General features: G+C 52.0%; 64 protein-coding genes and 1 pseudogene (2 of these 65 running past the window's edge). 55 read left to right on the top strand and 10 right to left on the bottom strand.

Features of this window, described 5'->3' with window-relative positions; translation table 11 throughout:
• Positions 1 to 913 carry the final stretch of a S8 family serine peptidase gene (locus M5M_RS13460; protein WP_015048042.1) on the top strand. It extends 2,174 nt beyond the left edge of the window, so the window shows 913 of its 3,087 coding nt (coding positions 2,175–3,087); its start codon lies beyond the left edge, outside the window; its stop codon occupies positions 911 to 913.
• A gap of 92 nt (positions 914 to 1,005) precedes the next feature.
• Here M5M_RS13460 and M5M_RS13465 read toward each other — a convergent pair whose 3' ends face one another.
• From M5M_RS13465 to M5M_RS13475, 3 genes are all read right to left on the bottom strand, one after another.
• Positions 1,006 to 1,632: an energy transducer TonB gene (locus M5M_RS13465; protein WP_015048043.1), complete on the bottom strand. Its 627-nt coding sequence runs from the start codon at positions 1,630 to 1,632 to the stop codon at positions 1,006 to 1,008.
• An 80-nt stretch (positions 1,633 to 1,712) separates the two neighbouring features.
• Complete coding sequence (locus tag M5M_RS13470) at positions 1,713 to 3,158, bottom strand: TonB family protein (protein ID WP_015048044.1); 1,446 nt, start codon at positions 3,156 to 3,158, stop codon at positions 1,713 to 1,715.
• Positions 3,159 to 3,163: 5 nt separating this feature from the next.
• Positions 3,164 to 3,556: a BlaI/MecI/CopY family transcriptional regulator gene (locus M5M_RS13475; protein WP_015048045.1), complete on the bottom strand. Its 393-nt coding sequence runs from the start codon at positions 3,554 to 3,556 to the stop codon at positions 3,164 to 3,166.
• 264 nt (positions 3,557 to 3,820) lie between these two features.
• Here M5M_RS13475 and tkt point away from each other — a divergent pair, with 264 nt between their 5' ends.
• The 9 genes from tkt (at position 3,821) to M5M_RS13520 (ending at position 13,490) form a co-directional block, all read left to right on the top strand.
• The gene (tkt, locus tag M5M_RS13480; RefSeq protein ID WP_015048046.1) at positions 3,821 to 5,821 is read left to right on the top strand and encodes a transketolase; all 2,001 of its coding nucleotides are present in this window, start codon (positions 3,821 to 3,823) and stop codon (positions 5,819 to 5,821) included.
• Positions 5,822 to 6,007: 186 nt separating this feature from the next.
• Entirely contained in the window at positions 6,008 to 7,036 is a 1,029-nt protein-coding gene (locus M5M_RS13485) for a type I glyceraldehyde-3-phosphate dehydrogenase (protein WP_016389528.1), read from the top strand.
• 50 nt (positions 7,037 to 7,086) lie between these two features.
• Entirely contained in the window at positions 7,087 to 8,250 is a 1,164-nt protein-coding gene (locus tag M5M_RS13490; protein ID WP_016389529.1) for a phosphoglycerate kinase, read from the top strand.
• A gap of 263 nt (positions 8,251 to 8,513) precedes the next feature.
• Positions 8,514 to 9,578 carry a class II fructose-bisphosphate aldolase gene (gene fba / locus M5M_RS13495; protein ID WP_015048049.1) on the top strand — a complete coding sequence of 355 codons (1,065 nt, stop codon included), beginning with the start codon at positions 8,514 to 8,516 and terminating at the stop codon, positions 9,576 to 9,578.
• 53 nt (positions 9,579 to 9,631) lie between these two features.
• The gene (locus M5M_RS13500) at positions 9,632 to 10,654 is read left to right on the top strand and encodes an alpha/beta fold hydrolase (protein WP_015048050.1); all 1,023 of its coding nucleotides are present in this window, start codon (positions 9,632 to 9,634) and stop codon (positions 10,652 to 10,654) included.
• Positions 10,641 to 11,012: an MmcQ/YjbR family DNA-binding protein gene (locus M5M_RS13505; RefSeq protein ID WP_015048051.1), complete on the top strand. Its 372-nt coding sequence runs from the start codon at positions 10,641 to 10,643 to the stop codon at positions 11,010 to 11,012. The genes M5M_RS13500 and M5M_RS13505 overlap by 14 nt, the downstream gene beginning before the upstream one ends.
• Complete coding sequence (locus M5M_RS13510; protein ID WP_015048052.1) at positions 11,009 to 12,193, top strand: dipeptidase; 1,185 nt, start codon at positions 11,009 to 11,011, stop codon at positions 12,191 to 12,193. The genes M5M_RS13505 and M5M_RS13510 overlap by 4 nt, the downstream gene beginning before the upstream one ends.
• An 11-nt stretch (positions 12,194 to 12,204) precedes the next feature.
• Complete coding sequence (locus M5M_RS13515) at positions 12,205 to 13,104, top strand: hypothetical protein (RefSeq protein WP_015048053.1); 900 nt, start codon at positions 12,205 to 12,207, stop codon at positions 13,102 to 13,104.
• Entirely contained in the window at positions 13,101 to 13,490 is a 390-nt protein-coding gene (locus M5M_RS13520; protein WP_015048054.1) for a hypothetical protein, read from the top strand. The genes M5M_RS13515 and M5M_RS13520 overlap by 4 nt, the downstream gene beginning before the upstream one ends.
• Positions 13,491 to 13,757: 267 nt before the next feature.
• Here the strand turns inward: M5M_RS13520 and M5M_RS13525 are convergent, their stop codons facing one another.
• Positions 13,758 to 15,716, bottom strand: coding sequence for an alpha/beta hydrolase family protein (locus M5M_RS13525; protein ID WP_015048055.1), 1,959 nt, complete (start codon positions 15,714 to 15,716; stop codon positions 13,758 to 13,760).
• A complete protein-coding gene (locus tag M5M_RS13530; protein ID WP_015048056.1) occupies positions 15,713 to 16,324 on the bottom strand; it encodes a hypothetical protein in 612 nt (203 codons plus the stop codon). The genes M5M_RS13525 and M5M_RS13530 overlap by 4 nt, the downstream gene beginning before the upstream one ends.
• A 94-nt stretch (positions 16,325 to 16,418) precedes the next feature.
• Between M5M_RS13530 and M5M_RS13535 the strand changes: the two genes are divergently transcribed.
• Positions 16,419 to 18,161, top strand: coding sequence for a hypothetical protein (locus M5M_RS13535; protein ID WP_144062456.1), 1,743 nt, complete (start codon positions 16,419 to 16,421; stop codon positions 18,159 to 18,161).
• An 89-nt stretch (positions 18,162 to 18,250) separates the two neighbouring features.
• Here the strand turns inward: M5M_RS13535 and M5M_RS13540 are convergent, their stop codons facing one another.
• Positions 18,251 to 20,128 carry an N-acyl-D-amino-acid deacylase family protein gene (locus tag M5M_RS13540; protein WP_015048058.1) on the bottom strand — a complete coding sequence of 626 codons (1,878 nt, stop codon included), beginning with the start codon at positions 20,126 to 20,128 and terminating at the stop codon, positions 18,251 to 18,253.
• Positions 20,129 to 20,244: 116 nt separating this feature from the next.
• Between M5M_RS13540 and folE the strand changes: the two genes are divergently transcribed.
• Positions 20,245 to 20,880: a GTP cyclohydrolase I FolE gene (gene folE / locus M5M_RS13545; protein WP_016389534.1), complete on the top strand. Its 636-nt coding sequence runs from the start codon at positions 20,245 to 20,247 to the stop codon at positions 20,878 to 20,880.
• Positions 20,881 to 20,918: 38 nt separating this feature from the next.
• Complete coding sequence (locus M5M_RS13550) at positions 20,919 to 21,911, top strand: DUF2860 family protein (RefSeq protein WP_015048060.1); 993 nt, start codon at positions 20,919 to 20,921, stop codon at positions 21,909 to 21,911.
• Between the two features lie 96 nt (positions 21,912 to 22,007).
• On the opposite strand, the gene M5M_RS13555 is transcribed toward M5M_RS13550, so the two are convergent.
• The gene (locus tag M5M_RS13555) at positions 22,008 to 22,682 is read right to left on the bottom strand and encodes a copper resistance protein B (RefSeq protein WP_015048061.1); all 675 of its coding nucleotides are present in this window, start codon (positions 22,680 to 22,682) and stop codon (positions 22,008 to 22,010) included.
• Positions 22,683 to 22,844: 162 nt separating this feature from the next.
• On the opposite strand from M5M_RS13555, the gene M5M_RS13560 reads away from it, so the two are divergent.
• The 4 genes from M5M_RS13560 to M5M_RS13575 all read left to right on the top strand — a co-directional run bounded on the left by M5M_RS13560 (position 22,845) and on the right by M5M_RS13575 (position 26,388).
• A complete protein-coding gene (locus tag M5M_RS13560) occupies positions 22,845 to 24,974 on the top strand; it encodes a molybdopterin-dependent oxidoreductase (protein WP_015048062.1) in 2,130 nt (709 codons plus the stop codon).
• Positions 24,975 to 25,042: 68 nt separating this feature from the next.
• A complete protein-coding gene (locus M5M_RS13565) occupies positions 25,043 to 25,630 on the top strand; it encodes a tRNA-uridine aminocarboxypropyltransferase (protein ID WP_015048063.1) in 588 nt (195 codons plus the stop codon).
• Complete coding sequence (locus M5M_RS13570; protein WP_016389537.1) at positions 25,620 to 26,066, top strand: GNAT family N-acetyltransferase; 447 nt, start codon at positions 25,620 to 25,622, stop codon at positions 26,064 to 26,066. Before M5M_RS13565 ends, M5M_RS13570 begins: the two co-directional genes overlap by 11 nt.
• A complete protein-coding gene (locus M5M_RS13575; protein WP_015048064.1) occupies positions 26,047 to 26,388 on the top strand; it encodes a DUF6164 family protein in 342 nt (113 codons plus the stop codon). Before M5M_RS13570 ends, M5M_RS13575 begins: the two co-directional genes overlap by 20 nt.
• A gap of 10 nt (positions 26,389 to 26,398) precedes the next feature.
• On the opposite strand, the gene M5M_RS13580 is transcribed toward M5M_RS13575, so the two are convergent.
• Entirely contained in the window at positions 26,399 to 27,418 is a 1,020-nt protein-coding gene (locus M5M_RS13580; protein WP_015048065.1) for a metal-dependent hydrolase, read from the bottom strand.
• A gap of 66 nt (positions 27,419 to 27,484) precedes the next feature.
• Here M5M_RS13580 and M5M_RS13585 point away from each other — a divergent pair, with 66 nt between their 5' ends.
• The 4 genes from M5M_RS13585 (at position 27,485) to M5M_RS13600 (ending at position 31,970) form a co-directional block, all read left to right on the top strand.
• Positions 27,485 to 28,708, top strand: coding sequence for an ATP-binding protein (locus M5M_RS13585; RefSeq protein ID WP_015048066.1), 1,224 nt, complete (start codon positions 27,485 to 27,487; stop codon positions 28,706 to 28,708).
• A gap of 7 nt (positions 28,709 to 28,715) precedes the next feature.
• Positions 28,716 to 29,531 (top strand): mechanosensitive ion channel family protein, encoded by an 816-nt coding sequence (locus tag M5M_RS13590; protein WP_015048067.1) that lies wholly within the window; start codon positions 28,716 to 28,718, stop codon positions 29,529 to 29,531.
• Positions 29,528 to 30,016, top strand: a complete 489-nt coding sequence (locus M5M_RS13595; protein ID WP_015048068.1) for an MOSC domain-containing protein — start codon at positions 29,528 to 29,530, stop codon at positions 30,014 to 30,016. The genes M5M_RS13590 and M5M_RS13595 overlap by 4 nt, the downstream gene beginning before the upstream one ends.
• An 82-nt stretch (positions 30,017 to 30,098) precedes the next feature.
• A complete protein-coding gene (locus M5M_RS13600) occupies positions 30,099 to 31,970 on the top strand; it encodes a propionyl-CoA synthetase (protein WP_016389541.1) in 1,872 nt (623 codons plus the stop codon).
• A gap of 89 nt (positions 31,971 to 32,059) precedes the next feature.
• Here M5M_RS13600 and M5M_RS13605 read toward each other — a convergent pair whose 3' ends face one another.
• On the bottom strand, positions 32,060 to 33,172 hold the full coding sequence (locus M5M_RS13605) for an integron integrase (RefSeq protein ID WP_244431037.1): 1,113 nt from the start codon (positions 33,170 to 33,172) through the stop codon (positions 32,060 to 32,062).
• Positions 33,173 to 33,408: 236 nt separating this feature from the next.
• Between M5M_RS13605 and M5M_RS13610 the strand changes: the two genes are divergently transcribed.
• From M5M_RS13610 to M5M_RS13740, 34 genes and pseudogenes are all read left to right on the top strand, one after another.
• Entirely contained in the window at positions 33,409 to 33,735 is a 327-nt protein-coding gene (locus M5M_RS13610) for a hypothetical protein (RefSeq protein WP_015048072.1), read from the top strand.
• Positions 33,736 to 34,146, top strand: a complete 411-nt coding sequence (locus M5M_RS13615; protein WP_015048073.1) for a hypothetical protein — start codon at positions 33,736 to 33,738, stop codon at positions 34,144 to 34,146. It begins immediately after the preceding gene.
• A 782-nt stretch (positions 34,147 to 34,928) separates the two neighbouring features.
• The gene (locus M5M_RS13620) at positions 34,929 to 35,696 is read left to right on the top strand and encodes a hypothetical protein (protein ID WP_015048074.1); all 768 of its coding nucleotides are present in this window, start codon (positions 34,929 to 34,931) and stop codon (positions 35,694 to 35,696) included.
• Between the two features lie 70 nt (positions 35,697 to 35,766).
• Entirely contained in the window at positions 35,767 to 36,084 is a 318-nt protein-coding gene (locus tag M5M_RS13625; RefSeq protein WP_015048075.1) for a hypothetical protein, read from the top strand.
• A 153-nt stretch (positions 36,085 to 36,237) separates the two neighbouring features.
• Entirely contained in the window at positions 36,238 to 36,768 is a 531-nt protein-coding gene (locus M5M_RS13630) for a hypothetical protein (protein ID WP_015048076.1), read from the top strand.
• A 480-nt stretch (positions 36,769 to 37,248) separates the two neighbouring features.
• Positions 37,249 to 37,656, top strand: a complete 408-nt coding sequence (locus M5M_RS13635; protein WP_015048077.1) for a hypothetical protein — start codon at positions 37,249 to 37,251, stop codon at positions 37,654 to 37,656.
• 107 nt (positions 37,657 to 37,763) lie between these two features.
• Entirely contained in the window at positions 37,764 to 38,084 is a 321-nt protein-coding gene (locus M5M_RS13640) for a hypothetical protein (RefSeq protein WP_144062457.1), read from the top strand.
• A complete protein-coding gene (locus M5M_RS13645) occupies positions 38,063 to 38,590 on the top strand; it encodes a hypothetical protein (protein ID WP_015048079.1) in 528 nt (175 codons plus the stop codon). The genes M5M_RS13640 and M5M_RS13645 overlap by 22 nt, the downstream gene beginning before the upstream one ends.
• Before the next feature lie 142 nt (positions 38,591 to 38,732).
• Entirely contained in the window at positions 38,733 to 39,089 is a 357-nt protein-coding gene (locus tag M5M_RS13650) for an iron chaperone (protein WP_015048080.1), read from the top strand.
• A gap of 478 nt (positions 39,090 to 39,567) precedes the next feature.
• Positions 39,568 to 39,999, top strand: a complete 432-nt coding sequence (locus M5M_RS20510) for a hypothetical protein (RefSeq protein WP_015048081.1) — start codon at positions 39,568 to 39,570, stop codon at positions 39,997 to 39,999.
• Between the two features lie 77 nt (positions 40,000 to 40,076).
• Positions 40,077 to 40,376, top strand: coding sequence for a hypothetical protein (locus M5M_RS20210; protein WP_144062458.1), 300 nt, complete (start codon positions 40,077 to 40,079; stop codon positions 40,374 to 40,376).
• Positions 40,377 to 40,494: 118 nt separating this feature from the next.
• Complete coding sequence (locus M5M_RS13660) at positions 40,495 to 40,902, top strand: hypothetical protein (RefSeq protein ID WP_015048077.1); 408 nt, start codon at positions 40,495 to 40,497, stop codon at positions 40,900 to 40,902.
• Between the two features lie 107 nt (positions 40,903 to 41,009).
• Entirely contained in the window at positions 41,010 to 41,330 is a 321-nt protein-coding gene (locus tag M5M_RS13665; protein ID WP_144062457.1) for a hypothetical protein, read from the top strand.
• A gap of 649 nt (positions 41,331 to 41,979) precedes the next feature.
• Positions 41,980 to 42,336, top strand: coding sequence for an iron chaperone (locus tag M5M_RS13670; protein WP_015048080.1), 357 nt, complete (start codon positions 41,980 to 41,982; stop codon positions 42,334 to 42,336).
• A gap of 152 nt (positions 42,337 to 42,488) precedes the next feature.
• Entirely contained in the window at positions 42,489 to 43,028 is a 540-nt protein-coding gene (locus M5M_RS13675; RefSeq protein WP_015048082.1) for a DUF4145 domain-containing protein, read from the top strand.
• A gap of 141 nt (positions 43,029 to 43,169) precedes the next feature.
• Positions 43,170 to 43,478 (top strand): transposase, encoded by a 309-nt coding sequence (locus tag M5M_RS13680; RefSeq protein ID WP_015047685.1) that lies wholly within the window; start codon positions 43,170 to 43,172, stop codon positions 43,476 to 43,478.
• Positions 43,475 to 44,341: an IS3 family transposase gene (locus M5M_RS13685; RefSeq protein ID WP_015048083.1), complete on the top strand. Its 867-nt coding sequence runs from the start codon at positions 43,475 to 43,477 to the stop codon at positions 44,339 to 44,341. The genes M5M_RS13680 and M5M_RS13685 overlap by 4 nt, the downstream gene beginning before the upstream one ends.
• 1,057 nt (positions 44,342 to 45,398) lie before the next feature.
• Positions 45,399 to 45,629 carry a hypothetical protein gene (locus tag M5M_RS20215; protein ID WP_144062459.1) on the top strand — a complete coding sequence of 77 codons (231 nt, stop codon included), beginning with the start codon at positions 45,399 to 45,401 and terminating at the stop codon, positions 45,627 to 45,629.
• A gap of 85 nt (positions 45,630 to 45,714) precedes the next feature.
• Positions 45,715 to 46,086: a hypothetical protein gene (locus M5M_RS20220; protein WP_144062460.1), complete on the top strand. Its 372-nt coding sequence runs from the start codon at positions 45,715 to 45,717 to the stop codon at positions 46,084 to 46,086.
• Positions 46,087 to 46,176: 90 nt separating this feature from the next.
• Positions 46,177 to 46,446, top strand: a complete 270-nt coding sequence (locus M5M_RS13695) for a hypothetical protein (RefSeq protein ID WP_015048086.1) — start codon at positions 46,177 to 46,179, stop codon at positions 46,444 to 46,446.
• A 115-nt stretch (positions 46,447 to 46,561) separates the two neighbouring features.
• Positions 46,562 to 46,927, top strand: a complete 366-nt coding sequence (locus tag M5M_RS13700) for a transposase (protein WP_015047689.1) — start codon at positions 46,562 to 46,564, stop codon at positions 46,925 to 46,927.
• On the top strand, positions 46,924 to 47,589 hold the full coding sequence (locus M5M_RS20395; RefSeq protein WP_244431095.1) for an IS3 family transposase: 666 nt from the start codon (positions 46,924 to 46,926) through the stop codon (positions 47,587 to 47,589). Before M5M_RS13700 ends, M5M_RS20395 begins: the two co-directional genes overlap by 4 nt.
• A gap of 11 nt (positions 47,590 to 47,600) precedes the next feature.
• Positions 47,601 to 47,750 (top strand): annotated as a pseudogene (locus M5M_RS21075) (IS3 family transposase); the annotation flags it as partial.
• A gap of 135 nt (positions 47,751 to 47,885) precedes the next feature.
• The gene (locus M5M_RS13710) at positions 47,886 to 48,194 is read left to right on the top strand and encodes a transposase (protein WP_015047685.1); all 309 of its coding nucleotides are present in this window, start codon (positions 47,886 to 47,888) and stop codon (positions 48,192 to 48,194) included.
• Entirely contained in the window at positions 48,191 to 49,057 is an 867-nt protein-coding gene (locus M5M_RS13715) for an IS3 family transposase (protein WP_015048083.1), read from the top strand. Before M5M_RS13710 ends, M5M_RS13715 begins: the two co-directional genes overlap by 4 nt.
• Before the next feature lie 43 nt (positions 49,058 to 49,100).
• Positions 49,101 to 49,460: a hypothetical protein gene (locus M5M_RS20225; RefSeq protein ID WP_144062462.1), complete on the top strand. Its 360-nt coding sequence runs from the start codon at positions 49,101 to 49,103 to the stop codon at positions 49,458 to 49,460.
• Between the two features lie 966 nt (positions 49,461 to 50,426).
• Positions 50,427 to 50,684 carry a hypothetical protein gene (locus M5M_RS13720; protein WP_015047991.1) on the top strand — a complete coding sequence of 86 codons (258 nt, stop codon included), beginning with the start codon at positions 50,427 to 50,429 and terminating at the stop codon, positions 50,682 to 50,684.
• A 99-nt stretch (positions 50,685 to 50,783) separates the two neighbouring features.
• The gene (locus M5M_RS20230) at positions 50,784 to 51,107 is read left to right on the top strand and encodes a hypothetical protein (protein WP_144062463.1); all 324 of its coding nucleotides are present in this window, start codon (positions 50,784 to 50,786) and stop codon (positions 51,105 to 51,107) included.
• Positions 51,108 to 51,212: 105 nt separating this feature from the next.
• Positions 51,213 to 51,494, top strand: a complete 282-nt coding sequence (locus tag M5M_RS13725; protein ID WP_015047693.1) for a hypothetical protein — start codon at positions 51,213 to 51,215, stop codon at positions 51,492 to 51,494.
• Between the two features lie 85 nt (positions 51,495 to 51,579).
• Positions 51,580 to 51,987, top strand: coding sequence for a hypothetical protein (locus M5M_RS13730; protein ID WP_015048088.1), 408 nt, complete (start codon positions 51,580 to 51,582; stop codon positions 51,985 to 51,987).
• Positions 51,988 to 52,413: 426 nt separating this feature from the next.
• The gene (locus M5M_RS20235; protein WP_144062464.1) at positions 52,414 to 52,923 is read left to right on the top strand and encodes a hypothetical protein; all 510 of its coding nucleotides are present in this window, start codon (positions 52,414 to 52,416) and stop codon (positions 52,921 to 52,923) included.
• A gap of 177 nt (positions 52,924 to 53,100) precedes the next feature.
• A complete protein-coding gene (locus tag M5M_RS21080; protein WP_081640187.1) occupies positions 53,101 to 53,274 on the top strand; it encodes an energy transducer TonB in 174 nt (57 codons plus the stop codon).
• A gap of 165 nt (positions 53,275 to 53,439) precedes the next feature.
• Entirely contained in the window at positions 53,440 to 53,931 is a 492-nt protein-coding gene (locus M5M_RS13735; protein WP_015048089.1) for a hypothetical protein, read from the top strand.
• A gap of 317 nt (positions 53,932 to 54,248) precedes the next feature.
• Positions 54,249 to 55,214, top strand: a complete 966-nt coding sequence (locus tag M5M_RS13740; RefSeq protein ID WP_015048090.1) for an AEC family transporter — start codon at positions 54,249 to 54,251, stop codon at positions 55,212 to 55,214.
• On the opposite strand, the gene M5M_RS13745 is transcribed toward M5M_RS13740, so the two are convergent.
• Positions 55,211 to 55,784: the 3' portion of an alpha/beta hydrolase gene (locus M5M_RS13745; protein ID WP_015048091.1), read on the bottom strand. Its footprint extends 89 nt past the window's final position; the window shows 574 of its 663 coding nt (coding positions 90–663); the start codon falls outside the window, past its right edge — the gene reads right to left on this strand; the stop codon is at positions 55,211 to 55,213. The genes M5M_RS13740 and M5M_RS13745 overlap by 4 nt on opposite strands.

Here is a 55,784-nt window from a genome sequence, read left to right on the forward strand (position 1 = left end):
CTCCGGTCAGCGCCGCTCGGCCTATGCCTGGTATCAGGGGACATCCATGGCCTCCCCGCACGTGGCCGGGGTCGCCGCCCTGATGGCGGAGATCTACCCGTCGTTAACGCCGGCGGAGTTCGATCAGGCAATCAGCAGCGGCGGCATCACTGTCGATGTGGGCCCCAGTGGCAGGGATGACAGTTTTGGTTACGGCCGCGTCGATGCCTACAAGGCGGTGCAATACGCCCTGGCTTTAGCCGGTAATACCCTGCCGGCGAGCCTGGCTGTAAACCCCGGCTCGGTTGCCATGGGAGCGATCCAGAATGCGGCAACGGTGCAAGTGAATAAAACCGGTAACGGTGCGCTGCAGGTGATTTCGGTGTTCGAAACAGCGGACTGGCTGACCGTTAATCCTGACACGGTGGATGGCGATGGCTTTGGCAGTTACCAATTGCTGGTGGATCGCACAGGCCTAGCCGATGGCAGCTACCAGACCACCGTGACCTTTACCGACAGCAATGGCGCCACGGCGGAGGTGTTGGTGAGTATGACGCAGGGCGTACAAACCTCGGACAATGGCGTGGGCGTTATTTATCTGTTGTTACTGGATGAGAACTTCAATTTCTTTGATCAGGCAGTGCTCTATCCGAGCGTCGATCCCGGTGATGAGGGCGATTACATCTACAGCTTCACCCAATTGCCCAGCGGTAAATTTTATCTGGTGGCCGGTACCGACAATGACAACGACCTGGAGTTATGTGATGCGGGCGAAGTCTGCGGCGCATATCCCACCCTCGGTGTTTTGACGCCGGTACAAATCAACGATGATCTGACCGATGCGGATTTCCTGATTCTGATTGGGGATGCGGTCAGCAGTGCAGCGCAGACAAATCCAGAGGAAAACAATCGGATCAGGATAACGCGTAAATAATTCAGCACTAAACGCATCCGGATGGTAACAATTTACTGCCATGTAACATAAAGCGAGGTGCGTTGGCGTCGGCCAAACGCACCTCGCGCACTTCACTTCTCTATGGTAAATCTCACCCGCTCGCGCAAGCCGCGCGTGGGCACCGGTTCTTCGTCGATGATTTGTGGGCGGAATTTCCACTTGGCTACGGCGCGCAGCGCGGCCTGATCAAAAATGTTCTCCGGCTCGGCGTAAAGCACCTGCAGGTTTTCGGTGGTGCCGTAGGCGGTGACGTCGTATTGAATATCCACAAAACCCTCAATGCCACGCGCTAAGGCGCGACGTGGATAATCGGGTGCGAGCATGACTTGTTTTACCAAGCCGCCTCCGCCGACATGAATCTTCGGTTTCTCTTTGATCACGCTGGTGCTAACCGGGCCAGCAAAAACTCCTCCCTCGGCTTCTGGCGGAATCCATGTGTTGTCTTCGGGGGTTTGCGGTTGCTCCATGGGTTCGGGGGCTTTGGTGATTTCCTCGAACTCGTCCACGATTTCTTTTTCCGGCATCACAATATCAATTACCGGCACGGGTGCAGGGTCATCGATCTCAACATAATCGGTTTTTATCAGCAGGTGCATGCCGTACACCAGTGTCAGTGTCATGCAGGCGGCCAGGGGCAGTGCGCCGGAAAAACGGAATCCGGGGTGAAATTCAGAGCGAGCGATGCTTGCGGTGTTCATAGACACCCTCCTGTTTTTTCAGTTTTTTGGTTTGAACGGTGCGCCGCCGCGCCGGTGCGCGGTTGCGCGGGAGATGGACGTCAGGTGTCCGGTGGATCAGTCTGGATCTGGAAACGGTAGTCTTCGGTCAGGCCGGTCAGCTGCACCGGCTGGCCGTTCAATAGTGGCGCCCGGTAGCGGGACTGCTGCATGGCGTCAATGGCGGCTTGCGTAAGTGATGCGTGTGGCGATTGCAGCACCCGAATATCCACCGGCCGGCCCTCGGCATCGATGGAAAAGCCGAGCCTGACCACGCCTTCTATGCCCCGCCTGAGTGCCGCGCGTGGGTAATCGGGTGTCACCAGAATCATGGGCAGTATGCCGGGAAGATCCGGGCGGCCTACCTGAATGTCGGCTGCTGGGCCGCCGGCGTATGTGCCGTCGATAGCATCTGCACGCGCCAGTACCCGCACTTGCTCCATAGGTTCGCGCGCAGGCCGCTGCGGTTCGGGCAAAAGCGTAGGGAGCGGCGCGACAGTGAGCGCGTCATCTGGCGCCAGCGTGGGCTCAACGGTTTCCTGCGGCAACCAACGCCAGGTGATCTGATGGCTCGCGGGCAGTGGGGCAACCGGTTGCAGGTGCGCCACCGCCAGTAACGCAGATAAACCAAGCGTGATCGCCAAGCCCGCGGCCAGACTCTGATGATCGCGCGTATCCCGGTCGAGATTGTCATTCAGCAAACACTGAACGCGTTGAAACAGGGGCGAGCCGTTCAGCGCCTGGCTGGGCAGGTCCTGTTGCAGTGTGCGCGCCGACGCGAGCAGCAGATCGGCGTAGTCTTCGGGTTTATTGCGCGTCGCCAAGACCCAGTCATCGGTGGCGCGCTCGGCCAGTTGGCGCTGGTTGGCCGCCAGCCACCAGACCGGCAGAAGGGGCCAGAATAACGCGCAGATAATCCGGCCAGCGATACTTAAGCCCCAGTCATTGCGCGCCACGTGGCCGAGCTCGTGCAGCAGGGCCAGATCCTGTGCGGCAGCAGCTTGTTGATCGAACCGGGTGGGCACCAGTAACGTGGGCCGGCGCCAGCCCCACACCTGCGGATGCGCGATGGCGGCGCTGGTTTTCACGCATACGGGTTGGCTGATACCACTCAGCTTGCGCAGCCAGTCCAGCCGCGATTGCGCCTTGCTGGGTGCTGCTGTGCGGTCGATGGTGCGTAACAGCCAGAGCCCCAGCAGCAAATAGAACAGGATAAACAGGGCGCCAAACAGGTAGGCCGCAATGACCACCTGAACCCAGGGTTGCTGCAGCAGGCTCGCGACTGGCACCAGGCTCCAATGGTCGCTGTGCGTGGTGATGCGCAGGCCGATGCCCTGCAGGTAAAAGGCGGCCAGCAACACCAGTGGCAAGCCGGCCAACAGGGCGCTGGCGAGAAAATGCTGATGGCTGGCCGACCGGTGTGCTGCCTGCCGGACAAAGAACGCGCCCAGGAGCGTAAGCAGCAGTGGCTTGATCAGCAGGTTGGCGAGCAGGTTGGCCGCAATCATCGGGATCAGTCCTGGGATTGGCGCTTTTTCGCGCGGGCTTTGGCAATGGCGGCTTCGAGTTCGTCCAATTCTGCTTCGGATAACTCGTCGCCCTTGTCGCCCAGTAACGCAGATGTGGCCTTGGCCACCGAACCGTCAAAAAACGTTTTCAGCATGCGAGAGAGCGCGCTGGTCTGCGCTTTGGCGCGTTCCTGTGCGGCTTTATAGAGGTACCTGGCGCCGTCCTGGCGGTGGGTCACCAGCTCTTTTTCCAGCATCCGCGCCAGCAGAGCCCGTACCGAGGAGTAGCTGGGCGGGTCGGGCATCAGGTCCTGCACTTCCTGCGCGCTGGCTTCACCCTGCTGGTAGAGCACATCGAGGATTTCCCGCTCGCGGCGGCTGATCTTGGGGGGTGTCATTTGGATTCCGGTCTCCTGCTAATTTTTTAGCACTGTGCTAAAAAATTAGCACTTGGGTGAAGCCGGGTCAAGTGGCTATGGCGGTGTTTTGCTTACCAAGGCTTGCAAAGGTTCAGAAAGCGCAACCCTTAGGTTGTACATGTCGCGGATAAATGACCAGTATTTGACCTTTCACCCAACCGTCAAAGCTGCGAAAATAGCGCCCCTTTTTAAGCCCCAGCCAACGCTGGACGCCAACCGAGCCAAACCCGAAGGAGCCCTTCCATGGCCTCACGCAAAGACCTCGCCAATGCCATCCGTGCACTCAGCATGGACGCGGTACAGAAAGCCAAATCCGGTCATCCAGGTGCCCCCATGGGCATGGCCGATATTGCCGAGGTGCTGTGGAACGACTATCTGAGCCACAACCCGGCCAACCCGGCCTGGTCTAACCGCGACCGCTTTGTGCTGTCCAATGGCCATGGCTCCATGCTGATTTATTCCCTGCTGCACCTGTCCGGCTACGACCTGCCCATGGACGAGCTGAAGCAGTTCCGCCAGCTGCACTCCAGAACCCCGGGTCACCCCGAGTACGGTTATGCCCCCGGTGTGGAAACCACTACTGGCCCGCTCGGCCAGGGCATCACTAACGCGGTGGGCATGGCCATTGCCGAGAAGTCGCTGGCAGCTCAGTTCAACCGCGACGGCCACGCCATTGTGGATCACTACACCTACTGCTTCCTGGGCGACGGCTGCATGATGGAAGGCATCTCGCACGAAGCCTGTTCACTGGCCGGCACCCTGGGCCTGGGCAAGCTGATTGCGTTCTACGATGACAACGGCATTTCTATCGACGGTGAAGTGGAAGGCTGGTTTACCGACGATACGCCCAAGCGTTTCGAAGCCTACGGCTGGCATGTTATCCCGGCGGTGGACGGCCACGATGCCGACGCCATCAAGGCGGCTATTGAAGCGGCCCGCGCCGAGCGCGACAAACCCACACTGATTTGCTGCAAAACCATCATCGGTTTTGGTTCGCCCAACAAGCAGGGCAAGGAAGATTGCCACGGTGCGCCACTGGGCGACGATGAAATCAAACTCACCCGCGAAGCGCTGGGTTGGGCGCACGCGCCGTTTGAGGTGCCTGCTGATGTTTACGCCGGTTGGGACGCCAAAGCCAAAGGCGCCGAGCGCGAGCAGGGCTGGAATGCCCAGTTTGATGCGTACAAGGCAGCCCACCCTGCACTGGCCGCCGAATACGAGCGCCGCGTAATCAAGGGTGAATTGCCGGCCGATTTCGCGGCCAAAGCCGATGCCTACATTGCCGAAGTGCAGGCCAAGGCCGAGAAAATTGCCTCGCGCAAAGCCTCACAAAATGCACTCAATGCGTTCGGCCCCTTGTTGCCGGAACTGATGGGCGGTTCGGCCGATCTGGCCGGTTCCAACCTGACGCTGTGGAGCGGCGCCAAAGGTCTGACTGCAGACGACGCCAGCGGCAATTACATTTTTTACGGCGTGCGTGAATTCGGCATGGCGGCGATCATGAACGGCATTGCGCTGCACGGCGGTTTCGTACCTTACGGTGCCACCTTCCTGATGTTCATGGAATACGCCCGCAACGCGGTGCGCATGGCTGCGCTGATGAAGCAGCAGGGCATTTTTGTGTTCACCCACGATTCCATCGGTCAGGGTGAAGACGGCCCTACGCACCAGCCCATTGAGCAGGTGGCGAACCTGCGCATGACGCCGAACCTGACCACCTGGCGCCCGGCCGATGCCACCGAATCGGCGGTAGCGTGGAAAGAAGCGCTGCTGAAAAACGACGGCCCGACGGCACTGGTGTTTTCGCGCCAGAATCTGGACCCGATTGTGCGTACACCGGATCAGGTGGCCGACATTAACCGCGGCGGTTACATCCTGAAAGATTGTAAAGGCGAGCCCGAGGCGATCATCATTGCCACCGGTTCCGAAGTGTCTCTTGCACTGGCGGCGGCCGAACAGTTGACCAGCCGTGGCAAGCAGGTGCGAGTGGTATCTATGCCATCCACCAACGTGTTTGACGCACAGGATGCGGAATACAAAGAAAAAGTATTGCCATTGTCTGTGCTGCCACGCGTTGCAGTTGAAGCCGCACACGTGGATTTCTGGTGGAAGTATGTGGGCCTTGATGGCCGCGTAGTGGGCATGACCACCTTTGGCGAATCTGCACCGGGTGCAGCACTGATGGAGCACTTTGGTTTCACCGTGGACAATGTGGTGGCCGCGGTTGACGAGTTGCTGGACTGATATTTTTTATTCTCTGGCCCATCCGTTGCTGATGAGCGGGTGGCAGGGTGGACGTGAAGGGGTGTCGCCGACAGGACGTCGGCGTCAAGCTACAGGGATGTATTCGCGCGTCCCCGTAACGTCCACCCTGCTACCCGCGGGCCAGGCTAAAAGGCGCTTTTAGCGTCTCCCATTGCAGGGGCATGCATGGCGATACGGGTTGCAATTAATGGCTACGGCCGCATTGGCCGTTCGGTATTGCGCGCGTTATTTGAGGCGCAACTGGCTGGTCGCGCAAAAGATCTGCAATTGGTGGCCGTCAACGAGCTGGCCGACCGCAATACCATTGCTCATCTCACTCGCTACGACTCCACTCACGGGCGCTTTGCCGGCCCGGTGGAACTGGTGGGCGAGGAGCGCATCCGCATTGCCCAATGGGATATGCAGCTGCTGCACGAAGAAGATCCCTCACGTTTGCCCTGGCGGGAACTCGACATCGATCTGGTGCTGGAATGCACCGGCAGTTTTGATGACCGCGCCACCGCGCAAAAACACATAGATGCCGGCGCAAAACATTTATTGTTTTCCCACCCCGCCACCAGCGATGTGGATGCCACCATTGTGTATGGTTACAACCATCAGCAACTGAGCGGGCGCGAACATATCGTGTCCAACGCCAGCTGTTCCACCAATTGCATTGTGCCGGTGATTCATTTGCTGGATGAAGCGCTGGGCATTGAATCCGGCATGCTCACCACGATTCACTCGGCCATGAATGATCAGCCGGTCATCGATGCCTACCATCACACGGATTTGCGTAAAACCCGCTCGGCGTTCCAGAGTATTATTCCGGTGGATACCGGTCTGGCGCGCGGCATCGACCGGTTGTTACCAGCACTTGCCGGCAAATTCGAAGCGCAGGCCATGCGCGTGCCGGTGGTGAATGTGTCGGCCATTGATCTGAATCTGGTGGTGAAAAATGCCTCCGATGCGCAAGCCATCAATGCCCTGATTCGCACCGCCGCGCAGGAAAAATTCAGTGGTGTATTGGGCTATACGGATGAACTGCTGGCGAGCTGGGATTTTAATCACGATGCCCGTTCCGGCATTGTGGATGGTGGCCAGACCCGGGTGGCGGGCAAACACCATGTGAAGGTGCTGACCTGGTTCGATAACGAATGGGGCTTCGCCAATCGCATGCTGGATACCGCCAGTTATTGGGCAGATAAGTTTTAAACAAAAAACAGTCACACAAAATTTAATTTAACGATCAAGAGGAAAGTTTCATGGCTGTAAAGCTGATGAAGGACCTGAACTTAAAAGGCAAGCGCGTTCTGATTCGTGAAGACCTGAACGTGCCGGTAAAAAATGGCGTGGTCACCAGCGATGCCCGCATCCGTGCCGCACTGCCTACCCTCGAGCTGGCACTGAACGCCGGCGCCAAAGTGATTGTGATGTCGCACCTGGGCCGCCCGGAAGAAGGCGTGTTTGACGATGAGTCGTCTCTGGCGCCGGTCGCCGCGCACCTGGGCAAATTACTCGGTCGTGAAGTGCCGGTAATCAAAGACTGGCAGGCCGGTGTAGACGTGGCTGAGGGCCAGCTGGTGTTGCTGGAAAACGTTCGCTTTAACAAAGGCGAGAAAAAAGACGACGAGGCTTTGTCAAAAGCCTATGCGGCTCTGTGCGATGTATTCGTTATGGATGCATTCGGCACTGCCCACCGCGCGCAGGCGTCTACCCATGGCGTAGCTAAATTTGCCCCGGTCGCCTGTGCCGGCCCCTTGCTGGCGGCAGAGCTGGATGCGCTTGAAAAGGCGCTGGCCAAACCGGCGCGCCCCCTGGTGGCGATTGTGGGCGGTTCCAAGGTTTCGACTAAACTGACCGTACTGGAGTCACTGTCGGACAAGGTGGATCAGCTGATCGTGGGTGGCGGTATCGCCAATACCTTCCTGGCCGCCAGCGGCAAGAACGTGGGCAGGTCCCTGTGCGAGCACGACCTGATCGATACCGCCAAGGCGCTGATGGCCAAAACCGACATTCCGGTGCCGGTGGACGTGGTATGCGGCAAGGCGTTTTCAGAAACCGCCAAAGCCGAAGCGAAATCCGCTGACAGCGTGGCCGATGACGACATGATTTTTGATATTGGCGCCCAGACCTCGGCCCAATTGGCCGAGATCCTGAAAAACGCCAAAACCATCATCTGGAATGGCCCGGTGGGGGTGTTTGAATTTGACCAGTTTGGCGAAGGCACCAAGGCCCTGAGCCTGGCCATTGCCGAATCGCCGGCCTTCTCCATTGCCGGCGGTGGCGACACCCTGGCGGCGGTGGACAAGTACGGCATTGCCGACAAGGTCTCCTATATTTCCACCGGTGGTGGCGCTTTCCTTGAGTATGTGGAAGGCAAGGTATTGCCTGCGGTTGCGATGCTGGAATCGCGCGCGGCGGAATAGCATCTGACTGCGATGTTTCCGGCCCCTGAGGGTGAATACCCTGGGGGCGTCGACCGCAGGGACGCGGTCGTCGAGCTCCATGGATGGATTCACGCGTCCCCCAGGGTGTTTGCCCTCAGGGGCAGCGCGATAGTGAATTGAGTACCGCTGACAAAGCGCCATAAGAGCGCCAGCACAAAGAATTAACAACACTACAGACCGGCTCAGTCGGCACTACACTTACGAGAAGGCGCAAGCCTACAGAGAAAGAGAAGGACACAGCCATGGCATTGATCAGCTTACGACAGCTGCTGGATCACGCCGCCGAGCACAACTACGGTGTGCCGGCGTTCAACGTGAACAACTTAGAGCAAATGCGCGCTATTATGGAAGCCGCCAGCAAAACCGATTCGCCGGTGATTGTGCAGGCCTCCGCCGGTGCGCGCAAATACGCCGGTGCGCCGTTTCTGCGTCACCTGATTCTGGCGGCGATTGAAGAATTCCCGCACATTCCCGTGTGTATGCACCAGGATCACGGCACCAGCCCCGCCGTGTGCCAGCGCTCCATTCAGCTGGGCTTTTCCTCTGTGATGATGGATGGCTCCCTGAAAGAAGACGGCAAAACCCCGGCTGACTACGACTACAACGTACGCGTAACCCAGCAGGCCGTGGCCATGGCGCACGCGTGTGGTGTTTCGGTGGAAGGTGAACTGGGTTGTCTGGGCTCGCTTGAAACCGGCGAAGCCGGTGAAGAAGATGGTGTGGGCGCTGAAGGCAAGCTCACCCACGACCAGATGCTCACCGACCCGGAAGAAGCTGCCGAATTTGTGGCTGCCACCAAGGTGGATGCACTGGCGATTGCCTGTGGCACCAGCCACGGCGCCTACAAGTTCACCCGTCCACCAACCGGTGATATTCTGGCCATCGACCGCATCAAGGAAATCCACGCCCGCATCCCGTCCACTCACCTGGTCATGCACGGTTCTTCGTCTGTGCCGCAGGAGTGGCTGGCGGTGATCAACCAGTTTGGTGGCGATATCCCGGAAACCTACGGTGTACCGGTGGAGCAGATCTGCGAAGGCATCAAACACGGTGTTCGCAAGGTCAATATCGATACCGACCTGCGTCTGGCCAGTACCGGCGCGGTGCGTAAGTTCCTGGCAGAAAATACCCGCGAGTTCGACCCGCGCAAATTCCTGGCCAAAACCACCGAAGCGATGCGCGATATCTGTATCGCCCGCTATGAAGCGTTCGGCACCGCCGGTCAGGCGTCGAAGATAAAAACCATTAGTCTTGAGGATATGTACAAGCGCTACGAAAGTGGTAGCCTTGACCCGAATATCAAATAACCTCCAGGGACGCCAAGCGGCAGCCGGGGTTCAACCGGCTGCCGTTTTTATTCATGCATCAACCGTTAGCGGAAGATAACACGGCCATTCTCTCGGCCATCGATCAACTGGTACGTCAGTGGCGTCCGCTCACCTTTATTCCCAAGCAGGATCAGCAGCTCTCTGATTCCGACACGCTGAATGCGTATCTTTCTTATTACGGTCTCGATCAATTGCCTGCTGCGCAGCACGGCTTTGGCTTTCTGAACGTGTCTGGTGACCGCATCTGTACCCAGTATTGGATGCCGGAAAAACCCTACGGCAAATTATTTCTGGTGCACGGTTACTACGATCATGTGGGCCTTTATCGTCACGCCATTGAATTCGGTTTGCGCCACAATATGGCGGTGGTGGCGTTTGATTTACCCGGTCATGGTTTAAGCGATGGCGAACGCGCCACAGTGGACGACTTCGAACATTACACCGCTGCGCTGGCCGATGTGTTTGAACAAGCGAAAAAATTGCCGGTGGCAGGCCCGAACGTGGGCCTCGCGCAGAGCACCGGCTGTGCGGTGCTACTAAAGTACCAGCTGGATCGTGCCTCCTGGTTCCAGGCCGAAGCGACGTTTACCGCGCAGATTTTTCTGGCGCCCTTGGTGCGACCCAAAGGCTGGAAGTTTGGCCGCTTTGCCCATTGGTTGGTGTCGCCCTTTATGGCGAGCCTGCGCCGGGTGTTTTCACAAAACTCCCACGACGAACAATTCCTTGAATTGATTCAGCGCGATCCGTTACAGCCGCGCATTTTGTCCTTGCGCTGGGTGGGCGCCATGAAACGCTGGATTGCCCAGGCCGAGCAGGCCAGTTGTCTGGATGTGCCGACGTTAATGATTCAGGGCAACGAAGACCACACGGTGGATTGGCGCTACAACGTGCCGTTGTTGTGCACTAAACTGCCGCGCCACCACATTTACTGGTTGAATACCGGTATGCACCAGTTAATCAATGAATCGCCTGAGTTGCGCGCGGAATACATGGCGGTGGCCGATTCTTTTGTAGACAGCTTTCTGCGCACCCGCAAACCTCATGAAGCCGCATGAATATCCGGCAGTAGAAGCGTTGTTGCTCGATCAGGTAGGCGCCACCAGTGATATGCCATTTGGCCCCGAGGTCATTTGTTACCGCGTGTGCGGCAAAATATTCGCCATCCTCGCCTGGCAAGACAGCCCCATGAACCTGAATCTGAAGTGCGAGCCGGGGCGCGCCATGTTACTGCGAGAACAGTTTGCTGCCATCAAACCCGGCTACCACATGAACAAAAAACACTGGAACACCCTCACATTGGACGGCTCGCTGCCCTTGGATTTTATCCGGGAAGAAATTCACCATTCCTATGAGCGCGTGGTGGCCGGGCTGAAAAAATCCGAACGGGAATCGTTGAAAGGACCTCGAGCATGAAGAAAATCATTGGAATATTTTTGACAGTTGCACTGGCGTCGGGTGCCCATGCCGACACGGCCCGGCAAGCGCAGCTGCTGGTTCAGAAGTACCCGGTCGTGGATGGGCATGTGGATCTGCCTTATCGCTTGCAGGAACATTGGGACGATGTGGCCGTGCGCACCCGGACAGGTGATTTCGATTTTGAGCGCGCGCGCGAAGGTGGTCTGGATGCGCCATTCATGTCCATCTATATCCCTGCCACAAAAGAGGGTAAAGGCGCAAAAGCGCTGGCCGACACGCTCATCGATCAGGTGGAGGCGATGGTCTACCGGAACCCGGAAAAATTTGTCATCGCGCGCACTGCCGACGACATCCGCGCAGCGCACAAGGCCGGAAAGGTCGCGCTGCCTCTGGGCATGGAAAACGGCGCGGCAATTGAGGGTGATCTGGCCAACTTGCAACACTTTTATGAGCGCGGTATCCGCTATATTACGCTTGCCCATTCGAAGGCCAATCACATTTCGGATTCGTCCTACGATAAGACCAAGATCTGGCAGGGGCTCAGTCCCTTTGGTGTGGCGCTGGTAAAAGACATGAACCGCCTGGGCGTTATGGTAGACGTGTCCCATTTGTCGGATGCAGCGTTTTATCAGGTGCTGGAAATTTCCCAGGTGCCGGTGATTGCCTCGCATTCGTCCTTGCGCCATTTTACCCCGGGGCTTGAGCGCAACGTGGACGATAAAATGATGAAAGCGCTGGCGAAAAATGGCGGCGTGTTGATGATCAATTTCGGCAGCTACTTTGTGCACCAGGCGGCGGTTGAATGGAATGATAACCATGATGCGGCGGTTGCAGCCTTTGAAGCCTTGCAGGGCGAAAATCTGACCCCGGAGCGGCGCGCTGATTTTGACCGGCGCTACAAAGAAAAATTTCCCTACCCCTACGCTACGGTTGCGCAGGTGGCAGATCATATCGACCGTGCGGTTCGGATAGCCGGTATCGACCATGTGGGACTGGGCTCTGATTACGATGGGGTAGGCGATAGCCTGCCAGTGGGCTTGAAGGATGCGTCTAGTTATCCGAACCTGGTGGCTGAATTGCTCAAGCGAAAATACCCGGAACGTGACATTGCCAAAATTCTCGGTGGCAATGTGCTGCGGGTGATGGAAGCGAACGAGCAGTACGCTGCCGGCAAATAGCGGAGGGCTGCATGGCGACGCGCGAATCAACTTCCAATGCGGCCCGCTGGTTTGTGGGCGCGTCCTTGTTCTCTCTGTCTGCTGCATTGGTGTATTTTTCCTTGCAACTGGCGGCGGTGGTGACCGCGGTGGATAAGCTGTTGCCAATGGTGCCCCAGCTTCTGGCGCAATCGGATGACTGGCGGGAGGAGGTCAACAGAGGTATCAGCCTTGCTGAAACCCAAACCCCCGTTGCGCTGGAGACGTTCGATCAGACCCAACGCTGGCTTGAGATGCAAACGCCAGAGCTGTTGCAAGAAGTGGCCGCCATCCGTGTGCTGGTCGATACTCAACTACCGCCCCTGGTGGCACAGGTCGATCAGTTGCAACAACAATTACCGGCACTGTTACAGGAATCCGCCGCTTTGCGCGAAGCGCTGCCCGGGATACTTGCAGAGTCGGCCGCCATCCGCGCTTCGGTTCCCCCTATTCTTGCCGAAAGTGCGGCGCTGAGAAGCGATGTTCCGTTGATGCTGGCACAGGCAGGTCAGCTTGCTGATAAAGCTGGTGAAGCGGGTCGAAAAGCCACGCAAGGCGCGGTAACCGGTGTGTTGCGAATGCCGTTTGATATGCTGCTTGGCGCCGGCGACTTACTGTTCGGCGGTAAAAAGTTAAGCGATGAAGAAGTATCAGCATTGACGGCGGCAGGTGCCAGACTACTTGCAGACGGTGCGGCAGCCGGCGACCGGGAAGCATTTTCTGCAGCCTCCGGGCTGACCGGTAGCCTGACCATTAAAGAAAAAATTAACAACCAATGCTGGCGAATTACCGCCTATGGCGGCCACCCGGGCAAACCACCAACGTCCTCGGATTTCAAAGCGTGCCTCAACGATGCAGGCGAGTGGGACTTTTCTTTATGGGATAAAAAATGAAGAATTTAATGATCTGTTTCAGCGCCGGCGCCATCGGCGCGCTGGCCAATAGCCTGGCGGTATGGGCGTTTGGTTATTACGGCGTGAGCCAGAGCATGGGCGTGGCCATTGCGCCGGTACTGACCGCGCATTTTCTCTACCCGCGCATTGTTTGGGGTGGGCTCTGGGGTTTGTTGTTCGCATTGCCACTGGGCAGCCGGGGATTTACTCAGGCGGCGGTGTTCAGCCTGTTTCCCACCGCGTTTCAGTTGTTCGTGGTGTTTCCTTATTTTATGGGCAAGGGCGTCGCGGGTTTATCGCTGGGCACCATGACACCCGTGTTGGTATTGTTTTTTAATTGGATCTGGGCGCTGGTTACGATGATGAGCTTACGGTTGGCGCGTTAATGGCGTTGTAATTGTTAGGTGCCGAGGTGGAATTTGAAGGTGGAATGCGCTGCGCTTATTCCACCCTACGTTCGGGTTCGGGTTCGGATTTGGGTAGGGTGGAATAAGCGAACGCGCATCCCACCACTGTACTATTTCCAAGCTGTAGGAATTCGACGCCGTTGCACGGTTGCAATAATCGCTGAATCAGAGGGTTTTGCAGCAAGCCGGGTTGATCGGGTTTGGTTATAGTACTGCAGTATGTTCGTACTGAATTGTAGCAGCTGCTTATCTGTTCGTATCGCTATCCTTTGGTCGGCTCTGCATAGCGTTTTTCAGGAAATCACTGATGGCTGAAAAGACCTTTTGTTTTGAGCCAGGTAAATCAAAATAGTGGTCCTCATCAGCGAGTTCGACCAGCGTAACAGGCAGGCCCAGGCTTTTGGCATTATTGTGAAGCCGATAAGCATGTTCCACAGGGGCGCGCTCATCCTTGCTGCCATGGATAATGAGTAGCGGGCCCATATCTTGGTTTATGCTGGCGACTGGCGATAGCCGATAGAGCATTTCGGGCTCATTTGCGGCGTCACCCAGTTGTTCCATTAACCAGTTGAACTGACGCCTGCTCATACTGGTGTCCTGCATCAGTAGGTTAAGATCTGAAACACCGGCGGCACTGAAGGCACATTGAAAAACCTCTGGATGTGTTGCAGCCAGTTGCGCGGCTGCATAGCCTCCATAGCTGAAACCACCAATACATACCGGCAAATGCTTGAACCTTGGAGTGTTGAGTGTCTCTTGGGTCGAAGCCAGAATGTCGTTCAGCATGCCTGTGCTCCATTCGGCTTTACCGGCTTCCAGAAATGCCTTGCCGTAACCTCCGGATCCTCGATAGTTGACTCTGACGACGACGAGACCCTGGCGCGCAAAAAACTCTGCTTGTTGGTCGAAGTAAGGAGTATCGTATGCTCCGATCGGTCCGCCGTGTATCAGTACCAAGAGACCTTGTGGAGCCACGTTCCGAGGGTAAGTTTGGAAGTAATTGATACGTTGTCCATCACGGTTGATGAAACGACTGTCTGTTTGGCTGTAGGGCGTTGGATCGAAGTGAGGCAACCTCATTAACTGTAGTGTTGTTCTTCCATTTTTATCGATTATTGAAAATTTTCCAGGATGACTACTTGCTTCGGTATATCGAAGGGTGTGGGTGTCGTTGGGGCTGCGGGCAATTTCCACTGATAACTGATCGGACAATTCGAAATTGTTTTCGTTATTAGAAAAATAGATGTCGCCTATACGGCCTTGATTAATCACCGTCGCTCCGATCAGCTCATGGTTGATCTGGCTTTGAATAAGCTTGATGATCTTTCCGTCGCTATGGGTTTCAAGCTGGGTGAATGAATGACTATGGTAGTCTATTTCATATAACGTCTGGTTGTAATCGTTTTCCTTGAAAGTTGCATAGTATCGATCCTTGGTGCCGTTGTATCCGATTGGAATTAAAGAATCTAACGACACAGTGGGTTCGTCCTCCTCTCCCAGCTTCCATGTATAGACCGATCGTTCGCCTTGTTGGTTGAATTGCGACAGTTCCATGACTTTGGTGTCAGTAAATTTTAGTGCCGCACTGGGTTGGTTGTTGTGAAAAAACCAACGGACTACATACCCATTTGTAGTTTGTATTTTGTTCTTGGCGGTGACCTCGCCGGCATCTATCAACCGGAATTTTCCGGTACTGCTGGGCGCAGAAAGTATTGTGTCTGGATTGAGTGAGTAGACACTTGAATTTCGACTGCTTCGTGCAAAAAGAATGCGGCCTTTCTCTGCGTCGATGTGACTGATCCAGCCTTCAGATTCAATTTCTTTGAATTGATTAAAAGTTGTCTGATCTTCGCTTATCTTTAACAGGTAGCGCTTTATCTGGGATCGCGTGTTTTCCAGGTTGCCAATGCCAATAACTTCCTGACTCAGTTCAATTAATAGAACGCGTTTATTCACCCATTGAAGGTTCTGTAACCGGTGCTTATTAAGCTTAAGTTGGTTGAGATTAAAGGGCTGGCTAATGCGGGTTTCGGAGTGTTTTACATAGATTTCGCTGATACTGTCCTTTTGCTTTGCATAGGCGAGCTGATCGCCATCTGGACTAAGCCTTACAAAGCTTATTTCGGTAGCGTCAATGATTGACTCTGCTTTGCCCTTCCCTGCAAAGACTATCATTAAAAGCGCAAATAAAAGGATACGAATCATGATTTGATGTCAGTCGTTGATTTCTGAAAGGATTTCAACAGCTTCTCCTGTGCAGGATCTCTCATGGCGCGGCCATTGATCTTTTCCATTGATTTGAGCGCAGGGGCTAACTGGCTGAGAATCTGTGGCCATTGTTCGAAACCGCGATTGTGAAGCTCTACCTTCACACTGTGTTCGCTTCGTAGTTTATCGATGGCGAGATGCCCTGCATAAGCAATCGAACCAGGTTCAACTATCAGGCGCCAGCGTTCGTCGTCCTCTCGGCCAAGAGAATACGGCAAATTGAAGTATGGAATTTCTATGGTGGTGATTTGGTATGTGCCGGCTGGCAGCACTACATAAACAAAGCCTTGACTGGGTGCATTGAATTCAATGGTCCGTGCTCCGGCGTAATCTTTACCTCTGATGCTCCGTAGTGGCAAGGGCGCCAGATATATTTTGGTGGTTTGCGTTTTAACGTCCAGTGATAACACCAGTAAACCCTGATTGGATTCAATATTCGCGGGAGATTGCAGTGACTGCAGAGTCAGACCGGCAGAGCTCACATCAGCAGAAACGAGCAGTGTATAAAAAACAACCAAAAAAAATCTGTAAAAGTCAAATTTCATGGTCTGTAACCATTTCCTTTGCTTGTGCATTACTGCAATAGGGTGTCAAATGATTGCGGGAATTCAACCGAGTATATCCTTGGAGGACTTTGCATTGAAGCAACAAATTAACCGGATTCTGGTCGCAGCCGGACTCATTTTTCTGGCGGGCTGTGCAGGTCAGGTAAACATGAACCCCACCATCGAGTCGGCACATGACATAGTAGCTGAAAGGGGTATTGTCGTCGCCCGGGTCGTGAACGCCGGCAGTTTCCAAATGCCATTCAATCAGCTCACCTTAACACCGGAAAATCTCAATGCGTCAAAGACCATTAAACCGGAGCGACTGACAGCAAAAGACCAGTTTAGCGGCGGTTATACCGTGTTCGCCGCTCAGGTACCACCCGGTACGTATATGGTGTCCGATGTCCGGTCGTTTTATATCATTGGCGACTACATCTACAGTAAATTTGTTTCTGCACCGGATGATTTGGGCACTTTTACCGTTGAGGCGGGGCAAGTAACTGATATTGGTACGCTAGTGCATTATCCGAAAAGTATGGGCGAAAAATATCAGGACATATTATTGCGGGTGCCCGAACAACATGCGTCGACTGCACTGGATGCACACTTTGCTTTCTTAAAAGGGCGCTTCAACAATCCAAATCGGTGGAATGAAGATGGCTTGGCATCGGATCGTGAATTACTCTTCAGCCAGGTAGTACAAAGCCCCGTGTCCTATACAGACAAGCTGAAATTGAGTGATGGCAGCGTATTGTTCTTTAACCGTTTGGGCACGGTTTTAGAGCGTGACCCCGCCGGAAATTTCAGCGCGGGTGGTGTTACTTCCAATCTGGCTTTCACCGATGTAAAGGCATTGAGTACGGGTGGGTTAGTGGTCGCAGCTCCCGAGGGTAAGGTTTTTCATCGCGACGCTGGTAAACAGTGGCATGACTGGTCATTAGATGCGGACCTGCACGTACATGCGGTCAGGGAGGTAAACGAAGGGGCAATCGATGTGTTGACGTCCAGGAATGATGAACTGATTGTATTCAGGCGTGATAGTCAGGTATCCACCTGGCAGGAAATGAATCGCTACAACTATATCAAGGGATGGGCGTCGCTACCGCGTGTGGTTGACCCCAGGAAATCGTCCACCAAAAAAATCTATCCACGCAGAATATTGTCCGCCAATTTTTTTAGTGACAATGATCAGACCTGGGTAAAGATAACGACTCAATCTATGGCCAGTCAGGCGGCATTAGGCAGCGGCGGGGAGCCGGTATACTTCCGTTTTAATAGTGCAGATTGGACTGTTGGCAAATTTGAAGATGATCCTGACGATATCTATCTGATGAACGCCGGACTCAGGACGCTCAAAGTAGAGCGCAGTAACTCATGGTGGAGTGGTGCAAATATAGACTTTTTCCGGAAAGATCAGGCTACAGATTCGTGGGTGGAAATCAGCAAGAAACTACTTTTCTGTAAAGAGGAGGTGACAACTAATCTGGCTTGTACGAACGGAAGCAAAGCAGTAAAAAGCAAGTCGAAAAGTTTTTACTTTAATGGTGCGCCGTTGTTTTCAGATGATCTCAATGCAGTCGCTTCCGTAAGTGTTTCCAACTATGATTTCTGGACTTCAGAGCGAAGTTCAGAAAGCTATTTGGTTACTACCAATGACGGCGGGCAGACCTGGGCCAATACAGGGAAAGCCTTCCCGAAAGAATACTGCACGGCTTTGGTTCCCGAAGTTACAGACCGGTTACTGATCAGTTGTAACGGTGCCACGCTGGACTTTTACGAGTCGGCGGATCAGGGCGAAAGCTGGCAGCAAGTGCGGTATCACGAGGAGTTCTGACGTGCCATGCCCGGGCGTGGTTGAAATTTTATATCACTTCGCCGGGCGTCGGATTGAAAGGGTGGCCGCCATCCACCCTTTCACTTTGATCAGGGTGCCGGCGTGGGTTTTAATAACTGACCCCAGCGTTGATCCCCAGCCTGTTTGTTCAGCTGATTGCCAGACCAGATTAGCGCACCATTAATCCACACATGTTCCACCACACCATCAGACCGGTTCACCATTTGCTCGTGCTGAAACGCGTCGCGATAGACCCGTTGGGTATGTTGGTCGCTGTTATAGCTGAGCAATTCGTCAGGATTTATCAGCACCAGATCGGCGCGAGCGCCCTCTGCCAGTGATCCGGCATCAATGCGGAACAGGTCGGCCGGGTCTTTGGTGAGCCGCTTGACCATGTAGGCGGTGTCCTCGTCGCCGCCGAGCGCGGCCAGTTGCAGGGCGCGCAGGTTGCAATCGTAGAAGGCCATGTTGGTGAGGTGCGCGCCACTGTCGTTGAAGCCCGGCAGCAATTTCGGGTGCATGATGAGCTTTCGCACTGTGTCTGTGTCGCGATTGGCCGAAACAGTGTACCAACTGAGTTCCGTATCAAAGCTGCGCAGCATTTGCAGCACAAAATCCGCTTCATCGTCGACTTCGGAAAATTCAGACTGGATTAATTTCAGCGATTCATCGGGCTCCAGATAATCCAGTGTGCCTGCATTCACCAACTTGACCAGTTCAAAAATCTGTTGAAAGGTTTTACCGTTCCAGACAGCAATGGGGCAGCGGGCGATTACCATGTCGGCCAGGGTACGGGTCAGGGCGTACTGTTCCAGTCGCAACCAGCGTTGCAGTCGGGCAAAAGAAATGCCCTGTTTGCCCTTAAGCCACATGCGTTTGAAGTTGGCGATGAAGGTGGAGTCTTTCAACAATGCCTGGCGGCCAACGCGGTCCTCCAGATCCAGGGCATTGAGTTGACGCAACTCGGGAATTTCTTCTGCCAGCGGGGTGATGGCGCCATCCGCCCAGACTTTGAATGGCGCCGCCAGTGCCTGCAGATGAAAGTCGCCGGCCAGCAGTTTGCTGTTCAGCAGGTTGGCCATTAACTTGCCGAGTCTGACGATGTTGCGGTTGCTGTGTACATCGAGCGCGGCCACGACCGTGGTGGTCAGCGGTTTTTGGTGTAGCTTGCCCGAAGTCAGTAAAAACGTTTTCAGTGTATTGATGGGGCTGTCTTTCGGTGGCGTGCCTTGCCAGATCGCATTTTTTTCACGTACCACATCGGTGAGTGCCTTGATCTCTTCAAACGGTGCAAACTGGGTGGGGATGGTTTTGTGGGTGTTGGGTTCATTGGCCAGGTAGTGGAACGGCAACGCATCGGTAGAAAATCCCACGAAGCCCGCATCCAGTGCATCGGCCAGCAACTGTTGCATGGTCGCCAGCTCGGCCGGGGTGGCGTGGCGGTTGATGCTGTCATCAAAACCCATCACTTCAATGCGCAGCATGGAATGGGGCATCAGCACTGCCACGTTGGGTCCCATGGCCAGCTGTTGCAGGTGCGCCAGGTATTCCGCCGGGGTTGACCAGGTGGCTTTGTCGGCGCAGGCACGCAGAACGGATTTGGGAATGTTCTCCACGCGTGCGAAGCAATCCACAATGGGATCGGCACTGCCTTTACGCTGGTTGCCGAAGGCCAGGCCGAGGCTGCAGTTGGCGATGACTACGGTGGTGGTGCCATGGCGTACCGACTCGGGCAGCGCGGGCTCCAGTTCCAGCTCCAGATCGTAGTGGGTGTGGATATCCAGCAACCCGGGCATCAACCATTTACCCCCGCCGTCGACCACCTGTTCCGCGTGTGCGGGGTCGAGTTGTGGCGCGATGGCGGCGATCCGGCCCGCCTTGATGGCGAGGTCGCCGATGAAGGGCGGGGCGCCGGTACCGTCAAAAATCTTGGCTCCGGTAATCATGGTATCCCACAGCTTGGTCATGCGTTGGCCTCCTGTATCGTCAACCGATTATGCGGTGTGTGCCGCGGAATGCCAACGCAGATCCGAACGGCAGCTGCCCGCGTAACCAGTCTGCAACGTAATGCGGAGATGGTGTTGTGAGCCCAATAGCAGAGCAAGTCCGGCAAGCGCTTATCACCCGGGGGCTTGAAACCCCGATGGTGGGTAACAGCCTGCCTCCAAGCCAAAAGCGCGAAGCCATCGCCGGCCATGTGCGCGGTATTCTGACCACGTTAGGGCTGGATCTTGCCGATGACAGCCTGTGTGAAACGCCCGAGCGCATGGCGAAGCTCTACGTCGACGAGTTGTTTGCCGGGCTGGATTACGGCCAGTTTCCGAAAATCTCCCAGATCGAAAATAAAATGGGTGTGTCGGAAATGGTGCGCGTTCAGGACATCAGCGTGATTTCCACCTGCGAACACCACCTGATCACCATCGATGGTCGGGCCAAGGTGGCGTATATTCCCGGTGATAAAGTGCTGGGCCTGTCGAAAATCAATCGCATCGTACGGTTTTTTGCCCAACGCCCACAGGTGCAGGAACGTTTGACCCAGCAGATCCTGGTGGCCTTGCAAACTATTCTGGGTACAGAAGATGTGGCCGTGCACATGGCTGCGACCCACTATTGCGTGAAAGCCCGCGGTGTGCGGGATGCCGAGTCCTTTACCGAGACCCAGGCACTGGCCGGCGCATTCAAGCGCGACCCGGGACTGAGAGCAGAATTTTTACGTTGACGTGTTACACTCCGCGCACTTGTTTCTGAGGACGTCGCGTGAATTACCTTGCCCCCGGTCTTGCACTCTTGTGTGCAGTGTTTTGTCATCAATCGGTCGCGCAGGCATTTGCGCCCAAGACAGCCGGCGTGTCCGGTGATGTGTTTCTTGGCGTAATTTATCTGAGCCAGTCATCCAACTTATCGGCCAATGACGATGCCGATCCGTTGCTCACCGACTACGCCTCCAGCCCCGACGCCACCTCGCGCGGTTTGCCCGGCATCATCGGCAACATCGCGTATACCTTCGAGGGACTGGACCAGCAGATCTATGCGGGGGTCAGTCGGTCCAATGCGGCGCAAGGGCGGTTTGCCGGGGAATTCGGCTATCGGCGCTTCCTGCAAAGCGGCGCGGTATTCGAGGCGGCCTATATTCCGTCGCTGTTGCCTGAAGATGTCTGGCAGGACCCCTACTTATTGAACCAGACCCGGACCAAAACCGACCAGCAATTGCACGCGGTGCGGGCCAAGCTCGAGCGCATCAGTGGCACCGGGCTAGGTGTGGAAATCGGTTACGGGCAGTTGGACGTCAAGCGGGAAACCAGTGGCAGTAGCCTGGCACCCGAACAGCAGGCGATATTGAAGCGCGATGGTGAGTACGGGTATCTGGGTGTGGAATTTTTACTGCCGCTCGGGCGCGCGACGTTTTTCACCCCTTCTGTGTATATGTTTGATCGCAACGCCGATGGCAAAGCGAATTCCTTTAACGCCTTTGGCGCCGAGTTCCGTTTGTTTCACCGCACAGGACGGCACAGTTTTATTGCCAACGCCGGTTATGAATTTTACGACTTTGATGCGGTTAACCCCGTGTTTGACGAGCGCCGCCAGGACAACCGCTTCAAGCTGTTCACCTCTTATCTTCTGGCTGAACCCTTCGGTTGGCAATCCACATCTTTCACGGTGCTTGCGAGCCTGAATGATCGCGACAGCGATGTGGATTTTTTTGATGAGTCAGGGCTGTTTGCGGGGGCGGGGTTTACTTACGCGTTTTGATCAATGGGGTCAGAGCAAAAAATCGTGAGAGGTGAACAAACTCCGAAGATAGGTGGTGTGATTTTTTGGTCTGACCCCGCACGACGGGCTGACGTGCTAAAACGCCCAGGTAAAACCGGCGCGGTAAGTAAAATTCTGTTTGCGCGCGCCTTCCTGTTCCAGAAAATCGCGGGTGTTGCCGTGGCTGGTGATCCAGTTAATGCCCACATAGGGCTTAAACCAGGGTGATGCCACATAGCGCAAGCGCAGGCCCACCTCGGCATAGCTCAGGCCTTCGCCGGTCGCCGTCTCGATATCATCCTCAGTGTGAAACAGCAGCTCCGCTTTGGGGATCAGTTTCCATTGCGGCGCCACTTCCCAGAAATGCTCGATGCCCAGCAACAGGCCCTGATTGTCGGGACTGACAAAACCGGTGATTTCGTAGGCCGTGCCGGCGTCAGATTCGGCCAGCGCCGACAACACGCCCCAGTGGCGCTTTGGGTCCGGGTAGTGATCCGAGCGCACCCCGGCGCGCAAGGTCCAGGTGTCGTTGGCCGCCATCTGGCCCAATACCTGGGCTTCGTGCGCGCCAAGGTAGCGATTGGGAATTTCGGCTGTACTTTTTATCACCAGCGCCTGGTCTGCAGCATTGCCGATAAACAACTCGGCGTCCCAGAGCGCCAGGCCCTGACTGCGCAATTCAAATTGGTCGAACTCGCCGGAAAACTCAATATCGTCGGCCAGTGCCAGGGCGGGCAAAAGACAGGCAGTGGCTACAAGGGAATACTTCAAAGGTTTCTCTCCCGTTGGCTGTGGCGCGCAGTGTGGGGCAGTACATACCCCGGTTCAAGTAGTAAAAAAGTGTAATTTATGGCGCCGGATTTGCCCGTGCCATTGGCATTGGGCAGGGGCTAGGCGTTACCATGGCTGTCCGACAGGAGGTCGACTATAACAATGACTGATTCCAGCACCCATATACACCGCCGGGCCTGCCACTTGTGCGAGGCTATCTGTGGCATCGAAATCCATACCCGCAACGATGAGATTGTGGCCATCAAGGGCGACAAGGACGACCCCTTAAGTCAGGGCTTCATTTGTCCCAAAGCGGTGGCACTGCAAGATATCCATCAGGACCCGGACCGCCTGCGCCAACCTATGCGCCGCACGGCCAATGGCTGGCAGCCCATCGGCTGGGAGGAAGCCATCGCGCTGGCGGCCGATCGCCTGGTGGCGGTGCAGGCGCGCCATGGTGATGATGCAGTGGCCATCTACGCGGGCAACCCGTCGATTCATTCGCTCGGGATCTGGATGTATTCATCCCTGACCACCCGCGCGCTCAATAGCCGCAACCGCTTCTCTGCCACCTCGGTGGACCAGTTGCCGCACCACATGGTGGGGCTGTTGATGTATCACCATTGGCTCAGGGTGCCGGTCATGGACCTGGATCGCACCCAATGGGTAATGATGCTGGGCGCCAACCCGGTGGCTTCCAATGGCAGTGTAATGACCGCGCCCAATATGCCCGGCCGGCTGAAAGCGTTGCGCCAACGCGGTGGCAAGCTGATTGTGGTCGACCCGCGCAGAACCGAAACTGCGGAGCTGGCAAGCACTTACTTACCGATTGAGCCCGGCAAGGACATTTACCTGTTACTGGCCATGCTCAACCACCTGTTCAGCAGCGGCCAGATTGACCTGGGGCGTTTCAGCGGTCGTGTGGCCGGGTTGGACATACTGGACGAACAACTGCAGCCGTTCACGCCGGCATTGGCAGAAGCCCACACCGGCATAAGCGCTGACCAGGTCCGCACCCTGGCCGATGAGCTCGCCTCCACCCCGCGCGCCGCGGTATACGGGCGTATGGGGGTGTCCACCCAGGCTTACGGTACCCTTTGTCAGTGGGCGATCCAGCTGCTCAACCTCTTGACCAATCACCTGGATGTGGAAGGCGGCTTGATGTTGCCTAACCCGGCAATTGATACCGCGGGCCCGGGCACTAACCCGCAAACCTTTAACCGCTACCAGTCGCGGGTGCGCGGGTTGCCGGAATTTGCCGGCGAGTTTCCGGCCGCCACCATGGCCGAAGAAATGCTCACCCCCGGCGAAGGCCAGGTGCGGGCGCTGGTCACCATTGCTGGCAACCCGGTATTGTCCACACCCAATGGCGGCCAGTTGGACGACGCCCTGGCGGGACTGGATTTCATGGTGGCGGTGGATTTCTATCTGAATGAAACCACCCGCCATGCGGATCTGATACTGCCGCCGGTCTCGCCGTTGGAGCGCGACAACTACGACCTGGTGTTTCACGCGCTGGGCGTTCACAACATGGCCCGCTGGTCGCCGGCGGTGTATGAGAAATCCGACGGCGAACGCCACGACTGGCAGATTTTTGGCGCCCTCGGCAACGCCATTCGCGAGCGCAAGCAGCAGCCCACCAAAACACTGGTGCCCCCGGCCGAGATGGTCGATGCCATGTTGCAGTTTGGCGGCAAGGGGCTCAGTCTCGAAGCCTTACAGGCGCAACCCAGCGGCATCGATCTGGGCCCGCATGTGCCGCGCATGGCGGCGCTGTTCAGTGCCGAACAACCTCTGATGCTCGCGCCCGAACCCATGCTCGACGGTCTGGCCCGACTACCGGTGCAGCCACAGCCCGCCGCGGGCTTGCGTTTGATTGGCCGGCGCCACATCCGCTCTAATAACTCCTGGATGCACAATTATCACCGATTGGTGAAAGGTAAAGCGCGCGATCACTTACTGGTGCACCCCAACGATTTGGCCGATCTTGGCATTGCCGATGACAGTTGGGTGGAAGTGCGCTCGCGCACCGGCAAAGTGCTGGCGCAGGTACAGGCCAGCCAGGAAATGGCGCGCGGCGTGGTGAGCCTGCCGCATGGGTACGGGCACGACCGCGAAGGGATTCGCCTGAATATTGCCTCGCGGCAATTGGGCGCCAGCGTCAACGACCTCACCGACGACCAGTTGCTCGATTCCATTTCCGGCAATGCGGCCGTTAACGGCGTGTTGGTGAGCCTGCACAAGGTATCAGAAGCGGCCGTGGACGATCGCAAACGCAAGGCGGTGTCCTGACCCGCCGATTGGCCAAGGCCTGGGCATTTAGCGGATAATGCGGTTTTCAGAACCACGTTTCCGCGCCCATGCCCACACCCAAATGCCCCCATTGCGCCCTGGTGCAGGCTTACTGCCTGTGCGCGCAGGTGAGCCAGATTCAGGCCCGCACGCGGTTGGTGGCGTTACAGCATCCGCAGGAAACCCAGCATTCCAAAAACACCCTGCGCCTGGCGCAACTTGCCCTGCCCGCCATGCACTGCCTGGTGGGCGAACCGGCGGCGGATTTCCGCGACCTGGCGGAGGCCATTGCCCGCGGCGATTGGGGCCGGGTTGGACTGTGTTATCCGGCAGACACCGCGACGAATGCGCCCGCGGCCGATGCCCGCTTCGATACCCTGATTGTGCTGGATGCCACCTGGCGCAAAGCTCATAAGATGCTCATGCTGAATCCCTGGCTGGCACAGCTGCCGCGTCTGAGTCTGCGGCAACAGGGCAACTACCGGCTGCGCAAAACCTCTGTGGACGGTGGCCTGTCTACGCTCGAATCCATCGCCTGGGCGCTGCACACCAATGAGGGCCGCAACCCCCAGCCCTTACTGGATCTGCAAGCGCGGTGGATTGATGCCCGTCTGAAGCAGATGCCGCAAGAAGTGCAGGCCCGCTATGAACCCTGACTGGCAATTCCGCGCCGTCGCCGGCCCCTTGATACCGCTCGCCAACCAGTTCTACAAGCGGGTGAACAAACACATGAAAGCCCGCGGTGACGAAACCGTCTGGTTGGGCGAGTGTGATGGCAGTATCCGGGCGGCATTGCGATTGCGGCCGTTGGAATCACCCTATGTATTGCTCACCGGCATGCTGGTGGCGCCGGACGCCCGTGGCCAGGGCTGGGCGGCAGCGTTGTTGCAGGCAGCCGCAACGACGTTGCGCGCGGGCGAAACCTTTCTGTTTTGTGAGCCGGGGCTTGTAAACTTGTACCGGCGCGCGGGCTTCGCGCGGGCCTCGTCGTTGCCTCCGGCGTTGGCCAGCCGGCTGGCCCGCTACCAACGCAAAACGCCACACTTAACCGCTATGGTATGGACAACACCCGATGGGACAACTGCTGTTTAAACTCAACCAGGTACCGGAGGCCGAAGCCCAGGCCGTGCGTGAACTGCTGGATCAGGCCGGCCTGGACTGGTACGAAACCCAGGCCGGATTCTGGGGCATTGGCGTGGCCGCCATCTGGCTGACGGATGCCGGCGAGCTGCCCAAAGCCAAGGCCCTGCTGGCCGAATTTGAGGCCGGCTGGATTGAGCGCATGCGGGCGCAGCCCCCGGAATCCTTCTGGGCCCGCAGCGCCCGTAAACCTTTGCCGTTGCTGGCAGCGCTTCTGTCGGCGGCGATCATCCTGACGATCATGATTGTGCCCATGCTGGGCGCCTGGGACTGACGCCGTTGCGCTATTCCCGCGCCAGCGGCTCGCCCCATAACATGGCCAGAAATTTCTTGCGCTTGGCGGCACTGGTATCGCGTTCGGCAAAGTAACCCACGTGTTCGGTGGGGCTCGCCTCCGGGCGCAAGATGATGCCCCACAACGGGCTGATTTCATTGGGTATCAGTGAATAGCGGGCGTCGATAATGCGCGCCGGATCGTGCGCATCCAGCGCCAGATAGCGATTGGAAAACCAGGCGAAGCGGTGGATGTCCCGATACTGCTGAGTGTTGGGTGCCAGCCACGGAAAATCGCGCGCAATATCCAGCTTGCGTGCGCGTTGCCCGGGATAGAGGGTGGCCTTGTCGAGCACGTGCACCGCATCCACATAAAAATGGTTGTCGGTTTCGTACACCAGTTTCCACAACCAGATATTGGCGAATGAGGGCTTGGCCTCCAGCCGGATGGGCGTGTGCCCCCGCGACTCAGCCAGCGCCCAACCAGCGGCTTCAGCGCGCTCGCGCTGCACCGCGCCGAGGCTCAGGTAACACAGGCCATAGACCAAGCCGGCCCGGGCAAATGCCGGCCGTTGTTTCAGTACGCCGGCAATAATCAACGCCAGCAACGGCAGGGTAAACAGCGGGTCGATGATCGATACCGTATTCCACGCAAAGCGCGTGTCCGTGAGCGGCCAAAGCAACTGGGTGCCGTAGGTGGTGCAGGCATCCAGCAGTGCATGGGTGGCATAGCCCAGCGTGGTGAACAATAAGGTAGGCCATAAACCCAGGCCCAGAAAACGTCGGAACAGGGCATAGAGTATCAGCCCGGTAATGGCGCCCCCGATCGGAATAAACAGCAGCGAATGGGTAAACTGGCGGTGAAATTCCAGAAACAATAAGGGGTCGGTACTGGAGCGGATGAGCACGTCCAGATCCGGTGTCATGCCGCCAATGGCACCCACCAAGGTGGCGGCCGCCAGCTGTTTGCCGGGCCTTGCGGCGGCCTGTGGTAAGCTCGCACCCAGTACGCCTTGTGTTATCGGGTCCATACTAGTGTCCTGACAGGATGTAAGTAACAATCAAAAAGTATAAAACGGAATCTGAACGGAATCCCAATGAAAGCATTGCTGGCGAAAACCCAGGCGACTGCAGAAAAATTCTGGCAGGTCATGCGCCACGATATCTGGCAACCGCTGGTCAAAAAACCGGTGGAGCCGCACGCGAGCCTGCAGCCGGGTGATGCACTCAGCCCCAAGGCCATTGTGCGCCTGCGGCAGGCATTTCCGCAGCTGGTGCCAACTGCGTTGGTGCAAGCTTATTCCAACCAACCCCTGGGCCCGGAAGACCCTCGCTTTACCGGTCGCGACGCATTACTGAAAGCGTTGGACAACGTGCTGCTGGAATGGCGCGATGGGCGCTCCAGTCTCACTGCGTTGGTTGGGCCGCACGGGTGCGGGCTGACGTCGACCCTGAATCAGCTGCGGCATCGTCTTGAAGGCGACGAGGCGCTCAGTTTTCTGAGTATTGCCGAGCGGCCATTGTCGGTGCAGGACGCGCTGCGGTTGATCAACAGTATTTTTGAATTCGAATCCTGCCCGGCCACCGTGGCTGAAATGGTCTCCGCCATTAATGCGCTGCCGCCACGCCTGCTGTTGATTGACGATGCCCACATGCTGCTGTCCCGCGCGCTGGGCAATCAGGCCGCCGTGCAGACCATCGGCGCCATCATGGTGGCCACCCAGCACCGGCACTGCTGGATTGTGGCCTGTGCCAAGCAAGCCTGGCGTCGGCTGAATTTTATCTACGCGGTGGAACGGTTTTTCAGCCGGGTGCTGCATATGGATTATTTTAACAGTGAGGAACTCGCCGACTTAATCGGGAGGCGTTTTTATGGCCACGGGTTTCGCTGGCAACCAGAAGAAGACATGGATGAGTCGGAATGGCTGCAAAAACGCCTTAAGCAATTACACAGCATCAGCGGCGGCTTACCCGAGATGGCGTTTTTCTTTTTGCTGCGGGCGTTCAAAGTAGATGCGGATGCCGTCAGCCTGGCGCCATTCTGTTCATTGGACACCAGTGTGTTGAAAGACTGCGATGAAGACGAATTGTTCAGCCTGGCGGAAATATTTGTACACGGTGTGCTGACTCACATGGAGCATGAAACCCTGTTCCGGATTTCGCCCGACCAGAGTCTGCTGCGCCTGGAGCGTTTGCGCCGGGTGGGTATTCTGAATTGCATCAAAACCAGTGAACCCTATACCAGTAACAGCTATTACCTTGAGCCCATACTGGCGCAGGCCACCGTGGCGCATCTGGTGAATGCCAACCGTTTGTACTGAGGCCCCTATGGATACGGAATCAAATAGTTTACAGGCGTTGCTGGATATTATTTCGTTGGAAAAAATACTGGCGATTGCGCTGCTGGTGCTCTCCGCCTGGGTATTTCTGACCCTGATGCAATGGTTGCTGAATAAACTGGCCGACCAGTTTCCGCGCCACCGGCTGCTGCTCAATCGCATTTACCCGCTGACCCGGGTGCTGGTGTGGAGTGGCACGGTAATCTATGCCGTTGTGGGCATCGTGGCGCCGCACCAAAGTATCTTGTTTGCCATGCTCGGTTCCGCCGGCCTGGCACTGGGCCTGGCCACCCAGGAACCCATTAAAAATATGGTGTCCGGACTCATAATCATGATCAACCCGCCCTACCGGCTGGGCGACATGGTGAGCCTGGCGGGCCACTACGGTGAAGTGATTAAACTGGAATGGAGCGTGACCTGGCTGCGCACCTTTGATGACAACATCATCATGGTGCCCAACAACGAAGCGTTGCGCACCGCCATTGCCAACTCCAACAGCGGCGCATTGGATGAGCAGGTGAGTGTGAAGTTTTCACTGCCCGCAGAATGCGATCACCAGCTGGCGATGGCACTGGCCCGCGAAGCCACGTTGACCTCGCCCTACACATTTCTGAAAAAGCCCATCATTATCAACCTCGATAACAGTGTTGAATTCGGCAAGGCACTCATTCACGTGACAGTGAAAGCCTGGGTGTTGGATATCCGGCTGGAAAAACGTTTTGCTACCGATATTCAAATGCGCGTGATTGATGCCTACAAAATCGCCGGTGTCATGCCCTCGGCGGTGGTGCCGTTGCCGCAATGAAAACCCTGGCAGCGTTGCACTCGGCGTTTGCCCAAACGGGCGTTGTGCAATGGCTGGGCGTGCGTCCGGCCCGGCGCGAAGCCATGCTGGTAGTGGATGCCGTGGACGCCCGCGCCGGCCGTGGTCTGGTAGGCGACCGTTACAGCAGCCGCAATGGCAAGCGCCAGATTACCCTGATTCAGGCCGAACACCTGCCAGTGATTGCCGCGCTGTTGGGGCGCGAGTCCGTAACCCCCGAACAACTGCGCCGGAATATTTTAGTGAGCGGTATTAATTTGCTGGCGTTGAAAGATAAACGTTTCCGCATGGGTGCCGTGGAATGCGAGGGTACTGGCCTGGCCCATCCCTGTTCGCGCATGGAAGAAATCTTCGGCCCCGGTGGTTATAACGCCGTGCGCGGCCACGGCGGCATCACCGCGTGCATACACACCAGTGGCATTGTCCGGCTGGGTGATGCCGTGTCGGCCATTCAGCTGATCGACTAAAGTCGAATCGACCAATGTCTGGGTAGGTACCCGAATTCTGGTTTTTTATACTCACCGTATAAAATTGCTGTGAGGTACCGCCATGAAATATCAGGATGTCTACGCCCGTTCACTGCAACAGCCAGAGAGCTACTGGCGCGAGCAGGCGAGTCAGCTGCCCTGGTACCGATTCCCGGTGACTACCCTTGCACCGGACGACAACGGCTGGCCACGCTGGTTTCCCGATGGTGAACTCAATACCTGTTACATGGCACTGGATCACCATGTGGCGCAAGGCAATGGCGACCAGATTGCGTTGCATTATGATTCGCCGGTAACCGGCGCGCGACAATCCTTCAGTTTTGAAACGCTGCGCGATCAGGTGGCTTTGTGCGCGGGTATGTTGCGCGATCTGGGGGTGGGCAAAGGCGACCGCGTAGTGATTTACATGCCCATGATTCCCGAGGCGGTTGTTGCCATGCTGGCGTGCGCACGCCTGGGTGCAATTCACAGTGTGGTCTTTGGTGGCTTCGCGGCCAGTGAACTGGCCGCGCGTATCGATGATGCCACGCCGATTGTCGTGGTCTCCGCCAGTTGTGGCATCGAAGTGGATCAGGTGATTGCCTACAAGCCACTGTTGGACCAGGCCATTGATCAGGCCTGGCACCAGCCGGCGCACTGTGTGATTGTGCAGCGGCCGCAATTGCAAGCCAAGCTGATGGGACCGCGTGATCTCGATTGGCATCAGGCGTTAGCGCGCGCACAACCGGCCGATTGTGTGCCGGTGTTGGCTACAGACCCGCTGTACATCCTGTACACCTCCGGCACCACTGGCAAACCCAAAGGTGTGGTGCGCGACAATGGCGGCCATGCGGTGGCGATGCACCATTCCATGCGGTGTGTGTACAACATGGGGCCTGGCGATGTGTTCTGGGCGGCGTCGGACGTAGGCTGGGTGGTGGGTCACTCTTACATTGTCTATGCACCACTGCTCGCAGGTGTGACCAGCGTGTTGTACGAAGGTAAACCGGTACGCACGCCCGATGCGGGCGCCTTCTGGCGTGTCATAGAGCAATACCAGGTGAATGCCATCTTTGCGGCACCCACCGCTTTCCGCGCAATCCGCAAAGCCGACCCGGAATCCACGTTGCTCAATCCCTACAACCTTGCGAGCCTTAAAACGGTTTTCATGGCGGGCGAACGATTGGACCCTGCCACTTACCACTGGGTGAAAAACCTGCTCGGTTTACCGGTGGTGGATCACTGGTGGCAAACAGAAACTGGTTGGGCAATCTGCGGTAATCCCATGGGTATCGAACCCGTGCCGCCGAAGGCGGGCTCTGCCACCTTACCCATGCCCGGTTACGATGTGCGGATTCTTGATGCTAACGGCAAAGATTGCGCCGCCGGTGAGCAGGGCAGCGTCGCTATCAAACTGCCGCTACCCCCGGGGTGCCTGGCGACCGTGTGGGGAGACCACGCCCGTTTTGTTAACAGCTACCTGAGTGTATTTGATGGCTATTACACCACCGGTGACGGCGGCTATAAGGATGAACAGGGCTACGTCTTCATCATGGGCCGGACCGACGATGTGATCAACGTTGCCGGCCACCGGCTTTCCACCGGAGAAATGGAAGAAATTGTTGCGGGCCATAAAGCCGTTGCCGAATGTGCCGTCGTGGGTGTGGCCGATGACCTGAAGGGTCAGCTTCCGCTTGGCCTTGTTGTACTCAAAGATGGCGTTGATGCCAGCGATGAATCCATCGCCGCAGAACTCGTGCAGCGCGTGCGCGATAAGCTCGGTGCGGTGGCCTGCTTTAAGCAGGTTAAAGTGGTGGATCGCTTGCCAAAAACCCGCAGTGGTAAAATCCTTCGCCGGCTGATACGTCAGATCGCCGATAAAGAACAATACCAAACCCCATCGACCATCGACGACCCGGCGGCCATCGGCGCAATAGAAAAAGTATTGGCTTAGTTACCCGTTAGTACCCTCTCACTCAAGGCGGGCCCTCCGCCGCCTTGCTTCCCATGGCGCCTTTGCTCCGGCGCCCATGGGTTTTTTATCTACGCAGCCCGGTAAACAGCAGAAGTTTCTTTGATCTCGCCGCCACGGGTGCTCAGTAAAAGCGACAGCGGGCTGGCGGTGCCAGCGAAATGTTTGCCCAGGACATGGGTATAAATCTGTGTGGTTTTAACATCATTGTGACCCAACAACTCTTGCACGGTCCTTATATCGGCACCGCGTTCCAGCATGTGGGTGGCAAAGGAATGCCTGAAGGTATGGCAATTCACCCGCTTATTGTAAATACCCGCCTCAAAAACAGCCTTCTTTATGGCCTTGCGCATGACGCTTTCATGCAAGTGATGCCTGCACAAATGGCCATGCACAGGGTGTTCGCATACGGTGGTAGACGGGAACAAATACGCCCAGGGCGGCGACGTATCGGCTTTGGGGTACTTGCGGTGAAGTGCATCCGGCATAGAAACACCAATGCCCGACTTGGCATCTTTTGCCTGTAAGGCGATAGCCTCTTCGGCATATTTTTCCAGTAAGGGCTTTATTTCCGGGCAAAGAATGGTGACTCTGTCTTTCTGCCCTTTGCCGTTAAAAATCTGCAGCGCATCGCGTGTATAGTCTACGTGTTGCACGCGCAAGCGCAGCGCTTCAGATATCCGCAAGCCACTTCCATAAAGCAACTGCGCGATCAGCTGCTCACGTGCGGGCAAATGCTCAATGATTCTGGCTACTTCTACGGGTGTCAGCACCGTAGGCAGGTGTCGCTGCTTCCTCGCTAACGAAAAATCCAGTTCACCTAACGGTTGCTTCAATACAGTGCCATAAAGGAACACCATCACATTCAGTGCAAGCTTTTGAGTGTTGATTGCCACGCCGCGATTTTTAGCCAGCCAGCTTAAAAATGCCTTGACCTCCTCTGGCCCGCAGTCTTTGGGATGGCGTTTATTAATAAAGTAAATGTACTTTTTAATCCAAGTAATATACGTCTTCTCGGTCTGATAGCTATAACCGCGAAGCCGGATTTCGGATCGGACCGAATCAAGAAAAGGACTGGACATAGTAATAGCCGACACTGTGCAAATACTGTATGTATAAACAGTATATTTAAAAATGTCAAAGAATCTGGCTCGCTTTGCTATTCGCGCTCGCTCGTTTTCCACCCGGAAAAAATATTTTTTATTTACAAATCAGATAGTTATAAAATCAGCAAGGTAGTTACAGGGGTGGCTCGAAAAGGTTTTATAGTGCGCGCACGCTTTTTTGGCGTATAGTTCAACCACAACGAAAAACGTTAAATAAATCAATAAATTACAGCCGTTGATTTACGCGCCAAATGGCAAAACGAGCCGGCTCAGTAATTAAATGTTATACCTAGAAGGATAGAGTGATTTAGTGCATGAAACGGATTTTTCTCGGGTTGCTAATTACGATGGCCGCTCTGACTAGCTACTATGCAGTATTTATGCTTTTTTATGATTCTTGGTTCCCGTATTACTACGAAGAATATCTTCCAACAATATTTGTAGTAGGGCTAATGACCATTGTAATTTTGCCTGTACCAGTGTCATTGTTAAAAACATCTGATTCAGATCGTATGGGTTATTATCGTTCAGTCGTTTGGTTTAATGCCGCAATCATAGCCATTTGTATTGTTGTGTTTTTGTATATGCTCAGCAATGGCGTTTTTCTAAGTTCGCCTGGCGTGTATCAGATAGGTAATTAAATGAAAAGGTATAACAAAGTGCTGAAGAGCCGACATGCCAAAGGAAAGATCATGCTAGTTTGGGATGAAACCGATGTTTTGGCTGTCTTGGAAGTGTTGCCAGAAGTAGAACGTGATGGTATTTGGCATCAATATGTAGCCGAAAAAGACGGTATACAACTAAAGGTCACTATATATCAGTATGATGGCGATGTTCGATTCGAGCTTACCAATTTAGGTGATGGTCAAAGTCTTTTTACCATGCGGTTAATCGACTGCGAGGGTGTTCATCGGACTTTCGAGAATGACAATGAGTACTTGGATTTCGCTCCATCTAAATGTTTTGGCTCGCGTTACGATGGCGAGCAGTCCATACCATTTGGTATAAGAATTCGTGTTAATCCAAGCATCAATATTTCAGTATATGGGTAAAGCATATAACAAGCGGCTCTTGGTGGCCGCACAAAAGACGTGCGGCGGGACGGCTACGCTGTCGCTCCGTCGCCCCAAAGCCGGGCGTTATTGAGCCTTAATTAATTTAGGTTCAATCAAGAAAGGAATGGGTTCAAATGCGTGCCATTGTTCGGCGCGCCGGCATCAAGGTATGTGCTGTCATCAGCATTTCAGTTTCGTTCTTGGTGCCAATAGTTAGGCCCAATAGCCGGGCCATACGGCACTTCGCATTGTGGTGTGCCACTAAGCAAATACAAAGTTGGGTCAAGTGCGGTATTCTTGCCCCATTGGTGGCCAGCTGCTGCTCAACTTACTCTGTAGGTTGTGCAAACCAACAGGCCAATAACAAGTGCAACCAGCCGACTCGCTATGCTCTCGGCTGTTACAGGCGTTATGTGAGCTTAGAGAGCTGGTGATGTGTGGCTTCGTTGATGGTAGCGGGAGTAAGGAGTGTAAGAGATGTGGTATGCAAATACCCAAGACCACATCCGTATGTTCGTTCTGCGAAGAATTAGAAGAAAGTGGTGCGAGGACATTCAAGAAAAATTATATGGAAGCTTTCGTACACAGTAATCAAAGTTTAGCTAGAAAATTCTATTTCCTAGCACTCTCGGTAGCGACACTAGCGGCTGTAGGCTACTTATGGATCAAGTAACTCACATAACAAGCGGCTATTGGGTGCCGCACAAAATACGTGCGGCAAGGACGGCTACGCTGTCGCTTCGCCGCCCCAAAGCCGGGCGTTACATGCTAGGGAAGCCATGAGCACAACATTGAAGTTAATTGGTCTATTCGGAATATTGCTTTTTGGCATTCTATTTTCGGTGACATTCGTTTCACCTGAGAAGGTTGAGGGCTCCGCTAGGGGCTTCGTGAAAAGCCAGATTGAGAAGGAAATTCGCGAAAGGCAACAAACTATGAGCGAATCGTCAGTAGCGGAAGCAGCTTTAAATATTGCGGGCAGGCTTGGTCTTGAAAAAGACAAAATGCAAGCTGATTTAGACAATAAACTACCAGAAAAAATTGCTAGCATAGTAGCCGTTATGTGTGGGTATGATTGTGAGAAAAAGAAAGCTTTGACTCAATCTATAGCTACTAGTTACATGGAGAGAATTAAAAGCATCAAAATTGCTGAAAACACGTTAGACGACGTCGTAAAAGGGAAATACCTAGAAATCGTTGGTAACCTAAAGTTCGATCTCAGAATATTTCTAGGCTCGAATTTTGCTATGTTCCTTATTCTTGTCGCCATATCATTCTTAAAGCCAAGAGCAGTGCAGCATTTATTCCTTCCTGGGTTGTTGCTGGTCGTGGCTACAATAGTAGCTTCATGCATATACATCTTCGGTCAAGACTGGTTCTATACCATTCTATACAACGACTATATGGGCTTTGGATACCTACTCTATATAGTAATTATATTTGGGTTTCTGCTCGATATAACATTCAATAAAGCCAGGGTCACATGCGAGATAATAAATGGTATAGCAAATGCTATTGGTTCTGCTTTTTCGGTAGTTCCGTGTTAGTCGCATGTAACAAACGCAAGCATCCGACTCGCTGCGCTCCCGGCTGTTGCGGGCGTTAACTGGTAAAAGCATGGAGTTCATATTTTCAAGTTGTATAGGTTACCTTCTCTCAAAGGGAGGTAATCATATATTTAGGTTGAAAATAGAAGGCGCTACGTACTGGTCCTTAAACCTATCAAAATCCACGATTAAGGTTGATGAAAATACAATATATATAAAGCGCGGTTTTAGAGAGCATATGATAGAGGTATCAAGTTTTACCCTAGGGTTATACAAAGCCAAATTGACAGCTAAAAACTTCGGGTTTATTCCTGTTTTCTGGCATGACGGGGAAATTGGTCAAAAAGATAAATATGCACTATTTAACGAGTTGCGTAATATCAGTTAACAAGCGGCTATTGATGGCCGCACAAAGGACGTGCGGCGGGACGGCTCCGCTGTCGCTCCGCCGCCCCAAAGCCGGGCGTTATGTTTCTTAGAGTACGGTGCATTGAATAGGATTGATTCGATAATTCACGATATTCGCAGGGCAATATCTGAAGTGGCTGAAGATTTTTACTCAGAGACAAAGGATCTCGTTAAATTTCTAGATGTAGCAGATGAGCACACGTATAGCTCAGTAATCGATTCCTTCTATCTATTAGAGGATACTCAGTTAGCTAAGCATGAATTCGAGAATACCGACTTCATTAATGAGTCATTTGGTAGGTTATATTTGATGTTCCACGGAGTCTTAAACTCCTGTTATATGCAACAACAAGCGCTGCTTGTGATATGCCAAAAACTAGGAATTGACCAAAACATTAAAGAAATAAAGGAAATCGAGGTAGTGGCATATCGCAATGACTTTTCGGCTCACTCTCCAAATAGAGGGCGAGGCAAGTCGGAGCATAGCTATATTCTAGATCGGCACGCGATGAGAGAAGCAAAAGTTAAGGGTTATACTGCTAATCACGAAACTGGCTTCATCTTTAGAGAAGCCAATATATATTCACTAATATCAAGTTGGGATATTGTGCTTGAGAGGCAGCTACAGTTAGTTGCCGAGAGAGTGCTAAACTCAAAAACATAACAAATAAAGGCAAACCGACGCGCAAAGTGCGCGCGCGGTTGCTTTATGTGAGTGGAGGGAGCTAGCGTGAAATGAAAGCTTTTTACGTCATGCTTGCCATCTTTGTGATGGTGGGGGCATTTTCTGCTTTCACTACGTCAACAGAACATTATGTAGACTTGGATACTGGGAAGCATTCGTACGTACTAGTTGTTGCTAATTTGATGATACATTCGAATCCTGAGAAGCAATACTATGAATGTGATGATTGGATTAATCCATATCCTGATCAAGGCGCTATTTATCAAGTATCGAGTTGTCCTCTAATCGGGCCGTGTGAGTATTTTGATAAAAGTATTTTGTCAGAAGGTTGTTCCACATAACAAGTTGCTGTAGCCGACAGCTAACACTCCGCCCCTTTTGTGTTTCGCTGCGCTCAACATAACACAAAAGGGGCTCCATGCTAGCTCCGGCTAAGCAAGGCGTTAGGTTGCTATCAGCATGCGAAGAAAGCGTTTAAATCATTATGCTGATGTCATGTGCAAAATGTTTGTCGGTTGGCGAATGGGAGATGATCTTGAGGTTTTGTCTGACCTGCCTGATGGAACAATATATGTAGATCTTCTAACCGGCAGCGCTACGCATTCAGTTGCTGGAAATTTGGACTTGCACATCGCCAAGGAGCTTCAGGCATGGCTGCGACATGAATCGGAAAAAGACAACATTGATTTTACGCAACTTATGAGTGGTGGCCTCGAAATTGATATAAATACTGGCAAAATATCCACCAATAGAAAAAAGGTAGTCTCATTTAATTTTGATTGCCGTAGTAGTATTACAACTGATGAAGCCACATATACTGCTCATGTTAAAGACATGCACCAATGGTATTCGCGGGTGGCAACCTAACAAGCGGCTCTTGGGAGCCGCACAAAAAACGTGCGGCAGGGACGGCTTACGCTGTCGCTTCAGCCGCCCCAAAGCCGGGCGTTATGCCCTATGAGTCGAGGTCCTGAATGGAACTAAGTTGTCCGGCGAACATGCCTTTCACTCGTGATGCAGCAATTCAAATGCTCAAGTGGGGAGCCAAACCCGAATTGTCTCCGTACACGCACAAGCAAATCGCGGAGTGGTGCGATAAATTTTGGTGCCAATACCTCGAAGTTGATGCAGAACCAGAAATCGAATCATTGTTGCCGGTTCTGACTGACGTTGAAACACAGTGGGATCTTTACTTGGCTAACACGTATTCCATCGAAGAGCTGAAAACAAAAGACTTTGAAAATGAGTTAATGCCTAAGGAGTGGTTCAATGAATGGCTACGGCAAGTGGCATAACAAACGGCTGCACCGGACAAATTTTCGCTGTCACCTTTTGTGCAAAAACACGCACAAAAGCCGCCATCAAAAATTTGCTCGGTGAGCCGGGCGTTAAATTGATGAAACGAATGAAGTTCAAACTACTAGCAACGCTACTACTAATTGGAAGCCTGTCCTGTAGCCAAAGTGGCTCTATAGACGAACGGCTTATTGGCACTTGGGAAGGCAGTAATCTAGGCAGCGCCTGCGAAAGTCTTTGGTGGACGATCCACAGAAAATCTAATGGAACATATTCAATAGATTTTTACAGAGAAGATTCGAAGGTTAATGTTATAGCTTCCGAAAAGGGTGAGTGGTGGATAGAAGAAGGATTCTACTTCTTGATAAATGATGCGTCCATGATTCGGCCTGATAAGTATGAGTATCAAGTACTGGATTCGACACGTGTTCAGATGATGATTATTTCTTATGATAAATCGGCTAAATGTACAGATGGCCACAGATTTATTGATACAAAAATTTAACAAGGGTGGCCAGTTTGCGGCTAGCGCCGCGGGACTCGCTTTCGCTCGCCCCTGCCACCGGCGTTATGCGTCATCTCAACAGTAGCTAGATCGGATATTTTTGCAGTAAAAAAGAGCAACAAATCTGAATGAGGTCAGTTTGATGGAAACACCATCCAATCATGAAGAATATATTGCAAACGCGCCGGAGGAATTGCGCCCATTACTGGTTAATCTACGTGCTCGTGTATCTCACGTTTTAAGTGATGCTGAAGAAATTATTGCATACAACATGCCCGGTTTTAAGATGGGCAAGGCAATTATAGTTGGTTATGCAGCTTTTTCTAAGCAGTGTGGAATCTATGTGGCGCCAGGTGCAATAAGCAGTCTTGCTGATGAAATTTCAAAAGCAGGGTTAAAAGCCACGAAAACAGGAGTTACGTTTTCGCCAAAAAAACCGATTCCAGATGAATTGGTTGAGAATTTAACAAAAGCATCAAAAAGCGAAAATGGGTTTTAACCTTAATTTAACTAATCTTAGGTTGGTAAAACATGATGCATAACAAACAGCACCACGTTTGCCCGGCAAAAGACGCCGGGCCGGACGGCTTACATTCCGCTGCGCTACATTCCAGCCGCCCGTGTGCTGGGCGTTATTGAGCCTTTATTGAATTAGGGGTTGGCAAGAAAGGATTGGATTCAGATGCGTGCCATTGTTCGGCGCGCCAGCATCAAGGAGTGTGCTGTCATCAGCATTGCAGTTTCGTTCCTGGTGCCAGTAGTTAGGCCCAATAGCCGGGCCGTTAGGCACGCAGTATTGTGGTGTGCCACTAAGCAAATACAAAGTTGGGTCAATTGCTGTATTCTTGTCCCATTGGTGGCCATAAGCTGTTAAACCTACGCTGTAGGATATTCAGTGCAAAAGGCCAATAACAAGCAAAAGCAAACCGACGCGCAAACAGCGCGCGCGGTTGTTTCGGGCGTTATACGAAAGCACTATGAAGCAATGGGATGAAATAAAATCAGAATTTGAAACTGATGGGTCTCTGCGTGATATCTATGTAGAAGATATAAATCTGTCTATTTGGAATTCATTTATTTCCGAGGTAAAACGCTCGAACTACAAAGTTGAGTTCTCTCATGGTGATGAGGGAATAGAGCTACCTGACGATCTCAGTACAATTAAGGGTTTGCAGCAAACCAATCCTACTACTCTTTACATCTGGTTAAGCGAAGGTATACAGCTCAATTGCCATTTCTTCGTAAACACAGAGATCGAACTGGATGTGTCCCCGCATGATATACAGTCCGAAAATTCATATATTAAACTTGTGAACTTCTTAAAATGGCTCGCAATAGTTACTAATAGAGAAGTTAAGCTCACTCACGAAGGCTCGCAAGAAATGGTGATTTTGAGTGTCTGCAAGTAAATCGTATAACAAGGCCAGCCAGAGGGACCAAAAAACCGCCGCTTCGCTCTGGTTTTTCGGCCCCTGCTGGCGGCGTTATGCGTGAAATGAAAGCTTTTTACGTCATGCTTGCCATCTTTGTGATGGTGGGGGCATTTTCTGCTTTCACTACGTCAACAGAACATTATGTAGACTTGGATACTGGGAAGCATTCGTACGTACTAGTTGTTGCTAATTTGATGATACATTCGAATCCTGAGAAGCAATACTATGAATGTGATGATTGGATTAATCCATATCCTGATCAAGGCGCTATTTATCAAGTATCGAGTTGTCCTCTAATCGGGCCGTGTGAGTATTTTGATAAAAGTATTTTGTCAGAAGGTTGTTCCACATAACAAGTTGCTGTAGCCGACAGCTAACACTCCGCCCCTTTTGTGTTTCGCTGCGCTCAACATAACACAAAAGGGGCTCCATGCTAGCTCCGGCTAAGCAAGGCGTTAGGTTGCTATCAGCATGCGAAGAAAGCGTTTAAATCATTATGCTGATGTCATGTGCAAAATGTTTGTCGGTTGGCGAATGGGAGATGATCTTGAGGTTTTGTCTGACCTGCCTGATGGAACAATATATGTAGATCTTCTAACCGGCAGCGCTACGCATTCAGTTGCTGGAAATTTGGACTTGCACATCGCCAAGGAGCTTCAGGCATGGCTGCGACATGAATCGGAAAAAGACAACATTGATTTTACGCAACTTATGAGTGGTGGCCTCGAAATTGATATAAATACTGGCAAAATATCCACCAATAGAAAAAAGGTAGTCTCATTTAATTTTGATTGCCGTAGTAGTATTACAACTGATGAAGCCACATATACTGCTCATGTTAAAGACATGCACCAATGGTATTCGCGGGTGGCAACCTAACAAGCGGCTCTTGGGAGCCGCACAAAAAACGTGCGGCAGGGACGGCTTACGCTGTCGCTTCAGCCGCCCCAAAGCCGGGCGTTATGCCCTATGAGTCGAGGTCCTGAATGGAACTAAGTTGTCCGGCGAACATGCCTTTCACTCGTGATGCAGCAATTCAAATGCTCAAGTGGGGAGCCAAACCCGAATTGTCTCCGTACACGCACAAGCAAATCGCGGAGTGGTGCGATAAATTTTGGTGCCAATACCTCGAAGTTGATGCAGAACCAGAAATCGAATCATTGTTGCCGGTTCTGACTGACGTTGAAACACAGTGGGATCTTTACTTGGCTAACACGTATTCCATCGAAGAGCTGAAAACAAAAGACTTTGAAAATGAGTTAATGCCTAAGGAGTGGTTCAATGAATGGCTACGGCAAGTGGCATAACAAACGGCTGCACCGGACAAATTTTCGCTGTCACCTTTTGTGCAAAAACACGCACAAAAGCCGCCATCAAAAATTTGCTCGGTGAGCCGGGCGTTAAATTGATGAAACGAATGAAGTTCAAACTACTAGCAACGCTACTACTAATTGGAAGCCTGTCCCTGTAGCCAAAGTGGCTCTATAGACGAACGGCTTATTGGCACTTGGGAAGGCAGTAATCTAGGCAGCGCCTGCGAAAGTCTTTGGTGGACGATCCACAGAAAATCTAATGGAACATATTCAATAGATTTTTACAGAGAAGATTCGAAGGTTAATGTTATAGCTTCCGAAAAGGGTGAGTGGTGGATAGAAGAAGGATTCTACTTCTTGATAAATGATGCGTCCATGATTCGGCCTGATAAGTATGAGTATCAAGTACTGGATTCGACACGTGTTCAGATGATGATTATTTCTTATGATAAATCGGCTAAATGTACAGATGGCCACAGATTTATTGATACAAAAATTTAACAAGGGTGGCCAGTTTGCGGCTAGCGCCGCGGGACTCGCTTTCGCTCGCCCCTGCCACCGGCGTTATGCGTCATCTCAACAGTAGCTAGATCGGATATTTTTGCAGTAAAAAAGAGCAACAAATCTGAATGAGGTCAGTTTGATGGAAACACCATCCAATCATGAAGAATATATTGCAAACGCGCCGGAGGAATTGCGCCCATTACTGGTTAATCTACGTGCTCGTGTATCTCACGTTTTAAGTGATGCTGAAGAAATTATTGCATACAACATGCCCGGTTTTAAGATGGGCAAGGCAATTATAGTTGGTTATGCAGCTTTTTCTAAGCAGTGTGGAATCTATGTGGCGCCAGGTGCAATAAGCAGTCTTGCTGATGAAATTTCAAAAGCAGGGTTAAAAGCCACGAAAACAGGAGTTACGTTTTCGCCAAAAAAACCGATTCCAGATGAATTGGTTGAGAATTTAACAAAAGCATCAAAAAGCGAAAATGGGTTTTAACCTTAATTTAACTAATCTTAGGTTGGTAAAACATGATGCATAACAAACAGCACCACGTTTGCCCGGCAAAAGACGCCGGGCCGGACGGCTTACATTCCGCTGCGCTACATTCCAGCCGCCCGTGTGCTGGGCGTTAAGCATCAAGGATAGAAATGAAGATTATTGCAGGATTTGTAACACTTCTGTTTCTAGGGCTGGCCACTGGCCATCTCTTTGTGGATGGATTTGCAGTTGATTCAGTTGCAATAGTTCTATTAGTTCTAGCTGTACTTCCCTGGCTATTACCTTATCTAAAATCATTAGAGCTTCCCGGCGGGATTATTATTGAGCTTAAAGATGTGAAGGAAGCAATTGATAAAGTGGCTTCCAATGGCGAGGTTGAAGCTGCTACAGCCCCTCAAAATATAGACCCCCAGCTCGCTCTTGTAGCGCTTCGAATAGACATTGAAAGACTAATACGTTCATATCAAACTGACATCGGCAATAAAAATAGCTCCTTATCAATCCGCGTTCAGGTGCTAGCAAATGAGGGCGTTTTGAGCCAAGAGGTGGCTGCGGGAATTCTAGAGATTATCAGGTTAGGTAATGCTGCGGCTCACGGCGCTGAAGTTGATAGAGATGCAGCTGAATTCGTACTGTTTAAATCGAACACTATTATTAGACAGCTAGAGGCGCAGTTAAAAAATGCTTAACAAAGGCAGGCAAACTGGGCCGCGAAAAGCGCGGCCCGGACTCGCTATCGCTCGCCTTTGCTGCCGGCGTTATGTGACCAAGTTACCCACGAATAGTAGACACCCTGTATAGTTATATTAAGCCTATATGGAGGTGTCCTTATGGCACGCAAAAAGCATCAGCATTACACCGAAGAATTCCGTAAAGAAGCGATAAAGCGCTCTGAACAGCCGGGTGCTACCCAAGCTTCCGTTGCGAAGGAGCTTGGGATTAGTGCCCAGCAGATCGCCAACTGGAAGCGTCAACTCACCCGCCTATCTGATAAGCAATTCAATACCTTGGATGGTGTGGATTACTCGAAGAAAGAAAGTGAGGAGATGCGTGAACTACGGCGAGAGAATAAGCGCCTGAAAGAGGAGATGGAATTCTTAAAAAAGGTGTCTGCGTACTTCGCGAAAAACCAAGAGTGAAGTACGCATTGATTTTGGAGTATGTTGGCCAATACAGCATATCCCTGATGTGCGATGTACTAGGCGTACATAGATCTGGCTTCTATCGCTGGTGGGATGCTCCTAAAACCAAACGTGAGGCTCGTAAGGAAGAGTTAGGCGAACTGGTGAAAGACACCTTTGAGGAGTTTGAGGCTGCCTATGGAGCCCCAAGAATCGCTCAGGAGCTGAACGACCTAGGGCATAGGTGCTCAGTCAATTTTGTAGCCAAAATCATGCAGGAACAGGGTATTTTGGCCAGAAACGGCAAAGCCTTTAACTATGGCGGCCACGCATTAACGATGCACAATGTTGCGGACAACCTCCTTTGGCGCGACTTTTCGACTGACCGGCCGAATCAAAAATGGGTCACAGATATCACGTATGTTTGGGTGAAGAATCAGTGGCTATATCTGGCAACTGTAATGGATCTGTATTCCCGTCGGATTATTGGCTGGAGCCTCGATACCGGCATGACTGAGCAGCTCATAACGCGGGCAATGCAGATGGCGATTGATGCCAGAGGTGTGGCACCAGGTCTCATCGTCCATTCGGACCGAGGCACACAGTACCGCTCAAATAGCTACGTTGGCTTCTTGGAAAAGCACAAGATCACGCGCAGCATGAGTAGAAAGGGTAATTGTTGGGACAATGCAGTAATGGAGTCGTTCTATGCACGACTAAAGGTTGAGCTTATCTATGCCAAGAACTATCAGTCGATTGGTGAAGCTCGTTCGGGTATATTTGGGTACATTGAAGTCTTTTATAATCGCAAGAGAAGGCATTCAGCGAACGATGGGCTAAGTCCCGTTGATTTCGAAGAGAACGCAGCAATAGCTGCATAAGTAGAGTGTCTACTTTTTGTGGGGAACACCAGTGAAATACCAGATGAAGCTAACTATTGTATGTCTAATCGTTTTCATAATTGGTTGTGCGAACCAATTATCGTATGAGGAAGCGCTAAGAGTAGCCGAGGAGCAGGAGGCGTTACTGGGTGAAGAATGGTATTCTAACCACGAAGAGTTCGTCGAATGCATTACGCGTAAATTTGTCGAATCTGAAACTACTTGCCCTGATTTATCATCAGAAGAAGGTAGTGAGACAATGATCGTAGAATTTGATGAAAAGGGTCGCGTAACGAAGACTTACTACGAAGGCAAAGATCCGCAGCTTATATGCATTGGGAAAAAGACTGTCGGATTAGTTTGTAAAAAACCACCGCTGCCTAATCTATTTCGGAAAATTCGAAGTTCATGCTTATTACAGTGAATAGAAAAGCACATAACAAACGGTTGTAGTTCAGCCGCACAAAAAACATGCGGCTGGGACGGCCTACGCTACGCTCCAGCCGCCCCTAAACCGGGCGTTATGCATAAGGCTGGATATGCTGAATAAGAAAGTACTTATTGTCGTATTTATTCTATTGCCATGTCTTGGGTTGACGATCTTGCCTATCTGCGCCATTGCTAGCGGCTACTTTATGCCAAGTCAGGAGCATTTGCTCAGAGCGAGAGACCGTTTGCCTGTTGGGAACATACTGCAAATAGGGTTTTCCTCTGGAAGTGTGAAATGCGATGGAGAGAAGTGCGATTACAGACAAAGCTTTGATCAAAAACAATACATAAGCACCGGAGATCCGGCTAAAGTTGTTAGCATTAAGAAAGGATATGATGGTGTTTGGTCCATATCGGAGTCCCGCTTAACTTTAGCTTCCGGCCTTTCTCTCTTGGCTCTTTATATGATTGTATTCGCAGGGCTCACGTACTCGGTAAGAAGTCTTAAAAATGCATAACAAGGCCAGCCAACAACGGCAGCGCAAAAAAAAGCGCGCTGCCTCGACTCACTCCGCGTTGCTCCGTTCGCGGCTGCTGGCGGCGTTATGTGATTGATCGAGTGAATGCTATGAAATGGACTTTAGCTGTATTTCTTTTGGCTTCTTCGATGGGTGTTTACTCCGCCGAAGGAAGTTTAAAGACTTGTAAGAATTTAAAAAATACCATTGAAAAATACGATGTGCTAAGAAGAAAGGGTGGTAGTGCAGGCGAAATGGAGTCATGGAAGAAAAAAAGGGCGTATTACAAGAAGATATATAGTCAGCTTAGTTGTGATCGTTGGGGTTCAAAATTAAGATGAGTCACATAACAAGTAAAGGCAAACCCGACGCGCAAAAAGCGCGCGCGGTTGCTTTAGGCGTTAGTTGTATTAGGTAACGGAATACATGAAGCACACATGTCCCCACTGCGGAAAGCAATCAATATCAAGCTGGGCGAAATTTAACTCAAGCAGTTTGCATCCTGCTATCTGTCCGTCTTGTCAAGGTCACGCCAAGCAGCATTGGGCTTCACACCCGCTAGAAGATATTTTTTATGTAATTGGTATGCCGGGTATATTGTTGTGGTCGTTTTTAGTCGAATCCTGGTGGCCAATCATAATTACCGTTTTATTTTTAACAGTTATCTCGACTTTAAAGTTCCGTTATGTACCAATGGTTGCGGTTGACTTATCTTTAGCAAAAAAACAGCATTGGTTTGCATTCGGTTGCTTGCTAGTAGTTTTCATCTGGGTAGTATCCGATGCAATCGGAAAATAGAACAACTAACAAACGCAACCAAACCGGCCTGTCGGCCTCGACTCGCTATGCTCGCGTTTGTTGCGGGCGTTATGAGTCAAAGTGGAACTAATGAAAAAAGTAGTATTTTTAACAATTTTACTAATTGGTAATACTAGCTTCGCAGAAGGTAATGACTCTGAGTTTATTGGTGATGCAACGATGTTAGAAGATGGGACAGTCGTGATAAATTTGGTGGCTTCAAATTCTGATGCTGAGCCAACCGTTGGTCATTCCCAACTTATTTACAAGACTACTGACCTTGAGTATGAAAATATACTAAAGCATATCGGCGGCCTGAAGGTTGGCCAAAATAAGTTGGTACCAAAATGGCAACAATAAAATATAAAACTCATAACAAGGGTAGGCAAAATAGCCCGCAAAAAACGCGGGCTGGACTCTAGACTTGCACCACTTTGACGGACAGTAAATTACTGTCAGTCAAAAGAGGTGTGTTATGGGAATAACAAAGAAGAAACACTACGACAGCTACACATTGGCCTTTAAGGTCAAAGCGGTCAGAGAAAGTAAAAAACGAGGCGTTAAGGCCATAGATGTGGCGAACGCGCTTGGTATTCATCCGGTTATGTTGTATAGATGGCGACAGGAGTATAAGGAAGGTCGCCTATCGGAGAACAAGCATATGAAGGTGCCGGAGCCCCCACCTAAAAAATCTCGCGAAGACAGCGACAAGCTTAAAGTGGCCGAGAGGCGCATTAAGGAGCTTGAGAAACGCTTGGCGGCTAAGGAAGAAGAGGTCGTCATTTTAAAAAAGGCAAAGCGGTTCTTCTTGGAACAGCGCAAGAAAGATATGCGTTCATAGAGGAGAACCGCGACGTTCATAAAGTCGTGACGATGTGTGAACACCTTGATGTTTCGACCAGTGGTTACTATGACTGGCGCGAGAGGAAGCCGAGTGAGCGAGCCCAGTACGACGCTATCCTGGTGAGCCAGATATGTCGCATGCATGTTGGCCACCAAAAAAACTATGGCGCGATACGGGTGCACCCTTACTTAAGGGCGCGCGATTACGCCTGTAGTCGGCGCCGGATCAATCGCTTGATGAAGGCACATGGCATACGCTCTATTTATCATGCTCAGCGTCCGCGTCGTTACAAAGGAGCAAATGCTCCAGTATCGGATAACATATTGGCTGCTCGACCAAAAGCTGCGCAAGTAGGCGAAAGCTGGGCTGGAGACATGACCTATCTGAAGACGGCGGAAGGGGAGCTGTATATGGCTGCGGTCTTGGATCTCTACAATCGCAAGGTCGTTGGCTGGGGCTTTTCCTCAGCCCATAATAGTGATCTGGTTGAGGGCGCACTACAGATGGCGCTGGCGATGGAGGAGCGGCTTCCAGGTTGCATCTTCCACAGCGACCAAGGCTCAGAATATCGATCGGATGAGTATCGCAGGCTGCTTCAAGATTCAGATATGGTGAGCAGCATGAGCAGGGCTGGAGTGTCTACAGACATGCGTACGTAGAATCGTTCTTTAAAACGTTGAAAAATGAGCTGGTTCATCATTGGAAATTCAAAAGCAAGATAGAATGCGTTGCCCGAGTTGTTGATTACGTTGGGTTTTATAATAATAACCGCTTACACTCGGGTTTAGATTATGCAACACCAAATTCATATCAAGGGTGAATCAATAGGTGTCCGTGAAAGTGGTGCAAGTCCACTCGCTAACGCTCGCCTTTGCTACCGGCGTTATGTGACCAAGTTACCCACGAATAGTAGACACCCTGTATAGTTATATTAAGCCTATATGGAGGTGTCCTTATGGCACGCAAAAAGCATCAGCATTACACCGAAGAATTCCGTAAAGAAGCGATAAAGCGCTCTGAACAGCCGGGTGCTACCCAAGCTTCCGTTGCGAAGGAGCTTGGGATTAGTGCCCAGCAGATCGCCAACTGGAAGCGTCAACTCACCCGCCTATCTGATAAGCAATTCAATACCTTGGATGGTGTGGATTACTCGAAGAAAGAAAGTGAGGAGATGCGTGAACTACGGCGAGAGAATAAGCGCCTGAAAGAGGAGATGGAATTCTTAAAAAAGGTGTCTGCGTACTTCGCGAAAAACCAAGAGTGAAGTACGCATTGATTTTGGAGTATGTTGGCCAATACAGCATATCCCTGATGTGCGATGTACTAGGCGTACATAGATCTGGCTTCTATCGCTGGTGGGATGCTCCTAAAACCAAACGTGAGGCTCGTAAGGAAGAGTTAGGCGAACTGGTGAAAGACACCTTTGAGGAGTTTGAGGCTGCCTATGGAGCCCCAAGAATCGCTCAGGAGCTGAACGACCTAGGGCATAGGTGCTCAGTCAATTTTGTAGCCAAAATCATGCAGGAACAGGGTATTTTGGCCAGAAACGGCAAAGCCTTTAACTATGGCGGCCACGCATTAACGATGCACAATGTTGCGGACAACCTCCTTTGGCGCGACTTTTCGACTGACCGGCCGAATCAAAAATGGGTCACAGATATCACGTATGTTTGGGTGAAGAATCAGTGGCTATATCTGGCAACTGTAATGGATCTGTATTCCCGTCGGATTATTGGCTGGAGCCTCGATACCGGCATGACTGAGCAGCTCATAACGCGGGCAATGCAGATGGCGATTGATGCCAGAGGTGTGGCACCAGGTCTCATCGTCCATTCGGACCGAGGCACACAGTACCGCTCAAATAGCTACGTTGGCTTCTTGGAAAAGCACAAGATCACGCGCAGCATGAGTAGAAAGGGTAATTGTTGGGACAATGCAGTAATGGAGTCGTTCTATGCACGACTAAAGGTTGAGCTTATCTATGCCAAGAACTATCAGTCGATTGGTGAAGCTCGTTCGGGTATATTTGGGTACATTGAAGTCTTTTATAATCGCAAGAGAAGGCATTCAGCGAACGATGGGCTAAGTCCCGTTGATTTCGAAGAGAACGCAGCAATAGCTGCATAAGTAGAGTGTCTACTTTTTGTGGGGAACACCAGTGTAAGTAGAGATGAATGCACCAGTAAAAATTGTAATAGCGCTAGTGTCTCTGAATATGTTGCTAGGAGTTTTTACAGGGATAATAGATCTAAACCCATATGCAGCAGCTTTTCTCGGTGCAGGCTATTTTCTCGCTTACAACTTGCTTGTTTATGAATGGTGTGGTGCAAACTCCAATAGTAAAGGGCTACCGATTCCCTTTGGAGCTAAAACGCTTACTGTTGTATTTGCTCCTCTAGGATTGGCGTATTACTTCTTTAGGGTGTACGGTTTCTTGCGCGCAATAGGGGCGTATCTGTTGTCAGTAGTGGTAATCGTTGTTGTGGCTATTGCACCAAGCGTACCATTGCTAATATGGGGCAACACATAACAAGTGGCTTTTGTAAGCCGCAAAAATACATGCGGCGGGACGGCTCCGCTGTCGCTCCGCCGCCCCAAAGCCAGACGTTATTGAGCCTTTATTAATTTAGGTTCAATCAAGAAAGGATTGGATTCAAATGCGTGCCATTGTTCGGCGCGCCAGCATTAGGAATCGTGCTGTCATAAGTATCGCAGTTTCGTTCTTTGTGCCAGTAGGTAAATCCAATAGCCGGGCCGTACAGCACCTTGGATTGTGGCGTGCCCTTAAGTAAGTACAATGCTGGGTCAAGTACGGTATTCTTGTCCCATTGGTGGCCTTAAGCCGTTAAACGAACGCTGTAGGTTGTGCAGTGTAAAAGGCCAATAACAAGTGCAAGCAGCCGACTCGCTACGCTCTCGGCTGTTACAGGCGTTATGTTTCGGTCAGAAAATGAGAGTTTCTAAACTAATAATTTCAATAAGTATAATGGTTTGCATGTTTTTGCCATTATCTCAGTGCTCTGTGGGAACAGTGGTAGAGATGGAAAGCGAAGGAGAGTTGATCCATAAAGAGCAGCGAAGCACCAGCAAAACTGTCATCGCTGTCGAGAATGCGTTTCAGGGAGAAGGTGGGTATTGGCTAGTGCTAACTTTTCTAATGCCTCTAATAATTTGTGCGCATATTTTTCGCAAAAGAGAAATTAGGCGCTGGGAGCTAGCATTGCAAACTGTACTATGTGGGTGGCTGGGTTTCGTAATATATTCGGTGGTCTATTCACCCTTTCATACACCTCTGTGGGGCGGGTACTTACTAAGTATTGCATTTGCAGCATATTTGCTCGTTACAATTTTAGAGTGGCGCAAAAACATAACAATGTTATCAACCTGATGCCTCATACTCCGCGCCTTTTTGGGGTGGCTACGCCACCTTACCCCAAAAAAGCCACTCCATATGCGGCACAGGTTATAACGGTGTTATAAATTTTAGGACAAATAGATGAGTAATATCGCAAATGCGCTTCTGGGTGTCATGGGTTGGTTAGAAATCCTTGAGGCTGAAGAGTTAGACGAAGATATGATAGTAAAAATACAAGAAGAGTTGGCATCTGCATTCGCAGAGTTCACTGAACAGGAGCGTGAGATCATGCGAGTTCAAGCTAATTCATGTCTTAAAGAATCCGTAGAGGTTAATTCTCCCCCTGATTGGATTAACTTTTATAAAAATGTTGTTTCCAACTATGGGTTGGAAGACTAATTTATAACAAAGGCAGGCAAAGTAGGCCGCGAAAAGCGCGGCCCGGACTCGCTGTCGCTCGCCTTTGCTGCCGGCGTTAACACGAAAAAGGAAGATTCGTTGATCATAGCTTTTAATGTGGCAATCATGTCTTTCGTTTTGGTTTGCTTTACTAAGCACATAGGGCTCTATCGTAGATTAGTAGAGTCATTAGATCTGCGCGGATTGGAAATTTCTTCATTTAGAATTGGGTTTCTAAACTATGGAACATTCGGTTGTATATTCAAGCTAAAAGATATCAATCGGATGCTGGGGTCAGAACTAAGCGAAAATGAAAGACGTTTAATGTTTGAGTCAAAAAGGGCTTATTCATTTGCCACAGCTGGTTTAGTTGGCATGGTGTGTTTATGGGTGGTTGCGGTTTCAATTGGTGCAATCAATTAAAGTGTTAACAAGTGGCTTTTGGTGGCCGCACAAAATACGTGCGGCGGGACGGCTCCGCTGTCGCTCCGCCGCCCCAAAGCCAGGCGTTATGTTGGCAAGTGATCTATGGAGCAGATTGAGAGATGGGCGCTGATAGAAGCTGAATTGATGGCGGCCTTTGTGTTACTACCTGAGACTACAGTCGAATCAGATTGCGGATATAGAAAAGACGATTTCTTGAGTTACATTAAAGCAAATGAGTTACTTTTAGCGATGGAAGAGCTAGATGGTGTAATCGAAGATAACCCATCACCATCAAGTACATTCTGGCTTCACCTAATTAACGCTTCCAAGCTCATGGATTGCCGCCACTTAGAAAGATACGAGCTTATACTAAATGCAACATAACAAGCGCATCTTGGGCGCCGCTGTAAAACGCGGCGGGACGGCTACGCTGTCGCTCCGCCGCCCCAAATGCGGGCGTTAAATTTCTATGAGTAAGAATAAATTTCGAGCCACTATTGTACTTTCATTATTAGTAGCGGTAGTAGCTGGTGTATATGACTATGTTTGGCCAGACCCCTTCGCGGATCAGGCCCTCAATTACGTTGCTGAGATCGAACCAGTACTAGAGGGAGGGGCACTCATTGTTGTTACTATCCTTGGTTTCATTGCAGGGATAATGGCAATTGTCTCGTTTATTGGCCTTCTTTTATTCAAGTCTTGGGCAAGGCACATATATTTAGCGGGGTTCGTAGTTGCGTTCTCCCTTTATCCTTTTTTTGGGGTTATGGTAACTAGCGGTATCAGCCAAATTTTTTATGACCTTTCTATGGTTTTGTCTGGTGTAGTTATAGCTTTAGCATATTACTCGCCGGTAGCGAGGCACTATGAGGGTTAAATTTAACAAGGGCAGGCAAAATGGGCCGCAAAAAGCGCGGCCCGGATTCGCTATCGCTCGCCTTTGCTGCCGGCGTTATTGAGCCTTTATTAATTTAGAGGCTGGCAAGAAAGGATTAGATTCAGATGCGTGCCATTGTTCGGCGCGCCAGCATCAAGGAGTGTGCTGTCATCAGCATTGCAGTTTCGTTCCTGGTGCCAGTAGTTAGGCCTAATAGCCGGGTCGTACGGCACGCAGTAGTGTGGTGTGCCACTAAGCAAGTACAAAGCTGGGTCAAGTGCGGTATTCTTGTCCCATTGGTGGCCATAAGCTGTTAAACCTACGCTGTAGGATATTCAGTGCAAAAGGCCAATAACAAGCAAAAGCAAACCGACGCGCAAACAGCGCGCGCGGTTGCTTTAGGCGTTAAATATCCAAGTGATTATCGTGCGAAAAAGAACAGTCATTATTACGGTATCTGTAATTTTTGCTTTGGTGTTAATACCAGTGGGGATCTATTATTTCGCGATATATAGCCTCTTTGGCGGAGGTGGTCCTTCACCAAACCTAGTTCTTGTGGTGTCATCTAATGAATATGAAGTGACCAATGTAATCGATGCAATCGACAACATTGGTAGTACGCTAGGTCCAAGACAAAACAGAAAAGATCCCACCGAGGGAGATCGGTTCTTTTACTATAAACATGCTTATTGGTATCCATCGAATGGCTCAGATACCTATGGAATCGCTCTAGTCGAGTGGGATACCACTACATGGGAAAATGATAAACAGCAAATGGGTGGTCGCTACTTTATAGATGTTTATTCCGAGGAAAAAGAATGTTCTCTATGTGATCAGCTAAGGGCAGCTCTTTTTCAAGCTCAGGTCAAATTTAAATCACCTTGTGAAATTCAGAGTGATTTAACCGAATATGAGCGTATTAGGTGTGACATTTAACAATGCCATCAAAAATCGTGCACGCTGTGCGTTGGACTCGCAGCGAGTTGATCGCCTTTTATGGCGGCGTTAGATTGCTATGCATATATTGAGAATTCTCGCGATATCGTTACTCGTAAGTCATGCTTAGCCAGAAAAATGCCCTCATGATCAGGGTGTTTAGTATCCACATATCGAATCGCCAAGAGTAACGGAATAAGAGAGGGTGCAGTAAAGATTCAGTATACTGTCCTTTCAACTGGTTTAGTCAGTGGGATCGAAGTAATGGAATTAACTGGAGATCCGAGGTGGATTCAGGCAGTAACTAGCACCGTGCAGCGCTGGAAGTACAAGGCATCTCCAAAAGAGTAAAGAACAAGAGTTCAGGTTTCATGCAGTGCTCGAACCGTAGGTCGCAATCTAACAAATTGCTCAAGTTCACTCCGGCCGAAAAAACGTGGCCTGCGCTGGATAGCCTAGGCTGCGCTTCGGTGCCCCCTTGCAACGGCGTTAGCCATTATTAGGTAGAGGCGAAAAATGAATACGAAATGGGCGGTTTTTTCTTTAACCCTGATACTCACTGGTTGTATTAGTAATGATATACACAGAAATTATAGGGACAGCACTAGAATAAGCATTTACGACACTTCGTGCAAACAACCATTCCTATTGACCAAGGGGTGTTTGAAGGAGGGTGATGCAGACGATAAGTATCGGCTGGTTAGGGCCTCCATACCTGTGACGACCAGTGGCTCAAAATACTATATTTCTTCAACAGAAGATGGCAGAACAATATATATTGGCTTTTTAGCGTTAGAGGGATTCGGAAGATCATACGCAGAAGGATACACGTTTGGTGCGCTTGATCATAAAAGAGACATACTCAATAACGCTATCGATAGTATAAAAGCTTTGATCAGTTCGTCTGGTGCAGAGCGATTTGAAGTCATTCCTGTAACGAACTTCTCTCAAATTGATGGGTACTTTATTACAAGCGATACTGATATCTATAGCTTGCTTATTAGATAAAGATTATCAAGAGTGTCATGTGCGCACGCATAAAGCGGCCGCTGGGGCGGCTGCCCTAAATGCCAGCCGGCCCATGCTCATGTGCTGGCACCACAAAAGCTAAAGCTGCCTCCTAGGGGAAATTTGATCGTGGAGGGCATTTGCAGTGGGGTAACCTCGCCAGTCAAAGACATTTTTGATTGTCGCTAGAGATTGTGCCCAAAGAATTTGCGCGTAGGCTATACACCTTGTCACGATGCTTACTAGGTGGTTCGGCAAAACAAACACAGATTTTGTAGTAAACTGATTTCTCCTACCCTCGCCAGAATCGTTACACAATGGGCACAGACTACATCGCGTCTATCAGCTTTACCTTGGGTGTCATAGCGCCCATCTTCCTTATTGTGCTTGTCGGTCTCTTGCTGCGGCGCACGGGTCAGATCACCCCGGATTTTATCGCTGTTGCTTCTAAGCTGGTGTTCAATATTTGTTTGCCGCTTCTGATGTTTATCGCTATTACCGAAAGCGATGTGCAATTTGCCCAGAGTTGGCGGTTAGCGGTGTTTTCGGCTGTGTTTGCGGCTTGTTCATTTTTTGTTGCCTGGTTTGTTGCGGGCTGGGCCGGTGTTGCCCCGGTAGATCGCGGTGTGGCGGTACAAAGTGCATTCAGAAGTAACCTGGGCATTATTGGCATTGCGCTATGCGCGAATGCTTATGGCCAGGCAGGCTTGGCGGTGGGCGCGTTGATTCTGGCGGCGGTGACACCCTTGTATAACGTTTTTTCAATCTATGCGTTAACGCGTTGCTCTGACGCGGACAAGTCCATTAACTGGCTTTCGCTGACCATAAACATTGTTAAAAACCCCTTGGTGATGTCGATTTTATTGGCATTTGTCTGTGTGGCGTTGAACTGGCGACTACCTGCAATTGTGCACGACGCCGGCAGTTACCTCAGCCGGATGACGCTGCCTTTGGCGCTGCTCACCATTGGTGGCAGTTTGTCGTTAACGGCGTTGAAAGCGTCGTCGAGGCTGTCCACTGTTGTGGTGTTCAGTAAATTGGTGGTGGTGCCATTAGCGGTGGGTGCCGGTGCCTGGTGGTTTGGTTTCAGGGGTATAGAGCTGGGTTGTCTGGTGCTGATGTTTGCCAGCCCAACGGCTGCCGCCGCGTTCGTGATGGCGCGTGCCATTGGCGGCAATGCGGCGCTGGCGTCGAATACGATTGCACTGAGTACGCTGCTCAGTCTGGTTACGTTGAGCGTATACCTCTATTGGTTGGTCGCCATGGGCGCTGTTACCGGTTAGCGGGCCGGTGCGAGCCACTGTTGTAATTGGCTGCTGATGTCCCGGATTTCTTCCAGACATACTTCATGTGCCATGGGGTAGCTGACATACGTTGGCTGTAAACCCTTGTCACTGAGCTGGCGTCGGGCGGCTATGCCCATGGCTTCCGGCACCACGTCGTCGTGAGTGCCGTGGAATATGGCTACCGGAATGTCGGCATTAGCGCCGTTGGGTTCGACGGTTGTATGGGTGGCGAAGTAGGTGGAAAGGCCCATCACGCCCGCCAAAGGCTGGGGAAATTGCAGGGCGCAATGGTAGGCCACGGCGCCACCCTGGGAGAAGCCCATGACAATTATCCGCCGGCTGTCGATGCCCTGCGCAATCTGGCTTTGGATCAGCGCCGCAATGCCATCACTGGATTGCTGAATCTGTTGTTGGTCAATCTTGCGTTCAAAATCCATGGCCAGAATGTCGTACCAGGCGGGCATCACGTAGCCGCCGTTAATCGTCACCGGCCGGCTGGGCGCATGGGGAAACAAAAACCGCACGGCCAGATCTTGTGGCAGCTGCAGGTGCGGCACAATGGGCTCA

This window comes from Simiduia agarivorans SA1 = DSM 21679, from assembly GCF_000305785.2.
Taxonomy (GTDB): Bacteria; Pseudomonadota; Gammaproteobacteria; order Pseudomonadales; family Cellvibrionaceae; genus Simiduia; species Simiduia agarivorans.

Excerpts from the sequence above, each read along its gene's own strand:
- M5M_RS20510 (WP_015048081.1), top strand. The coding sequence starts at position 39,568 with ATGAAGCAATGGGATGAAATAAAATCAGAATTTGAAACTGATGGGTCT.
- M5M_RS13620 (WP_015048074.1), top strand. The coding sequence starts at position 34,929 with ATGAGCACAACATTGAAGTTAATTGGTCTATTCGGAATATTGCTTTTT.
- M5M_RS13650 (WP_015048080.1), top strand. The coding sequence starts at position 38,733 with ATGGAAACACCATCCAATCATGAAGAATATATTGCAAACGCGCCGGAG.
- M5M_RS13465 (WP_015048043.1), bottom strand. The coding sequence starts at position 1,632 with ATGAACACCGCAAGCATCGCTCGCTCTGAATTTCACCCCGGATTCCGT.
- M5M_RS20215 (WP_144062459.1), top strand. The coding sequence starts at position 45,399 with ATGAAATGGACTTTAGCTGTATTTCTTTTGGCTTCTTCGATGGGTGTT.
- M5M_RS13640 (WP_144062457.1), top strand. The coding sequence starts at position 37,764 with ATGGAACTAAGTTGTCCGGCGAACATGCCTTTCACTCGTGATGCAGCA.
- M5M_RS13675 (WP_015048082.1), top strand. The coding sequence starts at position 42,489 with ATGAAGATTATTGCAGGATTTGTAACACTTCTGTTTCTAGGGCTGGCC.
- M5M_RS13610 (WP_015048072.1), top strand. The coding sequence starts at position 33,409 with ATGAAACGGATTTTTCTCGGGTTGCTAATTACGATGGCCGCTCTGACT.
- M5M_RS13500 (WP_015048050.1), top strand. The coding sequence starts at position 9,632 with ATGCATCAACCGTTAGCGGAAGATAACACGGCCATTCTCTCGGCCATC.
- M5M_RS13510 (WP_015048052.1), top strand. The coding sequence starts at position 11,009 with ATGAAGAAAATCATTGGAATATTTTTGACAGTTGCACTGGCGTCGGGT.
- M5M_RS13525 (WP_015048055.1), bottom strand. The coding sequence starts at position 15,716 with ATGATTCGTATCCTTTTATTTGCGCTTTTAATGATAGTCTTTGCAGGG.
- M5M_RS13645 (WP_015048079.1), top strand. The coding sequence starts at position 38,063 with ATGGCTACGGCAAGTGGCATAACAAACGGCTGCACCGGACAAATTTTC.
- M5M_RS13680 (WP_015047685.1), top strand. The coding sequence starts at position 43,170 with ATGGCACGCAAAAAGCATCAGCATTACACCGAAGAATTCCGTAAAGAA.
- M5M_RS13665 (WP_144062457.1), top strand. The coding sequence starts at position 41,010 with ATGGAACTAAGTTGTCCGGCGAACATGCCTTTCACTCGTGATGCAGCA.
- M5M_RS13590 (WP_015048067.1), top strand. The coding sequence starts at position 28,716 with ATGGATACGGAATCAAATAGTTTACAGGCGTTGCTGGATATTATTTCG.
- M5M_RS13660 (WP_015048077.1), top strand. The coding sequence starts at position 40,495 with ATGCGAAGAAAGCGTTTAAATCATTATGCTGATGTCATGTGCAAAATG.
- M5M_RS13700 (WP_015047689.1), top strand. The coding sequence starts at position 46,562 with ATGGGAATAACAAAGAAGAAACACTACGACAGCTACACATTGGCCTTT.
- M5M_RS13635 (WP_015048077.1), top strand. The coding sequence starts at position 37,249 with ATGCGAAGAAAGCGTTTAAATCATTATGCTGATGTCATGTGCAAAATG.
- M5M_RS13615 (WP_015048073.1), top strand. The coding sequence starts at position 33,736 with ATGAAAAGGTATAACAAAGTGCTGAAGAGCCGACATGCCAAAGGAAAG.
- M5M_RS20225 (WP_144062462.1), top strand. The coding sequence starts at position 49,101 with ATGAATGCACCAGTAAAAATTGTAATAGCGCTAGTGTCTCTGAATATG.
- M5M_RS13600 (WP_016389541.1), top strand. The coding sequence starts at position 30,099 with ATGAAATATCAGGATGTCTACGCCCGTTCACTGCAACAGCCAGAGAGC.
- M5M_RS13475 (WP_015048045.1), bottom strand. The coding sequence starts at position 3,556 with ATGACACCCCCCAAGATCAGCCGCCGCGAGCGGGAAATCCTCGATGTG.
- M5M_RS13740 (WP_015048090.1), top strand. The coding sequence starts at position 54,249 with ATGGGCACAGACTACATCGCGTCTATCAGCTTTACCTTGGGTGTCATA.
- M5M_RS13670 (WP_015048080.1), top strand. The coding sequence starts at position 41,980 with ATGGAAACACCATCCAATCATGAAGAATATATTGCAAACGCGCCGGAG.
- M5M_RS20210 (WP_144062458.1), top strand. The coding sequence starts at position 40,077 with ATGCGTGAAATGAAAGCTTTTTACGTCATGCTTGCCATCTTTGTGATG.
- M5M_RS13530 (WP_015048056.1), bottom strand. The coding sequence starts at position 16,324 with ATGAAATTTGACTTTTACAGATTTTTTTTGGTTGTTTTTTATACACTG.
- tkt (WP_015048046.1), top strand. The coding sequence starts at position 3,821 with ATGGCCTCACGCAAAGACCTCGCCAATGCCATCCGTGCACTCAGCATG.
- M5M_RS13490 (WP_016389529.1), top strand. The coding sequence starts at position 7,087 with ATGGCTGTAAAGCTGATGAAGGACCTGAACTTAAAAGGCAAGCGCGTT.
- M5M_RS13515 (WP_015048053.1), top strand. The coding sequence starts at position 12,205 with ATGGCGACGCGCGAATCAACTTCCAATGCGGCCCGCTGGTTTGTGGGC.
- M5M_RS13540 (WP_015048058.1), bottom strand. The coding sequence starts at position 20,128 with ATGACCAAGCTGTGGGATACCATGATTACCGGAGCCAAGATTTTTGAC.
- M5M_RS13565 (WP_015048063.1), top strand. The coding sequence starts at position 25,043 with ATGCCCACACCCAAATGCCCCCATTGCGCCCTGGTGCAGGCTTACTGC.
- M5M_RS13485 (WP_016389528.1), top strand. The coding sequence starts at position 6,008 with ATGGCGATACGGGTTGCAATTAATGGCTACGGCCGCATTGGCCGTTCG.
- M5M_RS13595 (WP_015048068.1), top strand. The coding sequence starts at position 29,528 with ATGAAAACCCTGGCAGCGTTGCACTCGGCGTTTGCCCAAACGGGCGTT.
- M5M_RS13575 (WP_015048064.1), top strand. The coding sequence starts at position 26,047 with ATGGGACAACTGCTGTTTAAACTCAACCAGGTACCGGAGGCCGAAGCC.
- M5M_RS13580 (WP_015048065.1), bottom strand. The coding sequence starts at position 27,418 with ATGGACCCGATAACACAAGGCGTACTGGGTGCGAGCTTACCACAGGCC.
- M5M_RS13470 (WP_015048044.1), bottom strand. The coding sequence starts at position 3,158 with ATGATTGCGGCCAACCTGCTCGCCAACCTGCTGATCAAGCCACTGCTG.
- M5M_RS13625 (WP_015048075.1), top strand. The coding sequence starts at position 35,767 with ATGGAGTTCATATTTTCAAGTTGTATAGGTTACCTTCTCTCAAAGGGA.
- M5M_RS20220 (WP_144062460.1), top strand. The coding sequence starts at position 45,715 with ATGAAGCACACATGTCCCCACTGCGGAAAGCAATCAATATCAAGCTGG.
- M5M_RS13720 (WP_015047991.1), top strand. The coding sequence starts at position 50,427 with ATGAGTAATATCGCAAATGCGCTTCTGGGTGTCATGGGTTGGTTAGAA.
- M5M_RS13710 (WP_015047685.1), top strand. The coding sequence starts at position 47,886 with ATGGCACGCAAAAAGCATCAGCATTACACCGAAGAATTCCGTAAAGAA.
- M5M_RS13725 (WP_015047693.1), top strand. The coding sequence starts at position 51,213 with ATGGAGCAGATTGAGAGATGGGCGCTGATAGAAGCTGAATTGATGGCG.
- M5M_RS13520 (WP_015048054.1), top strand. The coding sequence starts at position 13,101 with ATGAAGAATTTAATGATCTGTTTCAGCGCCGGCGCCATCGGCGCGCTG.
- M5M_RS13735 (WP_015048089.1), top strand. The coding sequence starts at position 53,440 with ATGAATACGAAATGGGCGGTTTTTTCTTTAACCCTGATACTCACTGGT.
- M5M_RS13730 (WP_015048088.1), top strand. The coding sequence starts at position 51,580 with ATGAGTAAGAATAAATTTCGAGCCACTATTGTACTTTCATTATTAGTA.
- M5M_RS13505 (WP_015048051.1), top strand. The coding sequence starts at position 10,641 with ATGAAGCCGCATGAATATCCGGCAGTAGAAGCGTTGTTGCTCGATCAG.
- M5M_RS13695 (WP_015048086.1), top strand. The coding sequence starts at position 46,177 with ATGAAAAAAGTAGTATTTTTAACAATTTTACTAATTGGTAATACTAGC.
- M5M_RS13585 (WP_015048066.1), top strand. The coding sequence starts at position 27,485 with ATGAAAGCATTGCTGGCGAAAACCCAGGCGACTGCAGAAAAATTCTGG.
- M5M_RS13570 (WP_016389537.1), top strand. The coding sequence starts at position 25,620 with ATGAACCCTGACTGGCAATTCCGCGCCGTCGCCGGCCCCTTGATACCG.
- M5M_RS13560 (WP_015048062.1), top strand. The coding sequence starts at position 22,845 with ATGACTGATTCCAGCACCCATATACACCGCCGGGCCTGCCACTTGTGC.
- fba (WP_015048049.1), top strand. The coding sequence starts at position 8,514 with ATGGCATTGATCAGCTTACGACAGCTGCTGGATCACGCCGCCGAGCAC.